This window comes from Clostridium sp. MCC344 (assembly GCF_018785365.1).
In the GTDB taxonomy this organism is placed as follows: Bacteria; Bacillota; Clostridia; order Lachnospirales; family Lachnospiraceae; genus Pilosibacter.
Map to the genome: position 1 here is coordinate 173,015 of NZ_WQPQ01000026.1, position 55,357 is coordinate 228,371.

A 55,357-nucleotide genomic window follows, 5' to 3' on the forward strand; every position below is an offset into this window, starting at 1 on the left:
GTACTTTCCAACTCTTCCTTCGAGAGCACATCCGCAGATCCTTTCAGAATATATCCTTTATTCCGGACCGCTTCGATCTCATAGCCCTCTTCTTTCAGCTGATTGATCACCTTCCAGATTGCTGTCCTCGATACACCGAACTTCTCACAGAGCTCCTGTCCGGAAATATAGCCGTCTGTCTCTTTTAATAATTTCAGGATTTCTCCCTTCATCTCATTACCTCCAACAGTTCCTACCAAATGCTAACCGCGCTTAAGATCGTGAAGATCAGCAGGACCGTTCCGAATCCCATCTGGAACACCGCCGCAGTTCTTCTCCGCCGCTCCCGCTTTGTCCGGGAGAGCCAGTATTTTCCTGTGGCGAGATTTAAAACCGCCGCCAGGAAAAAGATCACCGGAAAGAGGAACATGTACCTCTCCGTATCAAGAAACGAAATGACGGACATGACCACCACGGCGATCCCGATGATGATATGCATGGCATCAAGCGCCATGGATTCGCTCCTGACCTTTCTTCTTTTATTGTTTTCCGCCATATTTCAGCGTTCTCCTCATATCTCTATCCTACCGTCAGCTTATCCGAAAGCAGTTCATGGATCTTCCCAACGATCTCATCCGGCGTGTATACACGGTAGACTTCCAACTGCATCTTTTTTGCAAACAGCTCAAGGACCGCACCGTAAAGATCCCTGTAGTCCCACTCGCTGCAAAGCCTCAGCTTCTTTGCGAGAAACGGAAAGATCTTTTCCGTGTAGACACGGTAACCCGTGAGCTTCGCGAATTCGTCCTCTTTCACATACGGTTTCAGCCAGATCTTAAAGAGGTCAAGCTCCGACATGATCCTGCCAAAATAATACGCCTCGGAATATGGCATGTCAAGATAATATTTCCGCCCACAGAGTCCGTAAAGAAATCTCAGCCCGTCGAAATAGCCGAGCTTCATGTTTTTCTTCGTCCTTGCGCTGTCAAACTCCAGGATCCCGCCAAGATTTCTCCCCGGTGCGATCTCATGGATCGTCACGTCCGCCGGAATCTCCATAAACTTTCTCCGGTCCACGCCGATCCCGTAAAGGCGGATCACGATGATATCTTTATATCCCCGGTCCGTCAGAAGATCGACCGGGACATTGTTGACGCTGCCGCCGTCCAGATACGTCTTTCCGCCGATTTTTTCCTGCTTAAAGCCCGGAAAGTAAGCGCTGGCCATCATCATGTCCTTCATGGTTCCCGGCGGCGCTTCCTTCACATCAAAGTCCTCTTCCTTCCGGTCCGTGACTGAAAATGACGCGGCACAGAAATCACGTGGTGAGCGCCTGATCCGCTCCTCATCCACCGTCTCTTCCAGAAGTTTTTTGAGTGGGGCGATATCAAGCCCCCTGTCTGAAAACAGCCGTTTGAATTCTGCCGCCGCGTCGGTCATTTTCATGGATCGAACGCCGAATTTCTTTAGTTTTGCGATCATGGGATCATCCACCCGGAATACCGTGGAGTAGGTCATAGTCCCCCAGATCTCCTCCGCTTTTTCCAGGTCATCCATACAGATCAGTGCGCCGTTCAACGCCCCTACTGACGTTCCCGCGACTCCCCTGATCTTCACGCCGGCTTCCCGGAGCGCTTTCCAGACGCCGATCTGGTACGCACCCCGGGCTCCGCCGCCCTCTAAGACGATCCCATATTCTTTTTCAAGATCAATTCTCAGTTTCACTCTTCTTTGCAATCTCCGTTACACTTGTCACAAGGCCGGCCAGGGACTGGATCTCAGACGGAATGATGATCTTTGTTGCCTTACCGTCTGCCGCCTTCGCGAATGCCTCAAGACTCTTTAACTGTAAAACTGCCTGGTCCGCTCCTGCTTCCTTGATCATGCGGATGCCGTCGGCATTCGCCTGCTGGATCTTTAAGATCGCCTCCGCCTGACCTTCCGCCTCGCGGATCCGTTTTTCCTTCTCCGCCTCAGCGTGGAGGATCGCTGCCTGCTTATCCGCCTCCGCATCGAGGATCGCGGACTGTTTCTTACCTTCCGCAACGAGGATCGTGGACTTCTTCTCACCTTCCGCACGGAGGATCGCCTCACGGCGCTCACGCTCCGCCTTCATCTGTTTCTCCATCGCATCCTGGATCGCTGCCGGAGGGATAATGTTCTTTAACTCCACACGGTTGACCTTGATGCCCCACGGGTCCGTCGCAACGTCCAGTGCCGAACGCATCTTTGTGTTGATCGTCTCACGGGAAGTCAGGGTCTGATCGAGTTCCAGGTCACCGATGATGTTCCGGAGTGTGGTTGCTGTCAGGTTCTCGATCGCCATAATCGGATTCTCAACGCCGTATGCGTAGAGCTTCGGGTCCGTGATCTGGAAGAACACGACCGTATCGATCTTCATGGTTACGTTATCCTTTGTGATCACCGGCTGCGGGGCGAAGTCAACGACCTGTTCTTTTAAGAGAACGCGCTTTGCAACACGGTCGATAAACGGAACCTTAAAGTGGATTCCCACGTTCCAGGTTTCCAGGTATGCGCCAAGCCTCTCCACGACCATCGCCTGTGCCTGAGGCACGATACGGATGCAGGAAACAAGGATCAGCAGAATGATAAAGATCAGTACTAATACTAAAATTGCTGGCATATTTAAATCCTCCTTTATGAGTTTTGGGAAAAATTTTATTTCTGGCTTTCAGAGGTTTCGGAAACCGGTTCCACAATAAGCTTCACGCCCCGGACTTCCTTTATGAGCACATGGGTCCCCACAGGGATCGTCACTGCGTCATCCGCAGATCTCGCCGTCCACTCCTGCCCATTGACGACTGCAACTCCGGACGGCTCATTGTTGTCGATCTTTGTGATCACTTTCGCCTTTCTTCCGATCAGTCCGTCCACATTCGTCTTCACGGTTTCCCGGTTGATGAACCGTGCTGCGAGCGGTCTCGTAAAGAGCAGCATGAGAAACGATACGACCAGAAATACTACAAGCTGCATTTTGACAGAAAAGCCAAAGATCGCAACGAAAAACGCAAACAACGCGCCGCCTGCAAACCAGATCGTCGTGAGCGCCATAGTCGCCGCCTCGATTCCGATCAGAATTACAAAGGCTACCAGCCATCCGATCATATCCATAAAATCACTCCTTTACGCGCGCCGCTGTCTCGCCGTCTCGAACATCAGGATCGATGCTGCGATGGCGGCATTTAAGGACTCCACCTTTCCCGCCATGGGGATCTTCACCCAGGTATCTGCCAGGTTGGAAAGCTTTTCTGTCAGCCCGTTTCCCTCATTTCCGATCAGGAATGCTGTATTACCAGTATAATCTTCCTGTTCGTAATTATTCTTTCCTGCAAGATGGGCCGCAAAAACACGGATTCCCCGCGCCTTCAGATCCAGGACCGTCTGTTCCAGATCATCCGTATAATAGAACGGGACACGGAACACGGATCCCATGGTGGAGCGGATCACCTTCGGGTTATAGAGGTCCACAGTGTCACGGCTCATGATAAGTCCCGTGATCCCCGCACCTTCTCCGGCTCGCAAGATCGTTCCGAGATTTCCCGGATCCTGAAGATTTTCCAGAACCATCAGGTGGGCGGGACGATCATTCTTTAAAAGATCCTCCATTCCATAGGAAAATTGTCTGACAAGTGCCAGCACACCCTGAGGCGTCTGTGTATCGGACATTGCCGCAAACACCTGATCACTGACAAGTTCATATCCCGGGTATTCTGCAAGAATTGCGGCATTCTCCGGATTTTTCGCGAAGGTTTCAGAAACATAGATACTTTTAACCTGATCCTTCGGGAGCTCAGCGGCCATCCGCACTCCCTCGACAACGAAAAGTCCCTGTTCGTTTCTCGCTCTCGCTTTCTTCTTTAACTCGATGACCGCTTTTACCTGATCATTTTTTGTACTCGTGATCATCGATCTGCCTCCGGGTCAAGTTTCTCCACTTCATCCATCCAGATCCGTCTCGCCGCGTCACTCGGCATTCTCAAATCTCCTCTCGGAGAAACCGCAACAGATCCGACCTTCGGGCCGTCCGGCAGGCAGGAACGCTTGAACTGCTGTGCGAAGAACCGGCGGTAGAAGGTATTTAACCACTTGTAGATCACCTTGTCCTCGTAAACTCCCTCGAAAGCGATCTTCGCCAGGCGGTAGATCTTCGCCGGATGATAACCGTAACGGAGAATATAATAGAGGAAGAAATCGTGAAGCTCGTAAGGTCCGACCAGGTCCTCCGTCTTCTGGGAGATCTTTCCGTCCTCCGGCGGCAGAAGCTCCGGGCTCACCGGGGTATCGAGAACATCGTTGAGTACATCTGCCAGGGCCTTGTCGCCGCAGGTATCCGCGTAGTAGCGAACAAGATGACGGACAAGCGTCTTCGGAACAGACGCGTTCACGCCGTACATGGACATGTGGTCGCCGTTGTAGGTCGCCCAGCCAAGAGCCAGCTCAGACATATCTCCTGTTCCGATGACCATGCCGTTCGTCTTGTTCGCAAGGTCCATGAGGATCAGGGTGCGGTATCTTGCCTGGGAGTTCTCGTAAGTCACATCATGGATCGCCGGATCATGTCCGATATCCTCGAAGTGGGTGGAAACTGCTTTTCTGATATTTACCTCTCTTAACGTCGCACCCAGCTTCTTTGTGAGCGTGACTGCGTTGTTGTAGGTTCTGTCCGTAGTTCCGAAGCACGGCATCGTGACGGAGAGGATATTTTCTCTCGAAATGCCCAGCATATCGAAGGCTCTCGCTGTGACGAGAAGCGCCAGGGTGGAGTCGAGTCCGCCGGAGATTCCTACAACCGCGCTCTTGGCACCGGTGTGGGCGAGACGTTTCTTTAAGCCCATGGCCTGGATCGTTAGGATCTCCTCACAGCGGGCGGTTCTCTCTTTCTCGTTTGACGGAACGAAAGGTGCCGGATCGATATAGCGTTTTAATGTGAGCTCCGTTTTATTTAAGGTGAAGTCCATGTAATCATAGTCCTCAGTCTCCGCACCCGGCTGACATGTGGTCATTCTTCTTCTCTCGTTTTTAAGTCTGTAAAGATCGATGTCCGCCGTGATCATGCCGTTTTTGAAACGCTCGGATTCCGCAAGGATATTTCCGTTCTCGGCAATGATATCATGTCCGCCGAAGACGAGGTCCTGGGTGGACTCGCCCTCTCCGGCATTGGCATAGATGTACGCACATACGAGGCGGGCAGACTGTCCGGCGATCAGCGCCTCACGGTATCCGGCCTTTCCTGTTGTCTCATCGCTGGCGGAGCAGTTTGCGATCACGGTAGCTCCGGCCTTCGCGTGGGATACACTGGGCGGATCCATCGTCCAGACATCCTCACAGAGCTCCGCGGCAACTACAAGTTCCGGGATATTTGTACAGCGGAATAAAACCTTGCTTCCAAACGGGACCAGGCGTTCTCCCCACTCTACCACATCAGGCTTTACCGGACCCGGATTGAAGTGGCGGAGCTCGTAGAACTCAGAATAGTTCGGGAGATGTCTCTTCGGAACGAGTCCCAATAATTCTCCGCTCTTGATAACAGCCGCCACGTTATAAAGTTTTCCGTCCTTCATCCACGGGAGTCCGATGAAGGTCAGCATATCCATCGCTTTTGATGCATTTAAGAGCCATAAGAGTTCTTCCTTTGCCTGATCGACCAGCGTATCCTGTAAAAACAGATCACCGCAGGTATATCCGGTAAGCCCCAGTTCCGGGAACACCAGAATCTTTACGTCCTGATCCGCCGCCTCCTGCATCATCTTCCAGGTCTGCTCCCGGTTAAACGCCGGATCCGCAACCTTTAAATCTGGGGTGGCTGCCGCCACCCGGATAAATCCATCTTTCATGTCTATTCTCCTTAATCTATTCTGACTTTGATGGCCGCGCTGCGCGCAGATGTTCAGTCAATCCTGGAGTGTATTCCGTTACAGCAACTGTTCCGTATCTTCGCAGCTACCCGTTATACAACAATTCAGTCATAAACGGTGCTTTCTATTGTTTTGAAAATTTCCGCATGGCTGAATGATTACTTTTTATTATACACTTTTTTTCTGAAAATAGCTATGGCTTTTCGATTGTTTTATATATATTTCATGAATCGTTCTACCATGTGTCAGTTCAGCAAGTACGTGTGCGCTGCAAACCTGCCTGCATAGAAACTCGCATTCGCTGAACTGCATAAGGGCAACGCTGGAATGGCGAAAGGCTGTGCTCCCCCACTGAGCACAGCCTTTCATTCACGTACAATTTCCTTGCATTATACAGTTCCTCGAAATTGATACCCCTTCAATTTCAATGCTTATGCAGTATAACAAAATATTACCGGAAATGCTATGGTAAATATAGTTAAATTTGCACAATTTTATTGTATATATTTACTATCTTCCGCACAAATGTCCGCTGAGGAAAAGCAGATTCGTTGTTTTTACAAAAAAACAATCTATTCTATGGCCGTCCTGTCCGATATGGTCAGAATTTTGTATACTGCACACATTTGCTGGTGGCATACAGATGCCATGTATCCCCCGCATAATTTCATAGTTTTTAAGAAATCCTATACTGTACTGCAGCCATCACAGTAAATCCGCAGCTTTGCTGAAGCGTTGCCTTTACACTGTAATTATCCTCGAAAGGACCAATGAGCCATGAATATTTCAACCAACTTCGACCAGAACATCTCACACTTTCACGAAATTCTGGACATTTCAAAGAACTTTGACATTGTCTACCGCACGCTGACCATCGCCGGCAAAAATGCCTGCCTGTACTTTGTGGACGGCTTCACAAAGGATGAGATCCTTTTGCGGCTGATGCAGGACTTCGCCTCCATAAAGCCGGATGCTTTCCCGGCATCCGCCCATGACTTTGCAAAGCAGCATGTCCACTACGGCGAAACCACCATCGAGACCGATGATACCATCATCTTCACTCAGCTTCTCTCCGGCCTCTCCTGTCTTTTGATCGACGGGTATGACCGGGCAATCCTCATCGACTGCCGTACTTACCCGGCCCGCGGGGTTTCGGAGCCCGAAAAAGACAAGGTGCTCCGAGGCTCCCGGGATGGCTTCGTGGAGACCATGATCTTCAATACCGCCCTGATCCGCCGCCGGATCCGGGACGTGAATCTCACGGTGGAGATCATGCAGACCGGAGAAAGCTCCCACACAGACATCGCGATCTGCTACATGAAACGTCGTGTGGACGAGGACCTGCTAAATAAGATCAAGGACCGCATCGAAAATCTGCATGTAGATGCTCTGACTATGAATCAGGAAAGTCTGGCAGAATGTATCTTTCCCCACAAATGGTTCAACCCGTTCCCAAAATTTCGTTTTTCTGAACGTCCGGACACGGCTGCAGCGTCTATTCTGGAGGGAAACATCGTCATCCTTGTTGACAATTCCCCCGCCTGCATGATCCTGCCATCCTCAGTCTTTGACATTATCGAGGAGGCAGATGACTATTACTTCCCGCCGGTGACCGGGACCTACCTGCGGCTTTCCAGAATGACAGTCTCATTTCTCACCCTGTTTCTGACCCCGGTGTGGCTTCTCTTTATGCAGAACCAGAACTGGATCCCAGGCTGGCTGGAATTTGTCAAACTGGCAGATGACATGTACGTTCCCCTGATCTTCCAGCTTCTGATCCTGGAATTTGCCATTGACGGCCTGCGTCTCGCCGCAGTCAATACGCCGAGCATGCTGACCACACCGTTAAGTGTTATCGCCGGTATTGTTCTCGGCGAATATTCTGTAAAATCCGGCTGGTTCAATTCCGAAACCATGCTCTACATGGCGTTTGTCACCATAGCCAATTACTCTCAGGCAAGCTTCGAGATGGGTTACGCGCTAAAATTCATGCGTGTGATCCTGCTGATCCTGACCTCCCTCTTAAACGTCTGGGGATTCATCCTCGGCACCGCCATCGCCGTCTGCTCCATCGTATTCAACCGCACCATCGCCGGAAAGAGCTATATCTATCCGCTGATCCCGTTTTCGTGGCCGGAGATCAAAAAGAGATTCCTCCGGGGACGGCTGCCGCATACAGAGAAAAATAAACGCTGACCATTTTCCGGTAAATTCCGTATTGATGCATTTCATTTACCGGAATTTCCCATTGCACAAAAAATCCGTGTCCTGCAGATTTCGTTGTACAGGACACGGATTTCTTCAATTGTAAATATATCAAATCTTCAACGACCACTTACTGAGATCCCAAACCTTCGATACCAGTCCGTCATAGAACTCCGGCTCGTGGCAGATGAGGAGGACTGCTCCTTTGTACTCCAAAAGTGCTCTCTTAAGCTCATCCTTCGCATCCACATCCAGATGGTTCGTCGGCTCGTCGAGAAGCAGAACGTTGGTCTCCCGGTTCATAAGCTTGCAGAGGCGGACCTTCGCCTGCTCACCGCCGGAGAGGACGCGGACCTGGCTCTCGATATTCTTTGTAGTCAGGCCGCACTTTGCAAGGGCAGAGCGGACTTCGTACTGGGTGTAGGACGGAAACTCCTTCCAGATCTCCTCGATACAGGTCGTCGTATTTCCCGGTGCCATCTCCTGCTCAAAGTAGCCAGGGAACTGGTAGTCACCGACCTCAACACTTCCGGAGATTGCCGGAATCAGACCCTGAATGCTCTTTAAAAAAGTGGTCTTTCCGATACCGTTGGCGCCAATGACCGCGATCTTCTCGCCGCGCTCCATGAGGAAATTAAGCGGTTTTGAAAGTGGTTCATCATAACCGATCACAAGATCCTTCGTCTCAAAGATCAGTTTTCCGGTTGCCCTTGCATTCAGGAAATGGAACTCCGGCTTCGGTTTTTCCTTTGCAAGCTCGATGACCTCCATCTTGTCCAGCTTCTTCTGTCTCGACATCGCCATGTTTCTCGTCGCAACACGGGCCTTGTTTCTCGCAACGAAATCCTGAAGCTTCGCAATCTCCGCCTGCTGGCGGTTGTAAGCTGCCTCCAACTGGCTCTTTTTCATCTCGTAGACTTCCATGAACCGGTCATAGTCACCCACATAGCGGTCAAGCTTCTGGTTCTCCATATGGTAGATCAGGTTTACCACGCTGTTTAAAAACGGGATATCGTGGGAGATCAGGATAAAAGCATTCTCGTAATCCTGAAGATACCGCTTCAGCCACTCGATATGCTGTACATCCAGGTAGTTTGTCGGCTCGTCGAGGAGCAGGATATCTGGCTTTTCAAGAAGAAGCTTTCCGAGGAGGACCTTCGTTCTCTGTCCGCCGGAGAGCTCGTCAACGTCCTTGTCAAGACCGATCTCGTCGAGGCCGAAGGCGCGTCCGATCTCCTCCACCTTGGAGTCGATAATATAGAAATCATGTGCCATCAGAAGATCCTGGATCGTTCCCAGCTCCTCCATCATGGCGTTCATCTCTTCCTCAGAGGCGTCTCCCATCTTCGCGCAGATGTCGTTCATCTTCTCCTCCATCTCAAAGAGGAAGGAAAAGGCACTCTTAAGCACGTCGCGGATCGTCATACCCTTCTCAAGCACGGTATGCTGGTCTAAGTAGCCCACACGGACATTCTTCGACCATTCGACCTTTCCCTCATCCGGCATCATCTTCCCGGTAATGATATTCATAAATGTGGACTTTCCCTCACCGTTTGCTCCGATGAGACCGATATGTTCCCCCTTTAACAGGCGGAAAGAAACGTCCGTAAAGATAGCCCGGTCTCCGAAACCATGGCTTAAGTGTTCTACATTTAAAATACTCATAAAACTTCTTTTATTCCGGCTTTTCCTTAAAATTCAGCCGTTTTCCCTTTCTCCTGGGATCCCAGGTAAACCTATATAACTGCAAGCAGGCTTGCGTCGAACTTCAGACCTTTTGAACCTGATATCATATAAATAATGTCATGATCGGAATCGTGATCAGAGAGAACAGTGTATTGGTAAGCAGACATTTCGACGCATACACCGGATCTGATCCATATTTCTCCGCCAGAAGCGCCGTCGTGCTTCCCGCAGGCATCGCTGTAAGAATCACCGCGCACCCTGTCATGATCGGATCTGCATTTAACAGGCGCATGATAAAGAGCGCCAGAAATGGCAGTGCCACAAGGCGCATAAACGCCAGGTACACAGTACTCCAGTCCTTAAAGGACGCCAGTGTCAGTTCCGTCATCATCGTCCCGATCAGGACCATGGAGAGCGGAGTTGTACAGTTTCCAAGTCCTGTGACAGACTTTGCCAGAAATTCCGGCAGAGTAAAGTCTGTGAAGCTTCTGAAAAGTCCGATAAAGATCACGATCACGCACGGATTCAGCATGACCTTCTTAAACGCCGCCTTTTTATCCGCCTCCGCCGTGAAAATCGATACTCCCGCCGTCCACATAAAGATACGGTTCGGGATAATAAAGATCGACGCCAAGAACATTCCCGCCTCGCCGAGCACCGCCTTCACGATCGGCAGCCCCAAAAACGCCGCGTTATTGACGAGTGTGGCATACTGTAAGACGGATTTTTTCTCCTTCGGATACATGTTGTAGACAACTTTTCCACCGAGCCATGCCGCGAAGCAGATAAAAAACGCCACTCCGAGACACAGGGCCGCCTGTTTTAACATGTCCAATGTGATATGCATGCTGAAGGAGTTAAAGATCATACAGGGCAGCGTGATTCTGAGAACAAAATCCGTGAGCTTTCCCTGCATCTTTTTTTCAATAATTCCACGCTTTCTGCAGTAAAATCCCACCGCCATGTACACGAGCAGGATCGCCTGGGTCGAAAGCATCTTCATAAAATTTTCCATCTGGTCCCTTATTTCTAAATACACACAGTCCGAAAAAAGGCTGTGCAGGGAACAGCGTTTCCGCCGCCTGCACAGCCTTTTGCTGCCCTCTCGGGATTAAAATTATTCGTCTACGCTGTAGTTCGGAGCCTCTTTTGTGATGTGGATATCATGCGGATGGCTCTCGCGGAGTGCGGCTGCGGAGATCTTAACAAAATGACTGTTCTCCTGAAGCTCTTTGATATCATGAGCACCGCAATATCCCATACCGGCACGAAGACCGCCCAGCATCTGGAATACGGTATCCTCAACGAATCCCTTGTAAGCAACACGTCCTTCAACACCTTCCGGAACAAGCTTCTTCGCGTTCGACTGGAAGTAACGGTCCTTACTGCCGTTCTCCATAGCAGAAATAGATCCCATTCCACGGTAAACTTTATATTTTCTTCCCTGATAAAGTTCGAAGTCTCCCGGGCTCTCATCGCAGCCCGCGAACATGGATCCCATCATGCAGACATTACCGCCGGCTGCGAGAGCCTTTGTAACATCTCCGGAATACTTGATACCGCCGTCGGCGATGATCGGAATACCGTACTCCTTCGCAACTGCATAGCAGTCCATAACAGCAGTGATCTGCGGAACACCGATACCTGCAACGACACGTGTCGTACAGATCGATCCCGGTCCGATACCAACCTTAACAGCGTCAACGCCGGCCTCGATCAGGGCTCTTGTAGCCTCACCCGTTGCAACGTTACCGGCGATTACCTGAAGATCCGGATATTTCTCCTTGATCATCTTTACGCAGTTGAGAACGTTCGCAGAGTGTCCGTGCGCAGAGTCGAGAACAACAACATCGACCTTTGCATTTACAAGGGCTTCTGTTCTCTCAAGAACATTTGCTGTGATTCCGATTGCAGCACCGCAGAGAAGTCTTCCGTGGTCATCCTTTGCGGAGTTCGGATACTTGATCTGTTTCTCGATATCTTTGATCGTAATGAGTCCTTTTAAGTTAAAGTTTTCATCAACGATCGGAAGCTTCTCGACTCTTGCCTTTGCAAGAATGCGCTTTGCTTCTTCCATGGTTACGCCTTCTTTAGCTGTAACCAGATGCTCGGAAGTCATGCACTCCTTGATCTTCTTGGAATAATCTTCCTCAAATTTCAGATCACGGTTTGTGATGATTCCGACAAGCTTTTTACCCTCAGTAATCGGAACACCGGAAATGCGGAATTTTGCCATCAGCTCATCTGCATCTTTTAATGTATGTTCCGGGGACAAATAAAATGGGTCTGTGATTACTCCGTTTTCAGAACGTTTTACCTTATCTACCTCTTCAGCCTGCGCCTCGATCGACATGTTTTTGTGAATGATACCGATTCCGCCCTGTCGCGCCATAGCGATCGCCATGCGGTGCTCAGTAACGGTATCCATGCCGGCACTCATAAATGGAATATTGAGTTTGACTTTCTTTGTCAGGTGTGTTGAAACATCAACCTGATTTGGGATTACTTCAGAATATGCAGGTACGAGGAGCACATCATCAAATGTAATACCTTCACCAATGATCTTACCCATTTTATGGTTCCCTCTCTTTCTTCTGTTTTATTATTTTTAAAAAAAATATAACTAAAAACTGTCGTTGCGTCAGTTCCAGTTATTATCCTAGAGTATAACAGCTTTGTCGAATTTTAGCAACCGTCAATTCATATAATTTTTTTCACTTTTTTATTATTTTTGCTTATAAATTTCCGAAAATTTTTCAGCCCGGCAGTTCCAGCCTCGCCATACGGAATTACCGGTACTCTTTCAGGATCTCCAGAAACTCAAGATTTTCCTCGTGCGTCCGGACGCAGATCCTGTAAAATCTCGAATCGAGTTCCCTGTAGTTTTTGCAGGACCGGATCAGGATCCCGTGTTCCAGAAAAAACTCGTACAGCCACGATTCCTGCTCCGTCTTAAAATCCTTAAACAGAAGGAAATTCGCCTCCGAATGGAACACTGTAAATCCCGCCTTTGTGAGTCCGTCCGAGAGAACCTTTCTCTCCTTTTCCACCAGCTCCCGCATTTTTTTCAGGAACGGGATCCGCTCATCCGAAAGAGCCGCCAGCCCAGCTTCCTGGGCCGGGATCGATACGCTCCACGGCTGCCAGTTTTCTTCCATCCGCTCGATAAGCCCCGGATCCGTGCAGAATCCATAGCCGATCCGCAGTCCCGCCATCGCGTATGTCTTCGTAAATGCCCTGAGGAGAAATAACGTTCCCCCATTTTCCGGCATTCCTTCCTTCCACGCCAGAAATTCCCGGATACAGCCATCCGCCTTTTCTTCATTTAAGAATTCGATAAAGCATTCATCGATCACGGCAACGATCCCCGCTCTTTTGCAGTAGTCGAGGATCTTTAAGAGATCCGCTTTTCTCATCATCGCACCGGTCGGATTTGCCGGTGTACACAAAAAGATCATATCGGGGCGTTCTTTTTTCAGAAATTCCAGATATTCGGAAATGTTTAGAAAAAAGGATTCCGATTCTTTTAAGTAAAAAAAGGAAACTTCCGTCCCACATGCTTTCAGTGCGGTCTCATATTCCATAAAAGACGGGGCGGGGATCGCGGCTTTCTTCGGGCATAACGTCTGCACCAGCCGGAAGATCAGCTCCGCAGCGCCGTTCCCGAAGATCATCATCTCCCCCGGGATCCCGGTAAGTTCCGACATTCTCGCGCGGAGTGCTCCGCAGGTACTGTCCGGGTATCTGGTGCTGAGTGCGATGCTCTTCATCGCCGCCTCCCACACAAAATTCGGCATCCCCAGTGGATTTACATTGATCGAAAAGTCAAGCTCCACGTTCCGGTTCCGGTAAACATCACCGCCGTGTCCGTATTCCATCACTGCTCACCGCCTTTTAACAGCACCGGGATCCCGCAGACAACGCGAAAGACCGTTCCCGCGCGTGCTGCCAGATACTGGCACGCGTCCCCGGTCATCTCACGCCAGAGGCGGTCATCCGCGTCCACCGGGACGATCCCGCAGCCGATCTCATCACAGGTGATGACTGCTGCCGGATTTTTTTCCAGAATTTCATCCAGAAAGCGGTACATGCACGCTTCCGCCCTGTCCCCGCAATTTTCCTCATTTCCAGCCGGATATTCCGTCCGCAGTCCCGACTCGTCCGGATCCGTGATCATTCTTCTTATATACATATGAAGATTTAAGATCGCCTCCGCGTTGAACGCATCGGCAAATCGCGTTTTTTCTCCGTCCGCCGCACAGATAAAGCGGTCTTCTCTGTTCTCCGCCGCCCTTTTCATGGCAAATTCCGCTTTTCCCTGATGCGCTCCCCCTGTGATCAGCGTGATCCCGTCTGTCATATGCTCCATTTTCTCCTTGTCCTCTCTCTGAGCCGTGTTCTTCTCCGCAGTTTTTATCTTTACCGGAATTCCGCAGAGGACCTCATACACTTCATCGGCCTCCCCGGCCAGCGCAATATTGATCTCTCCCAGAAGGTTCCGGTACTCTTCCGTCTCCTCCGAGTATGCCCCCTGATCTCCGGAGACATCATTTGTCACGATCACGAAAAAGCCGGACTTCTTCCTGACCTTTTCGATTCCGGCAAGGATCCTCTCTTTTGCATGTTCCTCCGGATTCTTCATATCTCCCCGGTACATCTCATTCGCCGCAAGGTTTGAAACACATTCCAGAAGACAGCGGCTCCCAGCCGGGATCTCCGCCGTTTCAAGATCTACCGGACATTCGATCGTCCTGAAATTCTTCTCCGCCCGCATATTCCGGTGTTTCCGGATCCGCTCCCTGCACTCCTCATCCCAGGCGATCATCGTCGCCAGATACCAGGATGGGCAGGTCTTATTTTCTTCCACCCGTTCTCTTTTATCCTGTTCAAGGATCAGCGATTCCGCAAATGCCGATTTTCCGCTCGAACTGCCTCCGTTTACAAGAATCATCATAGTCTCTTCTCTCCTATTATCCGTGTACATCACAAGCGCTGCCGCATAGCATCTTTTTACAGCCTGGGATCATACGCCGCCGCCACCGTCACGCCATCTCCCGCTTCCTTTTTAAATAAGATCCGGCAGTCTCTGACTCCCATCCGGCAGGCTGCCACCGCAGATCTCTCGCAGACATTTCCGGTTCCCGTCGTCTTTTTGACAAATTCCGACTCTGTAAACGTTCCCGGCTGGCTGTTCAGCTCCTCACTGGAAAAGGTGAGAAACGGGACCTGCAGCGTATTTGCAAAATCGATGATCCCCTGTTCCTGCTTTTTGATATCGATACTCGCGACCGCAAAGACACTTCTGAGGTCGATCCCGTTCCGCCTCATAGCGTCCTCCACCGTCTCTCGGATCTTCTCCGCGGGAGTTCCCCGTTTGCATCCGATCCCCAGTGCCACACACCTCGGTACGAGGCGCAGGACACGGTCTGACGGGATCCCGTCCTTCTCCCGGTCCGACACCGTGATCCGGATATTCCGTTTACAGAGCCGGTCGCGAAACAGTCCCTCCGGTATTTTTTTCCATCCTGAAAAGCCGAAATCCGAGAACACGCCAACCGGTTCCTCCGCAAGAATATCCGCCGAGATCCTTTTTGCAAGTACCCGGTCTGTGATCACAAGCCCGTGATCCTTTGCAAAGACATCCACTGCGAATTTCCGTTCCACATCCGTCGCCGTCGTGACGACAGGGACCGCCCCGATCCCACCGGCCACAAACTCCGCCAGGCGGTTTGCTCCTCCTACATGACCGGAAAGGAGCGGGATCACGAACGTTCCCGCCTCATCCACGCAGAGAACGGCCGGATCATGGAATTTATCCTGCACGAACGGGGCGATGGCGCGGACAGCGATCCCGCAGGCGCCGACAAAAATAAGCGCATCCGAGCGCTGAAACTCCGCCCCGGTCCACGCGGAAAGTCCGCCCTCCGCGATCGCCTGATAAGGAAGACCGGCATCTTCCCTGGCAAGCCGGAGCGCGTAACGCCCTGCGACCCACAGCGACGTGTCCCATTTTTCCTCATTTCCGCCGGCACTCCCCGTCCCGGCGATCTTTTTCATCGTTTCAAATCCCATTCTCGTAAAGCAGACGAGCGATACCTTCATCATCTTCCATCCTCTCCGGATCATGTCTCACTTGCATTCAGCCAAACTCTTTCTTCCTCATTATAAAAGAAAACTGCCGGTTGTTCAACGGCAGTTTTCCTGTTACTTTTTGCGGGTAGGAATTTTCGGTCCGAAAATTTTCCTTTTTCTCCTCATCAGATGTGTTCTTCCCCCGCAGACAGCTCTCTTTTCTTTTTTGTCATAAGACCGCCGATCCGTCCGCTCTCCTTTGCAGTGAGTGACCTCCACCCGCCGGCTACAACCTTGTCGGCAAGTCCCAGTTCCTTCGCGATCTCAAATTTCATCCGATCCTCCGGCTTTATATGCTCCGGATCGATCGGTTCCCTTTTCTTTTTAGACAATGGTCCACACTCCTTCCGTAAAGGAAGTATGCCCGGATCCTGTCTTTTTATTCCCTTAGTTTCCGCTCTGGAAGATCACGATCTTCTCTGTCTTTGCGGCATCATCTGCAGATGTCCAGACGAGGATATCGGTTCCCTCTGTGAGATCTTCCTCGGAAACGATATTTTTAGTCAGATACGGAAGAAGTCTTGTCTCAGCCGTGATCGTGTATTCGCTGCCATCCACGGTTGTTAAAACGAACTCTCCGTCTGCACTTCCCTGATCAAGGCTCTCTACCTGGGTATATTTCGGGAACGCCGCGTCCTCCGGAACATCCGTGATGATCATGATCCCGTTCGCAATCGGCGGCAGACTCATTGTCATCGCCGATCCCACATAAACGTTCACTGCTTTTCCTTCCGTCAGAGTATCTGCTTCAACCGGGTAACCGTTGACGCCGTCGAGGATCTTTGTATCATCAGAGATCGTGATGATCACTTCCTCGGTAGAATCCCCGACCTGGCGGTTCATCGTAAGCTCACCGTTTTCCATGGAAACAACGGTGCCGACAAACGGAGCGTATTCACTCTCTGCCTCCGCTCCTGTGCCCTCCGGGTTTTCGCCGCCTGGAAGCATTGTCGCCTCATTTTCTGTCGTTGCGGAAGTTTCCGTTCCTGCCGGAGTCTCAACGACAACAGCTTTTGTCTCTTCCTTTGTCTGTCCGTCCGCCTTTGCACATCCGGTAATTCCCATAGATGCCATCATCATCGCTGCACATGCCAGCGCAGTCATTTTTTTCATATTCTTCATAATATCAGTTCCTCCTCAAATTTTCCAGATTTCAAAAAAGTTGTCGCAGCTGTTTTCTTTTTTGTAGGCATATCTTAGCATATAATTCTTGAAAATACACTAGGATTTCATTTACAAATCCCTTACGCATTTTTGTAGAAAGGATCCGGATTGCGGCATTTCTGCGGCAATCCGGGCACTTTGGAGTGCGCACCCCGGGCAGGCAATGCCCTTTTGCTTAACAGGGAGTTCCGTTGAAATTTCCCGTTAAGCAAAAAAGGGACATCACAACTGTGATGTCCCAAAAAATTCATTTCCGATCAAAGACTTCCGGATTACTCCTCAGTCTGCTCCTGTGCGTTGTCAGCCTCAAGAGCCTTCATGCTTAAGCTGATCTTTCTGTCTGCCTCGTTGAAGTCAACGATCTTTGCAGTGATCTCCTGACCGATGGAAAGTACATCAGCCGGTTTTGCAACGTGCTCTCTGGAGATCTGGGATACATGAAGCAGAGCGTCTACGCCCGGCTCAAGCTCAACAAATGCACCAAAGTCAGTCATACGAGCTACTTTACCCGTAACTACGTTGCCTACTGCGTACTTCTCAGCAGCGTTTGCCCACGGATTTGTCTCCGGGAACTTCATGGAAAGGGCAATCTTCTCACCGTTGATGTCTTTGATGAGAGCTGTTACCTTATCGCCAACCTTGAATACCTTCTTCGGGTTCTCGATTCTGCCCCAGGACATCTCGGAGATGTGGAGTAAACCATCAGCGCCGCCGAGATCGATGAATGCACCGAAATCAGTTACGTTCTTAACAGTTCCTTCTACCTTGTCGCCTACAGCGATCTTCTCGAAGAGAGCTTTCTGCATCTCAGCCTTCTTAGCAACGATAAGCTGCTTGCGGTCACCGATGACTCTTCTTCTTCTCGGATTGAATTCTGTGATCACGAATTCGATCTCTTTATCAGCATATTTGGATAAATCTTTCTCATATACGTCGGATACAAGGCTTGCCGGGATGAAGATTCTTGCTTCGTCCACGATTACGCTTAAACCGCCGTCAAGAACCTGGGAAACCTTTGCAGTAAGAACTTCATGGTTCTCGAATGCTTCCTCAAGTCTCTTATTTCCTCTGTCTGCAGCCAGTCTCTTGTAAGAAAGAGCAACCTGACCTTCACCGTCGTTCACCTTTACGACTTTGGCTTCCATCTCGTCACCAACATGTACAAGATTTCTTAAGTCTACATTGGACTCGTTTGTGTATTCACTGCGGGTAATGATGCCATCAGACTTGTAACCAATATTTAAAACGATTTCGTCTTCTTTTACGTCAATGACCTTACCGGTGACAACCTCTCCTGTACGTATTGTTTTTAATGATTCTTCTAACATTTGTTCAAAACTTAATTCTGACATTTAGTATGAACCTCCTCGATAATATTGTTTGGGGTTGACGCCCCGGCCGTAATACCTACACTGCGCACAGAACTAATACATTCAGGATTAAAGTCGCCCAGAGTCTGGATGTAATAGGTGTTTTTACATTCCTTCCGGCAGATATCGTATAGCTTCTGGGTATTCGAGCTGTGTTTCCCGCCGATAACCAGCATCACGTCCACCTGCGAGGCTATCCTCATCGCTTCCACTTGTCTTTCCTGTGTTGCATTGCAAATCGTATTTAAAACAGTTATATCATACCGCGTTTTAGAAATTTTTTCAACTAGATCTTGAAATTTCTTGTAATTAAATGTCGTCTGGGATACGATACAAAGCTTTTCGTCCTCCGGTAATTCCAGTCTGCGGAAATCATCCATGTTTTCGATGACTTTTGTCCTCTCATCACCCCAGCCCTTGATGCCCTGCACTTCCGGATGGTCCTCACTGCCGACGATCAGGACTCTTCTTCCCTCTGCAGTCTGTTTTTCCACGATCCGGTGGATCTTTTTTACATACGGACATGTGGCATCGACGATCTCCACTCCGTTTTCTTTCAAAATGTCATAGACATCTTTTCCGACGCCGTGGGAACGGATCACAACAACGGCATCGCGGATCGTCTTCAGCTCTTCCAGAGTGTCGATGACCTCCACTCCTTTTTCCTGAAGATCCCCCACGACCTGTTCATTGTGGATGATCGGACCGTAGGTGTAGATCGGTTTTTCCGTCTTTCCGATCTGCTCATATACTTTTTCCACAGCACGCTTCACGCCAAAGCAGAAGCCCGCTGTCTTTGCCACTGTTACTTCCATGTCACGCACCCTGCTTTTTCTCGATCATCGCAACGATCGCGTCCACAACTTCCTTCAGAGTCATGTCGGAGCTGTCAAGAAGCACCGCATCCTCCGCCTGCTTTAACGGAGAATTCTCCCGGTGCATATCCCGGTAGTCCCGGTCGATGATGTCCTTCTCGATCTCGTCGAGATCACAGTCAGTGCCTTTCTCTTTGAGCTCATTGTAGCGGCGTTTTGCACGGACTGCGGAGCTTGCAGTCAGATACACCTTCACGTCGGCATCCGGAAGGACGCAGGTTCCGATATCGCGGCCGTCCATGATGACGTCCGCCTGTCTCGCCAGCTCCTTCTGGAGTTCTACAAGCTTCTCCCGGACCTTTTTATAGACAGAAGTCGCAGATGCCATATTTCCGACCTCCTCGGTGCGGATCAGACCGGACACATTCTCACCGTTTAAGATCACCTGCTGCGCACCGTTCTCATAGCGGATCGTGATCTCCACCTGACCCAACGCGGCGTTGATCGCACTCTCGTCCGTTTTGTCGATGCCTTTTCGAAGAAAATAGAGTGCCATGGCCCGGTACATCGCTCCGGTGTCCACATAGATAAAGTTTTTCAGTGCCGCGACAGATTTTGCCACGGTACTCTTTCCGGCCCCTGCCGGGCCGTCGATCGCTACATTAAAAGACATGTCATTCTCCCCTTAGTTTATTTCAAGTTTTTTTATTTATTCGTGACTGTTCATTTATTCCGCACTTCTTCCGGCCAGCATTCCCGTCGACCAGGCGATCTGCAGGTTGAATCCGCCGGTGACGCCGTCCAGGTCAAGGACCTCTCCGGCGAAGTAGAGACCTTTTAACTTCTTCGACTCCATCGTGGACGGATTTACTTCCTTCACATTCACGCCGCCCTGGGTCACGATCGCCTCATTATATCCGCGAAGTCCTGTGAGCGTTACCGTGAATGCCTTCGTGAGGTCAACCAGGCGCTTCCGCTCCTCAGCCGTCACCTCATTGACCTGTTTTTCCGGATCGATCCCGCTTCTTTTGATCATCACAGGGATCAGTTTTGCCGGGAAGAGATGGTTCAGCGCGTTCTTGAACTGCTTATTCTTCGCCTCGTCGAAATCCCGCAGGATCCTGGCGTCCAGCTGCTCTTTCGAGAGCGCCGGTTTCAGGTCGATATCCATCTTAAGAGGCGTTTTTCTGATGATCTTCGCAGCATAGCTGCTGGCGCTTAAAACGACCGGTCCGCTGACGCCAAAATGGGTAAACAGCATTTCCCCGAATTCTTTCCAGAGAACCTTCTTTCCGTTCCAGACCGTCACCTCTATATTTCTCAGGGAAAGTCCCTGAAGCTCTTTCACATCGTCCTCCGCACACACGAACGGGACAAGCGCCGGTGACAGCGGTGTCACCGTATGGCCTGCCTCCTTTGCAAACCGGTATCCGTCCCCGGTAGACCCTGTAGACGGGTAGGAAAGTCCGCCTGTGGCGATCACCACCGCGTCGGCCTCTACGGTCTTTCCTGATTTTTCCAAGATGATCCCGGCTGCCTTTTCCTCGCGGATCACGATATCCTTTACCGGCTCATTCAGAAAGATCTTTACGCCGAGGGATCTCATCTTCCGCTCCAGAGCCCCTGTCACATCGGATGCATGATCCGATACCGGGAACATCCTTGCGCCGCGCTCTTCCTTTACCGGACAGCCATTTGCCTCCACGAGATCCACGATATCGAAATTCGTGAACCCGTAGATCGCACTGTAGAGGAATTTTCCATTGGAGACCATGTGTCTGAACAGGTCCTCCGTATCGCAGCCGTTTGTCAGGTTGCATCTTCCTTTTCCTGTAATATAGATCTTTTTTCCAAGCTTTTCATTTTTTTCATAGACGGAGACGTCATGTCCGCACTCCGCGGCGCCGATGGCAGCAGCCATTCCCGCTGCCCCGCCGCCGATAATCACAACTTTACTCATTTCTTCTTATCTTTTTCCACTTCTTTTATCTTTTTCTCCATGGCGTCCGCCACAGTCTCGAGGACCTTGATCCTCGCATACCATTTGGAATTTCCTTCCACGACAATCCAGGGTGCGTCCTTCGTGGAAGTCTTTTCCAACATTTCATTCACTGCAAGGACATAGGAATCCCACTTCTCCCGGTTTCTCCAGTCCTCGTCCGTGATCTTCCACTGTTTCTCCGGATTTTTCATCCTGTCATTGAAGCGCCGTTCCTGCTCATCTTTGTCGATCTGGATCCAGAATTTCAGGACAAGTGCTCCGGAATTGACGAAATGCGTTTCCATCTCGTTGATCTCCCGGTAGGCATGATGCCAGTCTGCCTCGGAGCAGAATCCCTCGATCCTCTCCACCATGACTCTTCCGTACCAGGTCCGGTCGAAGATCGCGATATGTCCGGCCTTCGGCACATTGTTCCAGAATCTCCAGAGATAGTGGTGGGATTTTTCCAGGTCATTCGGGGATGCCGTCGGGCAGACCTTGTAACCTCTCGGGTCGAGGTGGCTTGTCAGACGCTTGATCGCGCCGCCTTTTCCAGCCGCATCCCATCCCTCGAATCCCAGTATCACCGGGATCCGCAGACGATAGAGTTCCCCGTGGAGCGTCTCCAGGCGTTTCTGGAGCTTTGCCAGTTTTTTCCGGTACTCTGCCTCCTTGAGGCTCTTCGTAAGATCCGCTTTCGCAAGAATCCCTTTTTCATACCGGTCCGGCGGGAGCGGAGCTTCAAAAAATTCCGGCTCTTTTCCTGCCCGTTTTTTCTCAAGCGCCTTTTCCAGAACATCCGCCACCGTCTTTATCACTGTAAGGGCCGTTTCCGTCTTATCCTTCGCATCGATCACATACCAGGGTGCGTAAGGCATATCGGTCCGGCGGATCATCTCGTCGCTGATCTTTTTGTATTTTCCGTAGTGGGCGTTCCTCTCACGCTCTTTTTCTGTCACGCGCCATGCGGTATCCTTTGATCCCAGGAGTTTTTCAAACCGTTTTGCCTGTTCTTTTTCCGATATTTCGAGGAACAGCTTCACGATGACTGTTCCGCCGTCCACGAGACAGCGTTCAAATGCAAGAATATCCTCAAACGCTGCATCCACCTGTTTCTCCTTCAGGATCCCCTCAAAGCGGTCCGCCTGGACTCCCCGGTACCAGCTCGTGTCATAGATCGCGATCCGCCCCGCTGCCGGGGCATGGACCGCAAACCTCCAGAGGAACGGGCGGAGTGCCTCCTCCTCGGTATCCTTGTCTCCGGTGTAAACGTCAAATCCTCTCGGATCAAGCGCCTGCATGAGACGCCCGATCTGAACGCCCTTTCCGGCGCCATCATACCCGTCAAACAGGAGATAGACCGGGATCTTTTCCTCCTTACATTCCCGCTGCAGGCTTCCAAGTCTTTCCATCTCTTTTTTCAGGACTTCTTTTTTCTGCTTTTTTTCATCTTTCATCGGCTGATTCCTCCACTCTATGGTCCGATCAGACATTCTTAACCATTTTTGTTTCCCATGCCTATTTGCAGTTTTTCCGCCCTGGCACGATCTGTCATCAGTTTCTTCCAATTCCCGTCCGGGTATGCTTTTTACTGATTCATCCGCGCGTGCTCTCCCGCAAGCTCTTCATACAATTTCAGCGCATTCCAGTTCTGGTTCGTCGGTGTGAGCACTGCCTTGTAGTCGATCCGTCCGGCTCCTGCCTTTCTGAGCGCCAGGATCACCCGGTCCACCTGTCCGGACGTAAGACCTGCCATCACCATCATCTCTTTTTCAAAGTCCTCTCCGTCGTAGATCTCGCCGCAGGAAGTGATCTCCTTCACTCCTGCGAGATATCCCACCGGTTCCAGATACTCTTCCTTCTTCACTGCGCGAAGCTTCATTCCAAGTGGAAACAGCGCTTTTTTGATCTTTAACAGTCTCTCGCCCTCCGGCAGATGGTATAAAAGGATCGTAGGTTTCATATATTTTTCTGATTCCTTCCTGTTTTCATGTATTTCATTATATCAATTCCCGTGCAGCTTTGCAACGGCACAGAAAGATCCATGATTTTTTTGTTGATTTTTCCCTGGATTCTGATATAATGAATTTACTTCCGGGGTATGGCGTAGCTTGGTAGCGCGCTCGGCTGGGGGCCGAGAGGTCGCAGGTTCAAATCCTGTTGCCCCGATTTTTATAAGAGCAGAGGCTGAAAAAGCCTCTGCTCTTTTTGTTTTTCTTCTCTATTCTTCTTTCAGCACCCCGTTTATCCCGCGGATCACAAGCATCGTGATCACCATCAGCACGATCGCGATCGGAAGTGCGATCCAGGCGGACTGGACGAAGCCTGCGATGATGTAGGAGATAAAGGATACCACCGCAGCCACGATCGCATACGGAAGCTGGGTCGTCACATGGTTTACATGCTCACACTGGGCACCGGCAGACGCCATGATCGTCGTGTCAGAGATCGGGGAACAGTGATCCCCGCAGACAGCTCCTGCCATGCAGGCGGAGATGGAGATGATCATGAGATCCGGATTGCTGTTCTCAAATACCGCAACAACGATCGGTATCAGGATTCCGAAAGTTCCCCAGGATGTTCCCGTCGCAAATGCCAGGAAACAGCCCACAACGAAGATGATCGCCGGAAGGAAATTTAAGAAGGAACGGGCGCTGGACGCAACCACAGTCGCCACATAGACATCTGCGCCGAGGCTGTCCGTCATCGCCTTCAGTGTCCATGCGAAGGACAGGATCATGATCGCCGGGACCATGGACTTAAAGCCTTCCGGGATACATGCCATGCACTCGGAGAATTTCAGGACCCGGCGCACCTGATAGAGACCGATGGTGATCAAAAGTCCAAAAAAGCTTCCCATCGTAAGTCCCAGGGACGCGTCACTCTGGGAGAAGGCTGTCACAAAATCCTCTCCTGAGAAAAATCCACCCGTATAGAGCATGCCGATCATGCAGCAGATGATCAGGGATATGATCGGGATCAGAAGATCCAGAACAGTTCCCCTGACAGAGACCTCCGGCTGTTTCTCCGTGTCATACGGACGTCCCGGCGTGGTATAAAGGTCCCCCTTGAGCGCATTCTTCTCATGAAATTTCATAGAGCCGAATTCTGTCCGTAAGAGTACCATTCCGATCATCATCACGATCGTCAGGATCGCGTAAAAGTTGTATGGGATCGCCCGCACGAAGATAGAAAATCCGTCCTCGCCCTCAACAAATCCGGTAACCGCGGCCGCCCAGGAAGAGATCGGCGCGATAATGCAGATCGGAGCTGCCGTCGCATCGATCAGGTACGCGAGTTTTGCTCTTGAGACTTTAAATTTGTCTGTCACAGGGCGCATCACGCTTCCCACAGTCAGGCAGTTAAAATAATCATCGATAAAGATCAGACAGCCCAACAGGATCGTCGCAAGCTCCGCGCCCACGCGTCCCTTAATATGATCCGCCGCAAACTGGCCGAATGCTGCCGACCCGCCGGCCCGGTTCATCAGGCACACCATCGTTCCAAGGATCACAAGGAAGATCAGGATTCCCACATTGTAGCTGTCAGAGAGAACACTGATCATTCCATCCTCAAAGATATGGGTGATCGTTCCCTCAAAGCTGAAACCGGAATACAGGATTCCACCCATGAGAACACCGACGAACAAGGAACTGTACACCTCTTTTGTGATAAGTGCCAGCCCGATCGCCACGACCGGCGGAACGAGCGCCCAGAACGTCGCGTAGACCGCCGGCACATACTCTTCCGTCTGCTCTGCGCCAAATACGGTTGTCGCGAACATCAGGATCAGCACCACGGAAAGCACTGCTGTCCTTTTAATATTTTTCTTCATATCCGTCATAACGGACTCCTCCCTCCTGCCTCCGGAAAGCTCCACGCTCTCCACTTTTCCTGCAGTTCTATGTTTTATGTGACTGCCCGGTGCCTTCCGGCTGCCGGCTTATTTTTATGTAACAGGGAATTCCCCGGAATTTCCTGTTACTATGAAGAAATCCCCTCTCATCAGTACAATTCTGGTGAAAGGGGATCACAACATACACAATTACGATTCTTTATTCATCCCAGTTGTGGTATACAGCCTGTACGTCATCATCCTCGTCAAGGAGATCAAGGATTCTCTGCATCTTCTTGATCGCTTCCTCGTCAGTAAGTTCTACCCAGTTCTGCGGGATCATAGTAATATCAGCCTCTACCATCGGGATTCCGGCTTTCTCGAGAGCCTCGCGGACCGCACTGAAGTTGTCCGGATCTGTGATAACCTCGTAGCTGTCCTCTTCCTCGGAGAAATCCTCAGCGCCTGCATCAAGTGCAGCCATCATGAGCTCGTCGGCATCCATATCACACTCTTCTTTGTCGATCACGATCTGGCCCTTGCGGTCGAACATGAAGGAAACGCTTCCCTGAGCACCTACGTTTCCGCCGCCCTTTGTGAAGGCGCTTCTAACATTAGCTGCAGTACGGTTCTTGTTGTCAGTCAGTGTGTCAACGATAATCGCTACACCGCTCGGGCCGTATCCTTCGTATGTTAAGTTCTCGTAGTTTACAGAGTTTAAGTCACCGGCAGCTTTTTTGATACCGCGGTCGATGGTATCGTTCGGCATGTTGTTTGCTTTCGCTTTTGCAATTACATCACGCAGTTTGCTGTTGTTAGCCGGATCAGCGCCGCCCTCTTTAACTGCGACAGCGATCTCTCTTCCGATTACGGTAAAGATCTTACCCTTTGCTGCGTCGTTCTTCTCTTTCTTATGTTTGATGTTGGAAAATTTATTATGTCCTGACATCGTTTTAGCTTCCTTTCTCTTCGCATCTCGCTCTTTTTTATCTCTCGTGCACCAGTCCCAGGGATCTTTTCGTGCGCATTATACATAGTCTAAAATATTTTAACATCATTTTTCTGATATGGCAAGCGCTTTTTCCGGATACCCCTGCTCCACTTTTCCTTGACACATTCCACTCTGAGTATTTATACTCATTTCATAGCGATCCAGTGCCTTCCGGTCTATGATCTTCCGGGGTCAGCCCGGCAGATTCTGTGGATGGATGCATCTGACCTGCATTTTTGCGCAAGTGCGCATCATTGGCGCATTAGTGCCTGTTTGTATAATAGGGAATTCTTCGGATTTCCTATTACAAAATATTAATTATGGAGGACATGACGATGAAGAAGATTGAGATCGACACATTCCTGAAGTTCCGTTTTTTGAGCAACCCACATTTCTCACCCGATGGAACGAAGATCGCCTTCACGGTATCCGTACCGGACCGGGAGACCAATGGCTATCTGTCTGACCTGTACTTGTATGATCTCGGGAAGAAGACTGTCTCCCGTGTCACCTGCGCCGGTGACGCGAAGATCTGGTCCTGGACAGCAGAAAATACGCTGATCTTTACTGCGGCCCGGACTGCGGCCCTTAAAAAGGAAAAAGAAAACGGCACTTCTTTCTTTTATGAAATCTCCCCGTCCGGCGGCGAAGCCTCATGCCGCGCATCGGTTCCGGCTTCCGTCACAGGGATCCGTCTTCTCCCGGACGGGCGTTACCTCCTGACGATCCGCCATGATAATTACAAGGATACAAGGAAGAAATCTTACGAGGTCTTCGACGAGCTTCCGTTCTGGGGCAATGGCCAGGGATACACGAACGCGAAGAGAAACCGTTACGCTGTCTATGATATGGGATCCGATAAGCTCACTTACGTGGCGGACGAATGGACTGACTGCTCCCAGTATTCTGTCCTTGGAAACCTCCTGCTCTACAAGGCATATCCGTGGAAACAGAGTGTCATGGGAATCCGTCCGGGCGTTTATCTTTATAACCTCTCCACCAGAGAGACAAAAACCTTGATCGCGCCGGATTCCATGCGCACCGGAGTTGTCTCCCTCTTAGACGAAAAGACTGCACTCATTGCGGCAACGGATGACTCCTATAAGGATACGACGAAATACTGTGACTTCTACCATATGGATCTCGCTGACGGATCCATGAAGCTGATCCATCCTTATGAATCTTCCATCGGCGGCTCCTCCGTGGGCTCCGATTCCAGATTCGGCGCAGGACAGACATTTAAGGCTGTGGACGGGGAATTTTACTATATTTCCACCGTGGAAGATTTTTCCCATCTCTATAAGATCTCCCGGGGCGGCACTGTCTCCGGGCCGCTGACGGCAGGAAGCTCCTGCGACAGCTTCGATCTTGCGGGCGGACACATCGCCTCCATGGAATTCCACGGCCTCCACATTGCGGAACTTTTTGTAGACGGCAAGCAGGTGACCCACATGAATGACTGGCTCACCGACGAGTACGATGTCCAGACTCCGGAAGCCTTCACATTTACTGCCAGCGATGGGTACGAGATCCACGGATGGGTATTAAAACCGGCAGGTTTCGAGAAAGGAAAGTCCTATCCCGGTATCTTAAATATCCACGGCGGTCCTAGAACCGTTTATTCAGATGTCTACTATCATGAGATGCAGATGTGGGCAAACCGCGGATATTTTGTGTTCTTCTGCAACCCGAGAGGATCTGACGGACGGGGCACGGACTTTGGAAATATCAACGGAATCTACGGAACTGTGGACTATCAGAACCTGATGGATTTCACGGATGAAGTCCTGAAACGGTACCCGATGATCGATCCGGAACATCTCGGTGTCGCAGGCGGCTCCTACGGCGGCTTCATGACAAACTGGATCATCGGACATACAGACCGGTTCCACGCGGCGGCTTCCCAGCGTTCCATCTCTAACTGGGTATCCTTTGAGCACAACTCCGATATCGGACATACCTTCATCTTAAACAACCAGGGAGCCAACACGAGGACCGATGTGGAGCTTCTCTGGAAGCAGTCCCCGCTCCAGTTTGCGCCGAACTGCAAGACACCGACACTATTTATCCACTCCGATGAGGACTACCGATGCTATATGGCGGAAGGACTCGCCATGTTCAGCGCCATCAAGCGGAACGGCTGCCCGTCGAAGCTTTGCCTGTTCCATGGAGAAAATCATGAGCTGTCCAGAGGCGGAAAGCCGGAGAACAGGATCGACCGGATGACGGAGATCATTGACTGGATGGATGAATATTTAAAATAAAGGAAACAATCCTACCGCTCTTTTTATACATGCCATAAGATTTCCTGTTAATGAAAAAGAATGTGCCTTGGCACATTCTCGCGCCTCGCGCGGTCGCTTGCGACAATTTACATCTTCGCGCGAGTGCGCTCTTTGGCACGTCAGTGCCTTTTTATGTAACTGGGAATTCCTCGGAATTTCCTGTTACATAAAAAATGGCTGCAGGGTCGTATCCCCTGCAGCCACAGATCTTATCATTATCGATTCACATAATTCAACACCAATGCAAGAAGCAGCATATGGACCGGATAAAACGCATAACAGCTATACTGGAAGACTTTCGTATGGCAGCCCTGCCGTCCACGATACAGCCAGATCGGAAGCAATGAAAGCAATGCAAGTCCCTGCTGGCAGAGTTCAAAGTCCATCCCCAAAAAACGGATGGGGTACATCAGACCTCCCAGAAGCTCTACGTTGACCCAATAAAGCGCCAGAAGCTGTCCGGAAAAACACCACCATTTTCTTCCCCGGAAAAAGTAAAAAATAAACAGCGTCAATACACCTGCACCGTAGTAATCTGCCATCCCTACCGTCCCAAGCGCACTTCCAACCAGCACGACCAGTACCGCCGTCGGCAGAAAGATCCACAGCTTCCGTTTTTTTCGAACTTTTTCCATCAAATGGATTCCAGAAAGTCCTATTAACAATGTCCAGATCACATTCTGATGAAACGGATAAAACCAGGTTCCGCCATACATCAGATCAAAGGGGATCTCCGACAGCACCGCAAACAGCAGCAGCCGGAGAATATACTTTTTAAAGCTGTGCGTGTGAAAATATCCTTCCACTGCCATAAATGCAAAGATGGGAAACGCGAGCCTTCCTACGCAGGTCAGCCAGTCCTGCGCCGGAAGAAGCGTAGCCCAGAGATGATCCATCAGCATAAATGTCATAGCAATGATATGAAGCATTGCCGCACTGATGTCAAAGATTCCTGACTGAGATGAATGTACTTGATTTTTTATCATATTGTCACTCCTGTTATTTTCTCTCAGTCCAATTATACTTCCATTTACCGTCTCTGGTCAAATCCTTATCAGTGACAACGTTTCTTCTGCCTACCGTCTCACGTTCACGCCTGTCAAAATCGAATCCTGTAAGCCCTGCCCATAGTGCTGCTTCTTTTCGTCTGTGTCTGGCTATGATTTCATATCTACCACCATGTGGACTCTTTCTCACCAGAAACAGAACTAATACACTTTCTTTCTAAAGCAACAAATTATGTTCTCATTTGGTTGTTCCCTTCGCTGCGCTAGAGAAAAACGGGATTATACCCGTGAGCAAATTGCGGATCGTGCCGAAATCAGTTCTCGTTTTCTAGCAGCTATCGAGAATGACAAACGAAAGCCGAGCTTGGACGTCCTGATCCGTCTCGTTAATGCTATTGGTGCTTCATTTGATGAAGTTCTCGCACCGCAGATAGAACAGGAGAGCGAAATCGTAGAGCGCATACAGCGTTTAGTCCTACAATGCAGTCATCGGGAACAGGAGCTTTTACTTGCCCTGATTGACAAAATGCTCGACACAAGGGGAAACCCAGAGAAAGAATAAACGCGGCTGGGTATCTGCTTACCCGACCGCGTTTATTCTTTGTCCGCTGCTATTACGGGCAAACAGTCTTTTATTGTAGAAGGGGCATTCCAGTACACATGTCGTTTGGAATGCCCCTGTTTTAATTCTTAATTTGCTGGTAAAAACTTACTTTCTGGCTCCATCCGCACCGATGGTCTTGCCGTCTACGGTGGTATTCACCGCCATAGAGCCATCTGCGTAGAAGTAATACTGCTTACCGTCAATCTGCTTCCAACCACCAGAGAACATTTTGCCGGTATTTTTGTCCAACCAGTACCACTTCTGATCATTAGAGAGCCAACCTTTGACCAAATCCCCGTTTTTGTAGTAACTCCATTCACCGCTGTCATTCTGCACCCAGCCGTTGGCAGTCTGCGGATCGATGACGATCTCCACGAACCGCCGCAGGACGGTAGCGACTTCGGCTCTGGTTGCGGTTCCAGCAGGGTCGAAACAGTTGTTTGTCTTGCCCGCAAGGATGCCCGCCTGCTGCATGGACTTGACCGCATCCTTTGCCCAGGAAGAAATCTGCGCGTTATCGGCAAAGGTCACAGCCTCCAGCGTTTTCGGGATGGTGTAGCCCAGTTTGGTAGCGTAGTTCTTCATAATGACCGCCATCTGCTCGCGGTTGATGTTGGTATCCGGGGCGAAAGTAGTATCTGTCGTTCCACTGACAACGCCAGTCTTTGCCGCCCAGTTGACATAGGGGGCGTAGTAAGCATCTTCTTTCACATCGGTAAACATGCTGGTCTGGTAATCAGCCGGGTCAACACCTGCTAATCGCCCCAGTGCGGTGACAAACATTCCTCTGGTCATGCCGGTATTGGGACTGAAGGTGGTGGCACTGGTACCACTCAGCAGCCCACGGCTAACAACAAAGAGCATATTGTCCTTTGCCCAGTGGTTGTTCACGTCGGTAAAGGCAGGAATCTGATTCTTGTAGCCTATGCCGTAGATGCTGAAATGCTCTGCTACAAAAATCACTGCTTTCTGATCCATATTATAGCTGGATTTGCTGATCCACTGTACATTACCGTTTTCGTCCACATAAACCGCATACAGGTTGCCAGGCTGCTCGTTTTTCGCCGGAGTATACGGAATTGCAATGCTGACGGTCTTCCCGCTCAAGTTGACAGCAGTTTCCTTGCCGTTCTTTACTTCCCATAAGGTAATATCATAGACCGGGCGATTTCCAATGGCTGTTTCTACTTCCTGAGAGGTAACTGCGGTCTTCTTCATTTTTAGAATAAGATCTCCGGTAGTCTGACGGTTCAGTTCCTTTAGGGTATCCAGCATAAATCCAAAGTCAGCCATACTGTCGGTATCGATGGTGAACCGTTTGACACCAGAGGACACTAGTTTATCCAGTGCATCTGCTTTCAGCGTAATCTGCACACCAGCTAACGCTTTGCTGATTTCCACAGGAACAACCACCGCGATACCGTTTTTCGTATTCCCATGCTTTATTGAGTCAGACTGGGCAACGGAGATAACATCAGCAACTATGCTTCTTGTAATCACTGCATTTCCCTTACTATCCACTTTTACAGAATTTGATTTTGCTGTAGTTGGTGTGGTCGGGTTATCCTTGTTCGGACGATCAGTGATAAAGGCGTTGCCAGAGGGATCGTCCCTGTCTTCGGAAGATGAACTGCCGCTAGTATAGATCCAGTAGGCATATAGGGTGGTATCTGCCGTATAAACCTGATTTAAGGTAACTTTTATGCCGCCGGTCTGTTCGGTGTACCATCCATCAAAACGATAGTTGCCACCACGGGTTGGTGTAGGTAAAGAGGACAGCTTGCCGGAACTATCTGTGGTAGCAGCAACCGGATTGACACTGCCACCATTAGGGTAAAATGTCACGGTATAGGTATTTGCTTCCCACTTCGCCCAGTATTCCTTATTGCCCATTTCGGTGCTGCCAATTGCCGTAACAGGAGAGCCGGTCAGACTCTCGTTGTCATACCAGCCCTTGAACATGTGGCCTGTATAGGTCATATCGTCCGCTGTCGGAAGCGTTGCACCCACGCCGTAGGTGTATCCGGTGACATTGCCGCTGTTGATCGTGCCGCCGTTTGTGTTCAGCGTGACGGTGTAGGTATTTGCTTCCCACTTCGCCCAATACTCCTTATTGCCCGTTTCGGTGTCGCTGATTGCCGTAACAGGAACGCCGGTCAAGCCTTCGTTGTCATACCATCCCTTGAACGTATATCCCGTATAGGTCATATCGTTGGCTGTCGGAAGCGTTGCGCCCACGCCGTAGGTGTATCCGGTGACATTACCGTTGTTGATCGTGCCGCCGTTCGTGTGTAGCGTCACTGTATAGGTCGGGGCTGTCCACTGCACCGTCAGTTCCGTCACATCAGCAGGAACACTCTCACCGGGAGCGTAGCGTTTATTGTTGTTTCCGCTCCACATAAAATAATCGCCTTTATTTCCGTCAGGGCGGGTCAGACCATCGGACGCAGGTGCGGCAAACTCGCTGCAGTTTTTCACGATGATTTGAATAGCATCGGAGCTATTACCCAGCTTGCCGCCGCCAAGGTCAAGGGTAACGACCTTCAGTCCGTCAGAGCCCAGTGTGTCAGGGTTCAGGACTTCAAGGACGGGGCGGAAACCGAGGAACTCGCGCCGACCGGACGAGTCGTCCCAACTCCAGAGGCGGGCCGAATAGCACCCACGGTACGCCCGGCGCGACGCGCTGTCAGAAGAAGTATCCTGCCCCCACGAATACTTTGTATTCCAGTTTTTGACATATCCGCTGTTCTTGTTCAGCATCGTGTCCCATTCATTATTTGACGGCGTGCCGCGTTCGGAATCGCCCGAACCTGTATAACCACTTCCCACAGACGGTGCGCGCAGGGTATAGTCCACGCCGTAGCTGGCATAATTTTTACCGAAAATCAGACTCGCAGTATTTAAGTCATCCCAGCTTACCGTATGCGTTACATTGTAGTCCGCAATAAACAGGCTGTGGTTGTAAGGCGTTACCGCATCTTCAGTGCTTATACCTTCTGAGGAGCGGGAATAGGCGTTAATCGTCCCCACATAGGTAAAGGGAACCCAGTGGAGGGACTTGTCCGGCAGATTGTCGTTTTTCTCGCCCGGAATCTCCGTCCCAGACAGGTCGAACCAGTAGGTGATGCCGGGGGTGAGGGAAAACTGCTCGTCAGGCGAATCATTGGCCAATAGCATTGGCGCAGCCAGCGCCCCCAATGCAGCGGCAGCTTCTGCATACCGGGTCATATCCAGCTCATCGATTTCCTCGTCGGAGAGCTTCTCCTTCGCCTCGTCGATGGCCTCAAGCTGCGCCTTGACTTCCTCGGCGTTCTCTTCAGTGATTTCTTCTGCGTTCGGTAAACCGTCGATCATGGCCTGTACGCTTGCCACCGTGACAGCCTCCGCATTGGACGGGGTATTATCTCCCGCGCCGCATAGCTCGCAGACATATCCGCAGGGCGTCCCCTCGGCTGCGGGGGAGTAGCCGCACTCATCGTCATGCTCATGCTGGCAGTTCAGTTCCTTTGTGATACACCCGCTTTCCTCGCTGCACGCATGGGTACATTCGGTCGGCTCCCGCTTCTGTGCGCCGGACGGGGTCGCCTCATTGCCGGAAACACTTTCCTCCGAGTAACAGTCCTCGTCATGTTCATGAACGCACTCGGTCACAAGGGTATAGCAGTCCTCGGTGTGTTCGTGATTGCAGGGTGTCCCCTCGATGCCCTCGGTATAGCCGCAGTCCGCGTTATGCTCCGGGTGGTGTTCGCACAGGCCGCTTGTGCCTGCTGTAACGCCGCCCGCCTGCCCATTCTCCTCGGCCAACACGGATTGAGAGCAGAGGGAAAAGAGCATTGCGCCGCAGAGCAGCAGGCTCAATATCCGTTTTTTCAATTTCATTTAGTCCTCCCTTTCTTCCGTACTGACTGTACGGTCTTTTGATTTGTTTTTCAGCCGGATGCAGATCATGGTCACTGTCACCCCCACCACAAAGGCGGCGATGCCGACAACAATGTACGCGCTTGCGCCTCCTCGCAGCAGCACAGAGCCATAGCTGTCCGCCACGGTGGGGACGCCACCTGACTGTACCTTCCGCAAAAGAATACCGATACCGGCAAAGAGAAGCAGACTGCACACGCTTAAGGTGGAAAGCACGCGCCTTTCGTGCCGCTTCCTGTATTGCCTCGCCCGTCGCCGGATCTCCCGAACCCGGCGCTCCGTTCTGCTGGTCATTGTCAATGTCTCCTTTCGCTTTTTGTTCCCAAGGTCAATCAACGACCTTCTACTTCCTAAAAGACATGAAATCCAAAATCCTTCCACCCAAAATCGAAAAAAATTCAAAAAAATTGAGCCGCCCCGAATTTGGGACGGCTCTGCGCGCGAAATCTGTACTTATTCAAAGGAAATGTTCTGCCTTGGCAGCAGCTGCTTTGCTGCGTATAGGCAGAGGAGGAGCAGCGACGGAAAGAGATATCCTGCCGTTTTCCATACACCGTCCGCCGTGATGAGCAGATTATAGATGGCATGGAAACCGATGCAGGCTCCAAGAATGCCCACGGTGCCGGTTGCTGCCAGCCAGTGACGGCGAAACACATAGGAAACACCGAAGCCGGAAAAAACGCCACAGAGAATATGCAGTGCTCCGGCAGAGATCCCGCGAATCAGCAGAAAATTGAAATTGGCCGCGCCGTTTTCCGTCAGATAGCAGACGTTTTCAAAGGTAGCAAAACCAACGGCGATGGCGATGGCTGCCGCCGGCATCTCTTTCGGCTCCGGCTCAAAAATCAGATAGAAAAACAGCAGTGGCAGCAGTTTCATGACTTCTTCACATACGGGCGTGATCTCGATAGCGGCAACGGTGCCGTCCACGCCGTATTGCCCCATGAAGAAGCTGCTGACATAGGCGCTGAGCAGGCAACAGGCCATACCGACGGTCAAAAACAGCGCATAGCGCCGAACGCGCCCCTTCATGAAAAACAGGGATAAGATCAGCGGGAGCGCAAGGCAGAGGAAAATGTTTTCAATATAGGTCAAGCCTGCTTCACCTCCCGCAGTGTCAGGGGCAGAAGCGCCGCCATGGATAACGTCAGCGCAAGGTCTACAGCGTAGTAGAGCTGAAAGCGCGTATAGTCATGCGTGTAATTCGAAACCAGATACAGCAGTACTTGCAGCACAACACAGATGATCATCTGAACATCCCTCTTTCGATACAAGCCGCCGTGCCGCATGTGGGACACCGAGAGATACACAGTCGCGCCCGCCGTGAGCGAAAACAGTGCGGAAATAAGATAAGACGGGCCGAAATCGTGGTCGAGAAAGGCGATTGCCGTAATGACTGCTGCTGTGGCTCCGGCAGGAAGAGAAAATCGATATTTCTTCCCCTCCGCTGGCAATATCTGCACAGACAGGTAAAAAAGCCACGCGGCCAGCCACGAAATCTCCGCCACATAAAATACCTGCGGCCAGATACCAATGATGACCAGATACAGCACATAGTATATCGTCCCCATGGCAAAGCAGGCATAGGCGAGAGATAAAATCAGGAGGCTACGGTTCCTGTGCCGAATGGCAAGAATACCGGCAGCGACACAGGCGCAGAGCAACACCGTGATCTGAAAAAGGTTATCAATGAGTTCAAAGTTCTCCATCTCCGGCATCCTCCTGCTTCTGTCGTTCACATCTCCGATGCAGACGGTATAAAAGAACTGTCACGCAAACTCCAAGGAAAAATGCCAACAGCCCCATCATGATATAGCCAAGTGCGGCATGGCTTCCTATCAGGCTTGCCGTTCCTGAAGAATGGACGATGCTTCCGTCCGCTGCGTTCCTCATCAATCCCGGCATCATTGCACCGATGCCGATCACCAAAAACAGGCAGGCCGCCATGCAGACTGCATATAGCCCTTGTTGTTTCTTTTTTCGATGCTCTTGTTTAATTTCCGCTGTCCGCCTGTGGATCAGGCGGGCACGCTCCTCACTTGTCCGCATAAGTAAATCCCTCCTGCTCCAAAATTACTTTCAGGCTTTGTTTTCCACGGTAAACCAGTTTTGTGATCTGGCTCTCACTTTTGTTCATGACCGTTGCCGCATCGCGGTAGCTCATATCTTCAAAATAGACAAGATAGAGTGCTTCCCGGTATTCTGCTTTCAGCTTTTCAAGCGCATCATACAACTGGCGATCCCGTTCGCTGCGAAGTAGATCGGTATCGATCAGGGTGTTGCTTTGCGGCTCAAAGTCCAACTCATCCAGGCGCAGAAACGCAAGACGGTTTTTCTGCTTATGTCGAATCACAAGGTGACGAGCGGTTTTGTAAAGATATGCCTTAAAACTGCCCACACCCTCAATCGGCCGCTCCTTTGCGAAAAGCTGTGAAAAGGCCTCGATCATCAGATCCTCCGCCTCATGAATATCCTTGATGTATCCGTTGATGTAAAGTGTCAGCGCATCGCCGTAGCGTTCCACCAGCAGGTCGGCAGCTTTTTGCTCTCCGTCAAGATACCGTCGGTATGCGGTTTCATCGGAGATCATATCCACCGCCTCCTTCCGTGGCCTTCCTGCGAGGGTCGGACGGTTTCTCTGCATTTTCCGGGATTGCCCATGAGCGCCCGAACCGGGACGCGCCGGGGATCCGCCCCTCGGCGCAATATTGGTTGACCCGCCGCTCTGACACGCCCCAGTGATAGGAGGCCTCCCTTATGGAGATATAGCCCTTAATTCCGTTCATACCGCACCTCCGCATGGATAATACTCAACACGATACATTGTATACGAATATCCGAAGAAATGCAAGGCATCCGCTTCTCTCTCATCATCTTCCGTCAACTCCCGTCTGCCTTTGGTCAGTTCAATCTCCACATAAGTCCGGTAATCATCAGCTAAGAGGTCGAACAATTCCTTGGGAGTATGGCACACCTCGCCAGAGCAATAGTGAAAATCCTGGTCAGCTTCACTTTTTATTCTACTCATATTATCCGGTACGGACAGGCAAAAGACAAGGATACCGGCAAAAAGAAAAAGCGGAAGCTATCATAGGAAAAATCCTACTGCTTCTGCTTTCTTGAATCTTATGCTGTTTTTTCTCTACCCTGTAAACTACACTACCAGCTTATAATACCTCAGTGCCTCCATGATATATTCCCTTTTCTCTGGAGTACAGGATTTTATCTCAGGAGCCTCTTTCTTTGAAACATTATAATTAGGACGCATATCCAATTCACAATCCCGTTTTACTTCTGCTATATAAGCAGTATGCACCTTCACCCCATGCTTCTCCAGGATATATTTCTTGATATTCTCACTTTCCTAAGTCACTTTTTTTAGTTAAAAGAGCTACCGTCTCTACCTGCGTCGTCCCCGGGAACATGTCGACGCAGCATACTCTTGTGACCTCATAACCTTTCGCCTGCAGCACGACGAGATCTCTCGCAAGGCTCGTTGGTTTGCAGGAAATATAGATCATTTTTTCGCATCCATAATGGTCGATGATCTTTGGAAGCGCCTTCGGATGGATTCCGTCTCTCGGCGGGTCCAAAACGATGAGGTCCGGGCGTTCCTCTAAGGTATCCAATACTTTTAAGACATCTCCCGCGATGAAGTCGCAGTTTGTCAGTCCATTCTGCGCCGCGTTCACCTTCGCCGCCTCAACAGCTTCCTCAATGATCTCCACGCCGGTCACATGTTCTGCCGCCGGAGCCAGGATCTGGGCAATGGTACCGGTTCCGCTGTAGAGATCGAATACCTTTCTTCCGTCTGTCTCACCGATGTATTCGCGGGCCGTCTCATAGAGCACCTCCGCACCGAGAGAGTTGGTCTGGAAAAAGGAGAATGGAGTGATCTTAAATTTTAATCCGAGAAGCTCTTCCATAAAGAAGTCCTGTCCATAAAGGATCACCGTGCGGTCATTCTGTACCACATCCGCAAGGCTGTCGTTTTCTGTGTGGAGGATTCCGGCAAAAGAGCCTTCCAGATCCAGTCCCAGAAGTTTTTCTTTCCAGCCCTCAAGCAGCGCTTCCTCATTCTGTTCACTCTTCCAGGTTCCCTCCGTCTGGGTGGAGGTCACAAGATCTACAAGGATCTCCCCGGTCTTCACACCGCGGCGGACAAGAAGATGTCTCAGATAACCGACATGCGCCATTTTTTTATAGAAGACTGCTCCGTGCTCCGTAAAATAATCCAACGTCGCTCTTAAGATCTTACAGCAGTCCGGATGCACCAGCACACACCGGTCCACGGTCACGATATCATAAAAGCTGCCGCGTTTATGCATTCCCAGAGTCATGGGACCGTCCTTAAACTCATCTCCGAAGGAAAATTCCATTTTGTTGCGGTATGCCTTTGTCAACGGACTACCTTTGATCCCCTCAAAATTGTAGCCGGCCGGAAGAACCGGATCTAAAAGAGCCCGGACCTGCTGCTCCTTGATCTTTAACTGTTCCTCATAAGGAACCGTCTGGTACGTACATCCGCCGCAGTCCGCACGATGAGGACATGCGCCCTCTGTGTTTTCGTATGCTGCAGGAGTCACGACCTTAAGGAGTCTTCCCTCGCATCTTCCTTTGCGCTGCTTGGAGATCGCGATCTCGACGGTCTGCCCCGGGAGCGCATTCTTTACAACTACCTTTTCCTCTCCGATATGGAGGATTCCTTTATTTGGAAAATCCATCTTTTCCACTGTACCGGTGTAGATCTCACCTTTTTTCATATAATTTTTGTACTCCTTTTTTCTGCCGGGAATCGGATTTTTCCGTTTCTGATCGCACAGCGCACAAACGATGCCTCGTTCCCTGATATGTTTTTATGCACAGAAAAAGGCTGTGCAAGCGATCCCTGCCACAGCCTCGTTCTCATTGTGTTTGTAAGCATTTCGGCTTAAGCTTCTTTCTCGTCATCCTTCTCGACAGCTTTTTCCGTTTTTTTCGGAGCTTCTTCCTCTTCCTCGAAAAAGTCATCGTCGAAATCATCGTCGAAATCGTCTTCAAAATCTTCCAGATAATCCGGTGTAAAGAAGCGATATACTGCGTATGCGATTCCGGCTACAGCAGCAACAGCGCCGATGATAGCAAGCACCCAGAGGATACAATTCTTTTTCTTATCCTCTTCTTCTTTTTTATGAAGCAGTTCATTCAGCTTGGACGCGTTTATAAGTTCTTCCATTTTGCTGAGTGCGTCTTTACTCATCGTATCGAATTTGTTCATCCTCACACATCCTTTCTGTTTCACAGCCGCCCCGGACAAGAATGATCCGCACGGACAGATACTTTGTAATAGTATATCATGATTTTATGATTTTTACTATCCCTAAATTTTCATAGTTTTAGACACCATTTTTTTATACCGCAGTATATGGAGTTCTACAAATAAACATGATAAAATAAAACTGCTGTCGCACCTCCAGCAGAAAGGAGGCGGTATTTATAGATTACATAAACACTTTCCTTGTCTCTGTCGCGGCAAGCATAGTTGGCTACTATGTTTGCAAATGGCTGGATAGGGACAACCGACAGTAACAGCCTAAACGGTTCGGCTCACCGCAAAGAGCAAGAAAACCCCCGGAGGTGCCACTCCGGGGGTTTTCGCGTACTCATAGACATATAAGCACTTTCCTTAGCTGTTTTTAATTATATGCGATTGCCTGAAAAAAATCAATACTAAATTTCTTTCGGCTAATTTATTTACAGCTTCTTCAGCTTCGCAAAGGAAGCAAACATCTTCCTTGTCCCGATCGCCGCATTATCAAAATCGACTGTGACCTCAAAATCTTTTCCGCCGTCCGCGATGGATTTCACGGTTCCGTCACCAAAACGCATGTGATGGACGCGGTCACCTTCGGAGTAATCCAAAGACTTCGGTTTTTCTACGGTGAACGCCTTTCCGAAGGTCGGCGTGTTCTTCGGCGCCGCAGAAGTCCCGGAGGCATATGGATTCTTATAGGCATCGGATTTCTGTCCAAAAAGACTCACACCCGCCGGACGGTTCTGGAATCTTCCGGTGTGACCGTCTGCCGCTTTTCCATCCGCGCCGGAAGCCTTCGCCCACGGAAGTCCTGCTTCCTCCGGAAGGTTCCTGTACGCGTCTGCCATTTTCTTCCATCCGGTCTTTGAGTCATCCTGGTCCGGACGTTCCAGACACACATCCGGGATCTCATCAATAAAGCGGCTCGTTCTTTCAGGCTGTACCTGCCCTTTTATCATACGGCTCTTCGCCGCAGTCAGAGTCAGGCGCTTCTCCGCCCTCGTGATCCCCACATAGCAGAGACGGCGCTCCTCCTCCAATGCCTCCGGTCCTTCCATCAGAGACATCATACTCGGGAAAAGACCATCTTCCATTCCTGCAAGATACACATACGGGAACTCCAGACCCTTTGCGGAATGAAGCGTCATGAGGATGATCCGGTCCTCGGATTCGTCCATACTGTCAATGTCCGCAACCAGAGCAACCTCCTCTAAAAATGCAGACAGACTCGGTTCTTCGGCGCTCTCCCAGTAGGTGACTGCCTTGTTGATCAATTCCTCAATATTTTCCATTCTGGACTCGGCTTCCACCTCGCCCTCTTCCTTCAGCTCGTCACGATATCCTGTCTTATCAAGGATCGCCTCGATCACATCCTTGATCGGAGTCTCTTCCTTTAACATCTTCCGGAACTCGCTGATCTGGTCTGTAAATACTCCGATCTTTAACGCCGCTTTTCCGATTCCCGGAACCGCCTGCACCCTCTCCAGCGCCTCATAGAAACTCATATCGTTTTCCATCGCGAACATGTTCACCCGGGCGACACTCATAGCTCCGATTCCACGCTTCGGAACATTGATGATCCTCTGCACAGCCAGATCATCCCGCCCATTGGCGATCGTCTTTAAATAACAGAGAACATCCTTGATCTCTTTTCTCTGGTAGAAGTTTACGCCGCCCACGAGACGATACGGGAGATTGTACGCAACACATTTTTCCTCGAATATACGGGACTGGGCATTCGTCCGGTAAAGGATCGCGTAATCCTTCCATGGACCGCCCTTTTTTACGATATCCCGCACGATCCATTCCGCTTCCTCAAAGGAGGAAGGAAACTCCCGGAATACCGGCCGCTCTCCGACCTCGTTCTCTGTCCAGAGCGTCTTATCTTTTCTTCCGGTATTGTTCCTGATCACTTCATTCGCCGAATCCAGGATCATCTTCGTAGAACGGTAGTTCTGCTCCAGTTTGATCACCTTCGCCCCCGGGAACGTCTCCTCGAAGCTTAAAATATTTCTGATATTTGCACCGCGGAACCTGTAGATCGACTGGTCATCATCGCCCACCACGCAGATATTCCGGTACTTCGCGGCCAAGAGACTCACAAGCTTAAACTGCACCGTATTCGTATCCTGATACTCATCCACCATAATATAGCGGAAACGATCCTGATAATACTCCAAAACTTCCTGCTTTGACTGGAACAACTCCACGGTCTTTACAAGAAGGTCATCGAAATCCAGGGCATTGTTCTTTTTTAAACGTTTCTGGTACTCCATATAGAGCTCCGCGATCCGTTTCAGTCTCGAATCACCCTCAGCCTTCGCGCTGAGCATAAATTCTTCCGGACTGATCATCTCGTTCTTTGCGGAGGAGATCACGCCGAGGACGCCCCGTTCTTTTAATACCTTCGTATTCACCTCAAGATCCTTGAAGATCTGTTTCATCAGGGTTTTTGTATCATCGGAATCATAGATGGAAAAATCCGTCGTGTAGCCGATATTCTCAATAAATCTCCTTAAGATCCGCACACAGAGGGAGTGGAAGGTGCTGACCCAGACACTATCTGCGCCGTATTCCACAAGGCTGTTGACGCGATCCCGCATCTCTCCCGCCGCCTTGTTTGTAAAGGTGATCGCCAGAATATTCCAGGGCTTCACACCCTTTTCCTCTATTAAATAAGCAACCCGGTGTGTCAGCGCTCGTGTCTTTCCGGATCCTGCACCCGCCAGCACTAAGAGCGGACCTTCCGTAGTGAAGACAGCTTCCCGCTGCATCGGATTTAATGTATCGTAATTGTTCATTCTGTTCCCCTTTCACGTTTCCGGATACCGACAGTTCTGCTCGTATCTCCCACATACTGAAACCACCGGTATTCCGGCAACAGATACTACCATTCTACCACAGGAACACTCGTTCGTGCAATCTTTATTATATGAAAAGTATGTGGCTGTTACTGTATGCGGATAGGAATTTTCTGAACTGATAATTCCGTAATAGTACAGTGGCAGCAGTAGATTTTGCCGATTTGGAATGCGAAATGGTAATGATATAAAAACGCCCCGGATCAGAGAGAACTGTCATCTCAGGATCCGGGACGTTTCTTTTGCAGGCCGGCAGCCAGCATTTGCCACCAGCCTTATTTTATATTTTTTAGAATTCCAGATAAGCACCTTTCATCGGGCTTGCCGCATGCTCACTGAACATACGGAGCACACCGCTCTTGTAGCGGAGCTCTCTCGGCTTCCAGTTTTTCTTTCTCTCAGCAAGGACCGCGTCGATCTCCTCCGGAGTCTTTCTCTCGCCCTTGATACCGATGATGTTTAACTTTCTCTCCATCACATCGATCTCGATGAGATCGCCTTCCTCAACGAGAGCGATCGGGCCGCCGTCTGCCGCCTCCGGGCTGCAGTGTCCGATAACCGGACCTGTGGATGCACCGGAGAATCTTCCGTCTGTGATCAGGGCGATGGAACGGCCAAGCTCCTTGTCGCTGCTGATGGCCTCGGAGGTGTAGAACATCTCCGGCATACCGCTTCCCTTCGGTCCCTCGTAACGGATGAAGACTGCGTCACCTTTCTGAACTTTATGTTTCAGGACAGCATCCAGACACTCTTCCTCGCTATCAAACGGTCTCGCCTTGAGAACTGCCTTGAACATCTCCTTTGGGCATGCGGTGTGCTTGATAACCGCACCTTCCGGAGCAAGGTTTCCGCGCAGAACTGCGATGCTGCCGTCGGTTCCGATGGCCTTGTCAGCCGGACGGATGATATCCTGTCTTGTGATGGAGATTCCGTAGCGCTCGTTGAACTTCCGGAGCCATTTCTCGCAGCGCTCATAGAATCCGTTCTCTTTTAATTCCTTTAAGTTCTCACCGAGAGTCTTTCCGGTCACGGTCATGACATCAAGGTGAAGGTGGTCTTTGATCTCCTCCATGATCGCCGGAACGCCGCCTGCATAGTAGAAGCACTCTGCTGGCCACTTTCCTGCCGGGCGGATATCAAGAAGATACTTCGCGCCGCGGTGGAGTCTGTCGAAGGTGTCACCTGTGATCTCGATTCCAAGCTCATGAGCGATCGCCGGAAGGTGAAGTAAGCAGTTTGTACTTCCGGAGATGGCCGCATGTACAAGGATCGCGTTTTCAAAGCTGTCCATCGTCACGATATCGCTCGGACGCATGTTGTCCATCTTTGCAAGCTTAACTGCCTGTTTTCCGGCCTCTCTCGCGTAGTTTAAGAGATCCGGGCTTGTCGCAGGCATCAACGCACTTCCCGGAAGGGCAAGGCCAAGAGCCTCAGCCATGATCTGCATGGTGGATGCAGTTCCGATAAAGGAACAAGCGCCGCAGCTCGGACATGCGTTGTGTTTTGCCCAGTTTAAGCGTTTCTCATCGATCTCACCGCGCTCATACTGGGCGCTGTACATGCCAAGCTGTTCCAGAGTTAACATCTCCGGACCTGCATTCATGGTTCCACCCGGAACAACAACCGCCGGAATATTCACGCGGAATAAGCCCATGAGGTTTGCCGGCATTCCCTTATCACAGCTTGCGAGATATACGCCTGCATCGAAGGGAGTCGCGTTCGCGTGGATCTCGATCATGTTCGCGATCATCTCACGGCTTGCAAGGCTGTAATTGATTCCATCAGTTCCCTGGCTCTCGCCGTCACAGATATCGGTGCAGAAATATTTCGCGCCATGGCCGCCTGCCTCAGCGATTCCTTTTTTTACTTCATCTACAAGGATATGGAGATGTCCGCTTCCCGGATGGCTGTCACCTGCCGTGCTTTCGATGATGACCTGCGGCATCGCAAGCTCTTCCGGCTTCCAGCCCGTTCCGATCCTTAACGGATCAAGCTCCGGCGCAAGTTTTCTCATTTCCTGACTCTTCAGACATTTCATGATATTTCCTTCTTTCTTTGTGTGGTGGGTATTATTGTGTATCTCATCCGGGCTGTCAACGTAAAATCTTACGCGAAAAATGAGATGATCAGCGCTACGATAAATCCTGTTCCGCCGACTAATGTCTCCATGATGGTCCAGGTTTTCAGAGTCGTCTTCTCGTCGATTCCCACGAGGGATCTTACCAGCCAGAAACCGGAATCATTGAAGTGGGAGCATACGGTGGAGCCGCCCGCTACTGCCGCTACGGTACATGCCAGATATAACGGGGACAGCTCGCTGATTCCCGGAAGCGCCGCAACAATACCTGCCGCCATGGTCATGGCAACCGTCGCGGAACCGACACTGATACGGACAAGGACTGCGATGATAAATGCAAGGACAACGATCGGAAGATTCATGGATGCAACCGCGTTTCCGATCACATTTCCGAGACCGGAGTATTGAAGCACATAGCGGAGCACGCCGCCGCAGGCGGTAACGAGAAGGATGAGACCGGTCGGCTCTAAGGACTTTGTCATAACCTTCTCAAGCTCTTTCATCGTGTAGCCATGCTTTAAGCCAAGACCAAACATAGCAGCCAGAGTCGCGAGTAACAGTGCTACGAACGGCTCACCTAAGAACTCAAAGACCGGAGCAACACCGGCTAATGCCGGGACAACACCGCAGATGGAATCCAGAATGATGAGCACTAACGGGATCAGGATGATCCCAACGATCAGCCAGAAGCTCGGAAGCTTGGACTCATCGATCTCTTCCTGATTTGCCACACTCTCCGGTACCGGAACATAAAACTTCTTTCCGCACATGGATCCCCATACCGGACCGGCAACGATCATCGCGAAGATTCCGCAGAAGATTCCGACTAAGATGACCCAGCCGAGGTCTACATTCAGCATTGTCGCTACAAGGACCGGACCCGGTGTCGGCGGAATGAACGCATGTCCGACCGCAAGTCCTGCGAGAAGCGGAATAACATAATGAAGGGAGGAACGCTTTGTCTTCTTCGCGAGTGAGAACGCAAGCGGGATCAGAATGATCAGTCCTGCATCGAAGAATACCGGCATCGCGATCACGAGACCTGTGATACCGAGCGCCCAGGCGGCCTTCTCATCACCGAACTTCTTTACCATCGTGACAGCGATGGTCTGCGCGCCGCCCGATACCTCTAAGATCGCACCGAACATGGATCCCAGACCTACAAGCAGGGCAATTCCTTTTAACGTGTTTCCAATTCCATCATTTACTGCCGAAATAATGTCCTGTGTCGGCATTCCCGCGAGAAGTCCGATACAGATCGCACCGATCAGGATCGCGATCATCGCCTGAACATTAAACTTGATGATCAGGACAAGCAGGATCACCAGACCGATCAGGGCTGCCAGGACAAGGCGGGTCGGGTTGAGTACAACTCCTTCAGACATAGTGGATTTACCTCCCAATATATTTGTGTTTTTTGACGCGCGGCATCCGCATGATACCCCAGGACGGGACCGCGCTTGTGATGCATACCGTGAAAACCAGATGAGTACTGAAGCTTTCCGGCATTTTCATCAGACATCTCCGGGGATTCCGGCGCTTATTTTTTGTATTCGTCTGATGTCTTATGTCTATGTGCATAATCTAACATTTTTCTGTACTTTTTGCAATACATGTCTGATGTATTTTGGTTTTTCTCTTTTTCGCACAAAAAAAGCAGGGGAAAATTGTGCATTATTTTCCCCTGCAATCCTGCTGTTTATTCCATTATCGCCATGATCCGGTCATTTCCCTAATTTTTTATTTTCCTAAACAATCTGCTGCATTCTGTCCCGATTTTGCCGCCTCATCGTTACAGTACACGGGCACTCCATGCCCGCGCACTGTAACGGGATTTTGCCGATGCTTCGCATTCCGAATCGGCAAAATCTGCGACCACAACGGTATCATACGGAATTTTCAGTTCTGAAAATTCCTACCCGTGAAAAGTCACGCCTCGTCTCCCATCTGCTCGTAGGCCGTCCGCCGTCTTAAAAGCTCCTGCCGGTTATACGTCAGGTGCATCACCATCGCGCATCGCGCCCCCGTGGAATCGTGGGAAGCGATCGCCTCCGTGATCGCGCGGTGAGTCACGATCGTCTCCGTCCGCAGCGCACGTCTTGTCAGGTTCACGAACGTATTGATCCCCGAATTGATGATCGGGATCAGGGATTCCATGACCTGGTTTTTGCTGCAGCGGGCGATCCAGGTATGGAACTCGATGTCCTTCGGCATATGGTCCTTGTCCGCGAGATAGAGTTCCTCCGTCTCCTTACACAGCCTTTTTAGAGTCTCGATATCCTCATCCGTCGCATAGACAGCCGCCTTCGCCGCAATCTCCGGCTCCAGGATCAGGCGGACATCGAAGAGATCAAGCGCCAGCTTAAATTTATCGTGAAGTTTTGCGGTAAGTCCCAGCGGATCATCCTCAACCGGTGTCAGGCTTTGCACATAAGTTCCGGCGCCTCTTCTCACCTGAAGGACCCCTTTTGTCACCAGGCCCTTCACCGCCTCACGGATCGTACTTCGCCCCACCTCGAACATTTCCGCAAGTTCAAACTCGTTTGGCAGACGGTCCCCCACCGCCAGCGGTTTCTTTTCTATATACTCCAGGATCCGGTCTTCGATCTGGCTTCCCAGGAGTTTCCGGTCTTCTTTTTTCTTTGTTTCCATATATTTTCCCCACATTTATTTCAAGTTGTCTGATGTCTTTATTATACGGGAGTTAAGAAAAACTGGCAAGGTAAAAATCATAAAAAGAATGTGCTTCGGCACATTCGGCGTCTCGCGCGGTCGCTTGCGACAATCTTCATCTTCGCGCGAGTGCGCATCTTAGGCACGCAGTGCCTTTTTATTTAACAGGAAGTTCTGTTAAATAAAAAAGATCCCGTATACAACCGGTACGTTCACCGGGATCTGTATACAGGATCCTGATCTTATCAAAGTTATTCCACTCTTACAGCTCATCTTTCACATATCCGGCCACATTGTAAGCATGGTCAGAGATACGTTCCAGGTTGCTTAAGATATCCAGGAATACAACGCCTGCGGACGGGTTGCACTCGTTCTTGGAGAGACGTTCGATATGCTTGTCGCGCATCTCTTCTTCCAGAGTATCCACGCGGTCCTCGAGCTTGCTGACCTGTCGGATATCTTCCATATTGCCATCATTTCTGGCTGCGACTGCATGATCCACCGCACCGATGGCCGCTACGGAGATTTCTTTAAGGTCCTCGATACCCGTCTCAGAAAAAGCAAGCTGATGTTCCTTCAGATACTGAGCTGCCTCTGCGAGGTTTTCCGCATGGTCGCCAACGCGCTCTAAGTCGCTGATGCTGTAAAACAGATTGCTGACCTGCACCTTCTGCTTCTCGTTTAAAGAGAGATTGTTGACCTTGATGAGATATTCGGTCAGCTTCTTATTTAAAATATCGATCTCTGTCTCATTCTTAAAGACCTCATCCAGATGTTCATACTTTCCCTCGACAAGAACACTCGTTGCAAGTTTTAAATTTGCAAGCGCCATCTTACCCATATGAACAACTTCCATCACGCCGACTTCCAGTGCAAATGTCGGAGACTTGAAGATACGTTCGTCGAGAACCGGAAGCTCGTCTTCCTTTTTCTCCTCTTTCTTCTCGTCCTCCTCTGTCTCACGCACGATCAGACCGGAGAACGCAACGAGCTGTTTTGCAAACGGGAATAGCAGCAGGGTGTTCGTCAGGTTGAAAAACGTGTGGAAGATCGAGATCTGCAACGCATTGATACTTCCCTGAGCAATATCCGGGCGCATCATGGAGATCACATACATTCCGATCCCGAAGACGATCGCACCGAAACTGTTGAACGTCAGGTGGATCACCGAAGCGCGCTTCGCATTCCGGCTTGCGCCTGCACTCGATAAGATCGCAGTCAGACAGGAACCGATATTCTGTCCGAGTGTGATATAGATCGCAGCGTTCGTTGTCACGACTCCGCTTGCCGCCAGCGTCTGAAGAATTCCGACAGAGGCGGTGGAGCTCTGGATGATCGCAGTTACAAGCGCTCCGACCATGATTCCCAGGATCGGATTTCTTCCGAGAACCGCAAATGCCTTCGCAAAGATCGGAGCATCCGTGTACGGAGCAACGGAACTTGACATAAACGTCAGTCCCACAAACAGGAGTCCGACACCGATACAGACCTCACCGACCAGACTTTCTTTCTTCTTCTTTGAAAACATCAGACAGAAAGAACCGATTGCAACAACAAGCGGTGCAAAGAAGGACGGCTGCAGCACTTTCATCGCATCACCGAGAGAGTTTAAGGAAACCATCCATGCGGTGATCGTCGTACCGATGTTCGCGCCCATGATGACGCCGACCGCCTGGGTCAGATTCAGGATCCCGGCGTTTACAAAGCCGACGACCATGACAGTTGTCGCTCCGCTGCTGTGCAGGATCGCGGTGATCAGGGCGCCAAGTCCGACCGCAAGGAGCCGGTTGTCCGTCACCATTCTCAGGAACTTGTTCAGCTTACTTCCGGCCGATTTCTGCATGCCGTCGCCCATAATGCTCATGCCGTACAGGAACATACCGAGACCGCCCAGGAAACTGAAGATACTTTCCAGATATCCGATATTCATAATGTCTTCTCCATTCTCTTTTGTCGCCGCCCGGAGTTTCGCGAGCAGCGGGCAAAATGCCGCCGTTTTCGACTTCTTCCGACGGATTTTCTCCCTGTGCTCCATCATATCATAGAGCACAGTATTTTTTCAATTCTAAATATAATATTTGTAAATTTTAGGTAAAGAATTCAAAATGAATTTCGGATTTTTAGTGATTGTCCCATTATTTTTTCAGGATTCTGATCGCATTTTTTACATCTTTGTGAAATGTTTCCCATTCTTCCGGATGGTCCACAAAATACTTCGGACAGATCTTGCCCGTCACATCATAATGACGGATGATATCGTCCGGCTTCAGATCAAACTCAACACAGAGGTACGCGCACAGATTCACCAGCGTCTGATATGTACTGTCATAAAATTTTCCGGTCTCGTCCGGATGACAGCACTCGATGGAGATTGTGTCGCTGTTCCTGTTGTTGGAGGCGTAGGCGACCTCATCGAGCGGAATACACTGTACCACTTCTCCCTCAAGTCCGATCACAAAATGGCTGCTGGCTGATGTCGTCTTCGAACCCGTCTGATCTTTCAGACCTTCAAAATAGTTCCGGTTCTCCAGCGCGGTGCTGCAGGGATTCGCAACGTAATGGACCACGATCCCGTTTACTTTCTCCAGAGGAGTCTGCGGTCTGGAATACTTATTCGGAGTCAGAAGATCCACTTTTACATACTCCGGCACCTTTACATCTGCCGGGTTCACCTGTTTTCTCCCGGTAAGTTTCTTCGTCACGAGCACCGCTGTCGTGATCACGGCGATCACGACCACGGCCGCCAGACCCCCTAAGATCATACGGCGGATCCGCTCCTGTTTTCTTCGTCTTCTCCGGTTCTGTTCCCGCCGGAGTCTGCGCTCCTCGATCTCATCTCTGTTTGTCATCATGTTTTTTGCGGCTGTCACCGGTCGGTACTCTCATGCCCGCATGATCTGGCATTGTCCGGCCGGACAGTTTTTCCTTTCGTCTATTCTTCTAATGCCGGGCAGACTTTTTCTCCTGCCGATCGGTCTGCATCGGATTTCTGACCTTTTGACCCTGATATCATACTATAACTGAAAACAGTTCTTCTCAAACCGGATCAGCCCGTCCTTTTTCATCCTGGAAAGTTCCGCAGACAAGGCACTTCGGTCCACCGCAAGGTAATCGGCGAGCTGCTGACGGTTGTAGGGGATCGTAAACGTCTGCTTTTTCTGTCTCTCCGATTCGAAGGAGAGATACGCCATCACCTTTTCCCGGATGGACCGCTGTCCCATGTGATCGATCTTTCTCGTCAGCATGAGATTTTTCTTCGCCATAATATATAAAAGATTGTGGATCAGGCGATTGTGGTGGGAACAGGCCGGTGTGCAGACATTCAAGATCTTCCTGACATTCAGGAACAGGATCCGGCTTTTCTCCGCCGCCTCCACGTTCACCATCAGAGCTTCCCCCGGCATGCAGGCATAGGCCTCACCGAAGAGTTCCCCGCTCCCCGCATGTCCAAGGACCTGACGGTTTCCCCAGAAATCATCTCTGGAGATCTCGACACTGCCCGAGAGTACAAAACCCATCGAATGGATCTCGGTCCCTGCGAGAAAGACAGCGTCGCCTTTTTCATATTTTTTTTCTACTGCGGAGAGACACTTTAAGATGCTCTCCTTTTCTTCGGGCTGGATTCCTGCAAAGAGCGGGGAATCCGGGATTGTTTCGTTTGTGAACATGGGAAGCTCCTTTTTTGTGGAGGCAAGCTTTTGGCCAGGTGTGGTTCTCTTGCCAGGTGCGGTCTTCTTGTTTTCATTTCATGAAAACAAGAAGCTTCGGGCGTCCGCCCTATGGAGATTTATGGCGGAAAAATTTCTTATGCAAGTGAACTTGCAACAAAATTTTTCCGTCATAAATCTCCGCACTTCAAACGTTTTCGTTGGAAATACAACATACATTTTTATGTTATTGTAGTATACTTACCCCACGAAAGTCAATCCATGACACAAAGTTACCACAAATCGATACCACGAATAATAACCGGAAATGCGGCTGAATGTTCATCCGCATTCCGGCATGATACGAAAATCTGAAAGGGGAAACCATTATGAAAAGAACCATCGTAAAAATTGATGAAAAGAAATGCAACGGCTGCGGCGCATGTGCGGCTGCCTGTCAGGAAGGTGCGATCGCAATGATCGACGGAAAAGCAAAGCTGATCCGCGACGATTACTGCGATGGACTTGGAAACTGTCTTCCGGCCTGTCCGACGGATGCGATCAGCTTTGAGGAACGTGAGGCTGCCGCTTACGACCATGAGGCTGTCTTAGCACATATGGCCGCGAGAAAGGCTGCTTCCCTGGCGCCTTCTGATGCCCCGGCCCCAAAGCCGGAATTTACCGGATGTCCGGGTTCCATGAGCCGCACGATCTCCCACGCTGCGGCATCCCACAGTGCAGCGATCCCGGGGCACTCCACACCGGTCTCCATGGAGAGTAGACTCTCCCAGTGGCCGGTCCAGATTAAGCTTGCCCCGGTCCGCGCCCCGTATTTTGACGGTGCGAAGCTCCTCGTTGCCGCAGACTGCACTGCCTACGCATACGGAAATTTCCACAACGATTTCATCGACGGTCATGTAACACTCATCGGATGTCCGAAACTTGATTCCGTAGACTACTCAGAAAAGCTCACCGAGATCATCAAAAACAACGAGATCCAGAGTGTGACCGTTGTCCGCATGGAAGTTCCGTGCTGCGGCGGGATCGAAGCTGCTGTAAAGAATGCCCTGATGGCGAGCGGAAAGTTCATTCCGTGGCAGGTCTACACGATCGGGACGGATGGACGGATCCTGAAGTAACTGGATTTTGCCGATGTTTCACATCCTGAATCAGCAAAATCGGCTGCCGCAACTGTAGCGTACAGAATTTTCAGTCCAGAAAATTCCTACTCGTGTACAGTAACATTACAATCATTATAAAGGAAACATCTTATGTCAATATCAACTTCACAGACTCCGTCCGGCCGTACCCCGGAACAGGATGCAGTCATCTGCGCCCTCATCGGTCTTGCCCGCGCCACAGAAGCAAAGGAGATCCCGGCAGGAACTGCCCCGGTCCTCTTCGCCTCCCTGGCCGCTGCAATGCCAGGAAACACACTCTCCGCTTCCGCTGCGAACGATCTCATCTCGCAGATACACGAGCAGAAAGCCATCATCGCCCCCGACTGTGCCGCCTGCCCGTCTCCCTGCGGACGGACTGCGGACTTCCTGCCGGAGGACTTAAACAGGACCGACGACGGTCTCTTTGAGGAGCGGAACAGGCTCCTCAAAAAGCTCAGCGAACAGGCCAGGACGGAATGGACACGGATCCTTGCCGATCAGGAAGATCCGGAAATTACAAGACTCTTTATGGACTGCGTGTTCATGGCAGGATACGCGTACGAAAAGGAACTGTTTGCGCCGTACTTTGAAAAACTGGAAAGTTACAGTACACGGTCACTCCATTCCCGCGCACTGTAGCGGGATTTTGCCGCAGTAACGCTGGAGAATCTTATTTTTTAGTATTTCCTGTCCAATGCATCGATAATCTTGCATTTTTGCTCTATGCGTCCTATAATCTTTTTATGAAGCTGCCAGTTCCGGGAAGGAGTGCGGCATAACAGCTGTATCGGAGGTGTCCGGTCTCACACTGATAATCCCGGGAACACGCTCCGGCTGGCGGACTTCATCTTGATTTTCGACACGCTCTCAACAAGTGAAAACACGCTTCGCGAGTTCCAGTTTTTCTGTCAATCATTCCGCATAGATGGGAAACATTCTCATATGCAGAGGTTTTCTTTTTGTTTAACAGGAAGTTCCATCGAAATTTCCTGTTAAACGAAAAAAGCAGGGAGTGACTTGTCCACTCCCTGCAGATGATACAGAAATTATTTCATTTTATTTATTGCTATTTCCACTGCATCAAGAAATCGTTCTGCTTCTTCCAATTGCTTCTCCGCTTCTTGTTTACTTGCAATATAAAAGTCATCATAGTCCGATTTTTCTCTTAAAAATGCACTGTTCTTTATTACGATAGATAAATTCCTATCGAGAATATTTTCTTTGAGATACTCCTTATTAAAAAAAGCAATAACTCCCGAATGCTTTGATGAATCAAAACCTTTTAAAATATTCATCGCACGCATCGCATGGAAAATCGCATAATAGGATCGGTTCAACGATGTTTTGTACTGTCCAATCTCAAGATTTTCTCTTGCTGCAACCAGCATTTCCTTTGCACGATCCATCCGGTATCCGGCTAATTCCTTCAGGCTGCCTTCCAAAGAACAATTCCCTCCTTCTGGACATTTTGATAGAACGGAAGGATTTTCCCCCATTTTTGCAGATTTTCTTTTTCAATATCAACAATAGAAAAAACGCGGTCATAACGCAGATCCATATCTGCAGCCCAGCAAATAAACCGATCTTTCGTTTCAATATCCATACCTTTTTTCACGATAACCGCTATATCAATATCACTTTCCGGCGTGCTTTCATTCCTTGCAACAGATCCATATAGGATAATTGCTTCAATGTTATTCGCAAAAATATCACGTAATCCCTGAATCAGTTCATCTTTCATCCTATCCGTCAACATCGAATCATCTCCTTTTTTATAGTATATCCGATATTGATATGCAGTGCAAATACTCTTCATAAAAATTTGAATGTATTTTCACCTTTTTTCTCAGATAAACCACTCCGCCTCCGCGCGTCTCGTATAATTCTGTTTCAACATCTCCACATGGGATAAGAATGCTGCATCATCAAAATATTTTGCTCCGGTCGGACATGCCTTGATGCAAGCCTGGCACTTGATGCAGATTCCGGTACAGGTATCCGGCGCGTCCTTCGGGATCGATCCCATCGGACAGACAGTCGCGCAGATTCCGCATTTCGTGCACTTCTCCGGGTCCGTCTTCGGTTTTGCCTTTAAGAATACCGCCGGTTTTCCATCAGTTCCAAGCGGTGTATAATATGCCCCGACCGGATCATCTCCGCGGACCGCGATCTTTTCCGGGATCTCAGTCAATCCAGAAACCTTTTCTGCCACCTTCTCACCAAACTCTGCGATCTTCACAAGATCATCCGCATCCGGACGTCCCGTTGCAAGCTTGCTGCTGAAAACATGTTCCGTCGGAATTCCTGCTCCCGCAACTGTATGGAAGCCGTGTGCCTCAAGCTCATTCCGGAGCTCGATCAGACCATTGTCAAAATTTCTGTTTCCGAACACAGAAACCGCTACCGCAAGCGCCCCGTTTCCCTCAAACGCAGTCTGCACATACGGGAGCATCTTGTTCGGGATACGGCCCGCATAGACCGGAGTGCTGAAGAATGCAAGGTCTTCCTTATCAAAACTTACAACACCTTCCCTGTTTTCCGGAAGTGTAAAGTCAACCGTTCCCATCGGCACACCCAGGCACTCTGCCGCCCGCTTCGCCATCGTTGTGACGACCTTTTTCGCGTTTCCTGTCGGGCTGAAATAAACCGCCCATACTTTTGTGATCTTCATATTCCCTGTTCCTCCAATCCATAAGTTGTATGGTCAAATGTATCTCTGACCGGAATTTATATGTTTGCTATTTTTGTTAAGCTTATTAACTTCTTTTTGTATCTTAATCCATATGGCATGATTTGTCAATCCCAATGAAGCCACGTTCTTCTGGCTGTCCATATGTTTTAACGGGATTTTGCCAATGCTTCGCATTCCGAATCGGCAAAATCCGCGACCACAACGGTATCGTACGGAATTTTCAGTTCTGAAAATTCCTATCCGCGAAAAATAACGAAAGCAACAGCTGTCGTAAAACTTCATATAGAATTTTGCATTCTTTTTTGATATAGTAATGATAGCATAGATTGATGTAATGCGCAAATTGAGATGAAGGACGGACACACAATATGACCGAAAAACCGAACCGGACTGCCGAGATGGCAGATATCCTCCACCAGGCCTCCATGCTCTACATGGCCTCCAATCTCCCGATCGACTATGGGACCGGGACAAAATACACCTCCGTGGAAGTCCATATGTTAAAATATATCATCGATCATCCGGGAAAAACAGTCACCGAGCTCTCCCGCGAATGGGACCGCACCAAGCCGGCGATCTCCCAGATGTTAAAACGCATGGAACAGAAAGGTCTGATCTCCTGGACGACCGAACCCGGTAATAACAAAAAGCAGCTCTACCATGCCACCGAACAGGGGATCCAGCTTCACAGCGCCCACACCGAATACGATATGAACGTCTTTGGACAGACGCTCGCCTATCTCCGCGAAACCTGTTCCGATGAGGAGATCGAGACATGTTTTCATGTACTGAAGGAGTATACGAAGGCGCGGAGACGGAAGCATTATCAGGCGAAGTAAATTTGCACTCCTGTTCTGGTAAAGCGAAAATCTGTGTCACTGTTGTCAAAGAATATTCGCAGTCAGCCTTCAGTATTTGCTTATTCCTTTACGCAGCAGAAGCAAAGGATGTCCCTGACTCAGTTAAAGATCAAAAGTCTTATCTGTTTGGATCATGACATGCTCCGGCATTTGTTATAAAAAAGAGGGGGCTGTCGCACTAACGTGCGGCAGCTCATTTCATATTCCCAACACAAAACGCCGAGCTTCGAAAAGCCCGGCGTTCGT

General features: G+C 50.2%; 49 protein-coding genes and 1 tRNA gene (1 of these 50 only partly in view). 7 read left to right on the forward strand and 43 right to left on the reverse strand.

Features of this window, described 5'->3' with window-relative positions; translation table 11 throughout:
• The 7 genes in view from GPK90_RS09665 to GPK90_RS09695 are tightly spaced (at most 35 nt apart) and all read right to left on the reverse strand, a layout consistent with a single transcriptional unit that may run on beyond the window.
• On the reverse strand, nucleotides 1-212 hold the 5' end (the start) of the coding sequence (locus tag GPK90_RS09665; RefSeq protein ID WP_118531824.1) for a biotin--[acetyl-CoA-carboxylase] ligase. 769 nt of this gene lie to the left of the window's left edge; the window shows 212 of its 981 coding nt (coding positions 1-212); the start codon lies at nucleotides 210-212; its stop codon lies off the left edge, out of view.
• Between the two features lie 20 nt (nucleotides 213-232).
• Nucleotides 233-535, reverse strand: coding sequence for a DUF6637 family protein (locus GPK90_RS09670; protein WP_118297842.1), 303 nt, complete (start codon nucleotides 533-535; stop codon nucleotides 233-235).
• A gap of 23 nt (nucleotides 536-558) precedes the next feature.
• A complete protein-coding gene (locus GPK90_RS09675; RefSeq protein ID WP_329752043.1) occupies nucleotides 559-1,704 on the reverse strand; it encodes a patatin-like phospholipase family protein in 1,146 nt (381 codons plus the stop codon).
• Complete coding sequence (locus GPK90_RS09680; RefSeq protein WP_118531826.1) at nucleotides 1,688-2,623, reverse strand: SPFH domain-containing protein; 936 nt, start codon at nucleotides 2,621-2,623, stop codon at nucleotides 1,688-1,690. The genes GPK90_RS09675 and GPK90_RS09680 overlap by 17 nt, the downstream gene beginning before the upstream one ends.
• A 35-nt stretch (nucleotides 2,624-2,658) precedes the next feature.
• Nucleotides 2,659-3,111, reverse strand: coding sequence for an NfeD family protein (locus GPK90_RS09685; protein WP_118531828.1), 453 nt, complete (start codon nucleotides 3,109-3,111; stop codon nucleotides 2,659-2,661).
• Nucleotides 3,112-3,123: 12 nt separating this feature from the next.
• A complete protein-coding gene (locus tag GPK90_RS09690) occupies nucleotides 3,124-3,906 on the reverse strand; it encodes a TrmH family RNA methyltransferase (protein ID WP_118531830.1) in 783 nt (260 codons plus the stop codon).
• Complete coding sequence (locus GPK90_RS09695; RefSeq protein ID WP_215702848.1) at nucleotides 3,903-5,834, reverse strand: NAD(+) synthase; 1,932 nt, start codon at nucleotides 5,832-5,834, stop codon at nucleotides 3,903-3,905. Before GPK90_RS09695 ends, GPK90_RS09690 begins: the two co-directional genes overlap by 4 nt.
• A gap of 798 nt (nucleotides 5,835-6,632) precedes the next feature.
• On the opposite strand from GPK90_RS09695, the gene GPK90_RS09700 reads away from it, so the two are divergent.
• Entirely contained in the window at nucleotides 6,633-8,051 is a 1,419-nt protein-coding gene (locus tag GPK90_RS09700; RefSeq protein WP_215702849.1) for a spore germination protein, read from the forward strand.
• Between the two features lie 120 nt (nucleotides 8,052-8,171).
• Here GPK90_RS09700 and GPK90_RS09705 read toward each other — a convergent pair whose 3' ends face one another.
• The 14 genes from GPK90_RS09705 to GPK90_RS09770 form a co-directional block, all read right to left on the reverse strand.
• Nucleotides 8,172-9,725 carry an ABC-F family ATP-binding cassette domain-containing protein gene (locus GPK90_RS09705; RefSeq protein WP_215702850.1) on the reverse strand — a complete coding sequence of 518 codons (1,554 nt, stop codon included), beginning with the start codon at nucleotides 9,723-9,725 and terminating at the stop codon, nucleotides 8,172-8,174.
• A 124-nt stretch (nucleotides 9,726-9,849) separates the two neighbouring features.
• On the reverse strand, nucleotides 9,850-10,749 hold the full coding sequence (locus GPK90_RS09710) for an AEC family transporter (protein ID WP_252197408.1): 900 nt from the start codon (nucleotides 10,747-10,749) through the stop codon (nucleotides 9,850-9,852).
• A gap of 114 nt (nucleotides 10,750-10,863) precedes the next feature.
• Nucleotides 10,864-12,318 (reverse strand): IMP dehydrogenase, encoded by a 1,455-nt coding sequence (guaB, locus tag GPK90_RS09715; RefSeq protein WP_021905973.1) that lies wholly within the window; start codon nucleotides 12,316-12,318, stop codon nucleotides 10,864-10,866.
• Nucleotides 12,319-12,535: 217 nt separating this feature from the next.
• Complete coding sequence (locus tag GPK90_RS09720) at nucleotides 12,536-13,624, reverse strand: pyridoxal phosphate-dependent aminotransferase (RefSeq protein ID WP_118531843.1); 1,089 nt, start codon at nucleotides 13,622-13,624, stop codon at nucleotides 12,536-12,538.
• Nucleotides 13,624-14,700, reverse strand: a complete 1,077-nt coding sequence (locus GPK90_RS09725) for a bifunctional adenosylcobinamide kinase/adenosylcobinamide-phosphate guanylyltransferase (RefSeq protein WP_215702852.1) — start codon at nucleotides 14,698-14,700, stop codon at nucleotides 13,624-13,626. Before GPK90_RS09725 ends, GPK90_RS09720 begins: the two co-directional genes overlap by 1 nt.
• Before the next feature lie 56 nt (nucleotides 14,701-14,756).
• Nucleotides 14,757-15,851, reverse strand: a complete 1,095-nt coding sequence (locus GPK90_RS09730; protein WP_252197409.1) for a cobalt-precorrin 5A hydrolase — start codon at nucleotides 15,849-15,851, stop codon at nucleotides 14,757-14,759.
• A 152-nt stretch (nucleotides 15,852-16,003) separates the two neighbouring features.
• The gene (locus tag GPK90_RS09735; protein WP_118297892.1) at nucleotides 16,004-16,153 is read right to left on the reverse strand and encodes an alpha/beta-type small acid-soluble spore protein; all 150 of its coding nucleotides are present in this window, start codon (nucleotides 16,151-16,153) and stop codon (nucleotides 16,004-16,006) included.
• A 112-nt stretch (nucleotides 16,154-16,265) separates the two neighbouring features.
• Nucleotides 16,266-17,000, reverse strand: coding sequence for a hypothetical protein (locus GPK90_RS09740; protein ID WP_215702853.1), 735 nt, complete (start codon nucleotides 16,998-17,000; stop codon nucleotides 16,266-16,268).
• 314 nt (nucleotides 17,001-17,314) lie between these two features.
• A complete protein-coding gene (gene rpsA / locus GPK90_RS09745; RefSeq protein WP_118297830.1) occupies nucleotides 17,315-18,394 on the reverse strand; it encodes a 30S ribosomal protein S1 in 1,080 nt (359 codons plus the stop codon).
• A complete protein-coding gene (ispH, locus tag GPK90_RS09750; RefSeq protein ID WP_118513519.1) occupies nucleotides 18,382-19,227 on the reverse strand; it encodes a 4-hydroxy-3-methylbut-2-enyl diphosphate reductase in 846 nt (281 codons plus the stop codon). The genes rpsA and ispH overlap by 13 nt, the downstream gene beginning before the upstream one ends.
• A gap of 1 nt (nucleotide 19,228) precedes the next feature.
• A complete protein-coding gene (cmk, locus tag GPK90_RS09755; RefSeq protein ID WP_118297828.1) occupies nucleotides 19,229-19,900 on the reverse strand; it encodes a (d)CMP kinase in 672 nt (223 codons plus the stop codon).
• Between the two features lie 54 nt (nucleotides 19,901-19,954).
• Nucleotides 19,955-21,187, reverse strand: a complete 1,233-nt coding sequence (locus tag GPK90_RS09760; RefSeq protein ID WP_142411190.1) for a BaiN/RdsA family NAD(P)/FAD-dependent oxidoreductase — start codon at nucleotides 21,185-21,187, stop codon at nucleotides 19,955-19,957.
• On the reverse strand, nucleotides 21,184-22,665 hold the full coding sequence (gene pap, locus GPK90_RS09765; protein ID WP_215702854.1) for a polyphosphate:AMP phosphotransferase: 1,482 nt from the start codon (nucleotides 22,663-22,665) through the stop codon (nucleotides 21,184-21,186). The genes GPK90_RS09760 and pap overlap by 4 nt, the downstream gene beginning before the upstream one ends.
• A gap of 131 nt (nucleotides 22,666-22,796) precedes the next feature.
• Nucleotides 22,797-23,171, reverse strand: a complete 375-nt coding sequence (locus GPK90_RS09770; protein ID WP_118531855.1) for a DUF3783 domain-containing protein — start codon at nucleotides 23,169-23,171, stop codon at nucleotides 22,797-22,799.
• A gap of 132 nt (nucleotides 23,172-23,303) precedes the next feature.
• Between GPK90_RS09770 and GPK90_RS09775 the strand changes: the two genes are divergently transcribed.
• Nucleotides 23,304-23,377: transfer RNA gene (locus GPK90_RS09775), tRNA-Pro, on the forward strand.
• A gap of 52 nt (nucleotides 23,378-23,429) precedes the next feature.
• Here GPK90_RS09775 and GPK90_RS09780 read toward each other — a convergent pair.
• Both GPK90_RS09780 and GPK90_RS09785 read right to left on the reverse strand, forming a co-directional pair.
• A complete protein-coding gene (locus GPK90_RS09780) occupies nucleotides 23,430-25,052 on the reverse strand; it encodes a Na+/H+ antiporter NhaC family protein (RefSeq protein WP_486463666.1) in 1,623 nt (540 codons plus the stop codon).
• 211 nt (nucleotides 25,053-25,263) lie between these two features.
• Entirely contained in the window at nucleotides 25,264-25,992 is a 729-nt protein-coding gene (locus tag GPK90_RS09785) for a YebC/PmpR family DNA-binding transcriptional regulator (protein WP_015554900.1), read from the reverse strand.
• A 377-nt stretch (nucleotides 25,993-26,369) separates the two neighbouring features.
• Here GPK90_RS09785 and GPK90_RS19050 point away from each other — a divergent pair, with 377 nt between their 5' ends.
• Nucleotides 26,370-28,298: an alpha/beta hydrolase family protein gene (locus GPK90_RS19050; protein WP_252197410.1), complete on the forward strand. Its 1,929-nt coding sequence runs from the start codon at nucleotides 26,370-26,372 to the stop codon at nucleotides 28,296-28,298.
• A 236-nt stretch (nucleotides 28,299-28,534) separates the two neighbouring features.
• On the opposite strand, the gene GPK90_RS09795 is transcribed toward GPK90_RS19050, so the two are convergent.
• Nucleotides 28,535-29,305, reverse strand: a complete 771-nt coding sequence (locus GPK90_RS09795; protein ID WP_215702855.1) for a TraX family protein — start codon at nucleotides 29,303-29,305, stop codon at nucleotides 28,535-28,537.
• Nucleotides 29,306-29,558: 253 nt separating this feature from the next.
• Here GPK90_RS09795 and GPK90_RS09800 point away from each other — a divergent pair, with 253 nt between their 5' ends.
• Nucleotides 29,559-29,888 carry a helix-turn-helix transcriptional regulator gene (locus GPK90_RS09800; RefSeq protein ID WP_182427702.1) on the forward strand — a complete coding sequence of 110 codons (330 nt, stop codon included), beginning with the start codon at nucleotides 29,559-29,561 and terminating at the stop codon, nucleotides 29,886-29,888.
• 147 nt (nucleotides 29,889-30,035) lie between these two features.
• Here the strand turns inward: GPK90_RS09800 and GPK90_RS19055 are convergent, their stop codons facing one another.
• The 16 genes from GPK90_RS19055 to GPK90_RS09890 form a co-directional block, all read right to left on the reverse strand.
• Nucleotides 30,036-33,809: an S-layer homology domain-containing protein gene (locus GPK90_RS19055; protein ID WP_252197411.1), complete on the reverse strand. Its 3,774-nt coding sequence runs from the start codon at nucleotides 33,807-33,809 to the stop codon at nucleotides 30,036-30,038.
• Nucleotides 33,810-34,142 (reverse strand): hypothetical protein, encoded by a 333-nt coding sequence (locus GPK90_RS09820; RefSeq protein ID WP_118531863.1) that lies wholly within the window; start codon nucleotides 34,140-34,142, stop codon nucleotides 33,810-33,812. It lies immediately after the preceding gene.
• Between the two features lie 159 nt (nucleotides 34,143-34,301).
• Entirely contained in the window at nucleotides 34,302-34,943 is a 642-nt protein-coding gene (locus tag GPK90_RS09825) for a PrsW family glutamic-type intramembrane protease (protein ID WP_118531865.1), read from the reverse strand.
• Nucleotides 34,940-35,557 (reverse strand): hypothetical protein, encoded by a 618-nt coding sequence (locus tag GPK90_RS09830; protein ID WP_118531867.1) that lies wholly within the window; start codon nucleotides 35,555-35,557, stop codon nucleotides 34,940-34,942. The genes GPK90_RS09825 and GPK90_RS09830 overlap by 4 nt, the downstream gene beginning before the upstream one ends.
• Nucleotides 35,544-35,897 (reverse strand): MgtC/SapB family protein, encoded by a 354-nt coding sequence (locus GPK90_RS09835; protein ID WP_118531869.1) that lies wholly within the window; start codon nucleotides 35,895-35,897, stop codon nucleotides 35,544-35,546. The genes GPK90_RS09830 and GPK90_RS09835 overlap by 14 nt, the downstream gene beginning before the upstream one ends.
• A complete protein-coding gene (locus GPK90_RS09840) occupies nucleotides 35,884-36,438 on the reverse strand; it encodes an RNA polymerase sigma factor (RefSeq protein WP_118531871.1) in 555 nt (184 codons plus the stop codon). The genes GPK90_RS09835 and GPK90_RS09840 overlap by 14 nt, the downstream gene beginning before the upstream one ends.
• A gap of 192 nt (nucleotides 36,439-36,630) precedes the next feature.
• On the reverse strand, nucleotides 36,631-36,876 hold the full coding sequence (locus GPK90_RS09845; protein WP_486463636.1) for a hypothetical protein: 246 nt from the start codon (nucleotides 36,874-36,876) through the stop codon (nucleotides 36,631-36,633).
• A gap of 328 nt (nucleotides 36,877-37,204) precedes the next feature.
• The gene (rlmD, locus tag GPK90_RS09850) at nucleotides 37,205-38,611 is read right to left on the reverse strand and encodes a 23S rRNA (uracil(1939)-C(5))-methyltransferase RlmD (protein ID WP_182426808.1); all 1,407 of its coding nucleotides are present in this window, start codon (nucleotides 38,609-38,611) and stop codon (nucleotides 37,205-37,207) included.
• Between the two features lie 167 nt (nucleotides 38,612-38,778).
• Entirely contained in the window at nucleotides 38,779-39,105 is a 327-nt protein-coding gene (locus tag GPK90_RS09855; protein WP_021905760.1) for a hypothetical protein, read from the reverse strand.
• Between the two features lie 476 nt (nucleotides 39,106-39,581).
• Nucleotides 39,582-41,942, reverse strand: a complete 2,361-nt coding sequence (locus GPK90_RS09860) for an ATP-dependent helicase (protein WP_215702856.1) — start codon at nucleotides 41,940-41,942, stop codon at nucleotides 39,582-39,584.
• A gap of 349 nt (nucleotides 41,943-42,291) precedes the next feature.
• The gene (gene ilvD / locus GPK90_RS09865; RefSeq protein ID WP_345941748.1) at nucleotides 42,292-44,031 is read right to left on the reverse strand and encodes a dihydroxy-acid dehydratase; all 1,740 of its coding nucleotides are present in this window, start codon (nucleotides 44,029-44,031) and stop codon (nucleotides 42,292-42,294) included.
• Nucleotides 44,032-44,108: 77 nt separating this feature from the next.
• Nucleotides 44,109-45,464, reverse strand: a complete 1,356-nt coding sequence (locus GPK90_RS09870) for a GntP family permease (protein ID WP_215702857.1) — start codon at nucleotides 45,462-45,464, stop codon at nucleotides 44,109-44,111.
• Nucleotides 45,465-46,008: 544 nt separating this feature from the next.
• Nucleotides 46,009-46,731: a FadR/GntR family transcriptional regulator gene (locus tag GPK90_RS09875; protein WP_118320813.1), complete on the reverse strand. Its 723-nt coding sequence runs from the start codon at nucleotides 46,729-46,731 to the stop codon at nucleotides 46,009-46,011.
• A gap of 283 nt (nucleotides 46,732-47,014) precedes the next feature.
• Nucleotides 47,015-48,682, reverse strand: coding sequence for a Na/Pi cotransporter family protein (locus GPK90_RS09880; protein WP_118531936.1), 1,668 nt, complete (start codon nucleotides 48,680-48,682; stop codon nucleotides 47,015-47,017).
• A 205-nt stretch (nucleotides 48,683-48,887) separates the two neighbouring features.
• Nucleotides 48,888-49,604 carry a peptidoglycan recognition protein family protein gene (locus GPK90_RS09885; protein WP_405579813.1) on the reverse strand — a complete coding sequence of 239 codons (717 nt, stop codon included), beginning with the start codon at nucleotides 49,602-49,604 and terminating at the stop codon, nucleotides 48,888-48,890.
• A gap of 162 nt (nucleotides 49,605-49,766) precedes the next feature.
• Nucleotides 49,767-50,420 carry a Crp/Fnr family transcriptional regulator gene (locus GPK90_RS09890; RefSeq protein ID WP_118531881.1) on the reverse strand — a complete coding sequence of 218 codons (654 nt, stop codon included), beginning with the start codon at nucleotides 50,418-50,420 and terminating at the stop codon, nucleotides 49,767-49,769.
• Nucleotides 50,421-50,788: 368 nt separating this feature from the next.
• Between GPK90_RS09890 and GPK90_RS09895 the strand changes: the two genes are divergently transcribed.
• Together GPK90_RS09895 and GPK90_RS09900 are read left to right on the forward strand one after the other, a co-directional pair.
• Nucleotides 50,789-51,538, forward strand: a complete 750-nt coding sequence (locus tag GPK90_RS09895; RefSeq protein WP_215702858.1) for an ATP-binding protein — start codon at nucleotides 50,789-50,791, stop codon at nucleotides 51,536-51,538.
• Nucleotides 51,539-51,670: 132 nt separating this feature from the next.
• Complete coding sequence (locus GPK90_RS09900; protein ID WP_118531885.1) at nucleotides 51,671-52,198, forward strand: hypothetical protein; 528 nt, start codon at nucleotides 51,671-51,673, stop codon at nucleotides 52,196-52,198.
• Nucleotides 52,199-52,605: 407 nt separating this feature from the next.
• On the opposite strand, the gene GPK90_RS09905 is transcribed toward GPK90_RS09900, so the two are convergent.
• From GPK90_RS09905 to GPK90_RS09915, 3 genes are all read right to left on the reverse strand, one after another.
• The gene (locus tag GPK90_RS09905) at nucleotides 52,606-53,001 is read right to left on the reverse strand and encodes a HEPN domain-containing protein (protein ID WP_252197412.1); all 396 of its coding nucleotides are present in this window, start codon (nucleotides 52,999-53,001) and stop codon (nucleotides 52,606-52,608) included.
• Nucleotides 52,986-53,315, reverse strand: a complete 330-nt coding sequence (locus tag GPK90_RS09910) for a nucleotidyltransferase family protein (RefSeq protein WP_118531890.1) — start codon at nucleotides 53,313-53,315, stop codon at nucleotides 52,986-52,988. The genes GPK90_RS09905 and GPK90_RS09910 overlap by 16 nt, the downstream gene beginning before the upstream one ends.
• 90 nt (nucleotides 53,316-53,405) lie before the next feature.
• A complete protein-coding gene (locus tag GPK90_RS09915; RefSeq protein ID WP_118320803.1) occupies nucleotides 53,406-54,230 on the reverse strand; it encodes an EFR1 family ferrodoxin in 825 nt (274 codons plus the stop codon).
• A gap of 389 nt (nucleotides 54,231-54,619) precedes the next feature.
• On the opposite strand from GPK90_RS09915, the gene GPK90_RS09920 reads away from it, so the two are divergent.
• Nucleotides 54,620-55,090 carry a MarR family transcriptional regulator gene (locus GPK90_RS09920; protein ID WP_215702860.1) on the forward strand — a complete coding sequence of 157 codons (471 nt, stop codon included), beginning with the start codon at nucleotides 54,620-54,622 and terminating at the stop codon, nucleotides 55,088-55,090.
• Nucleotides 55,091-55,357 lie beyond the last annotated feature (267 nt).

Excerpts from the sequence above, each read along its gene's own strand:
- GPK90_RS09730 (WP_252197409.1), bottom strand. The coding sequence starts at position 15,851 with ATGATGAAGGTATCGCTCGTCTGCTTTACGAGAATGGGATTTGAAACG.
- GPK90_RS09760 (WP_142411190.1), bottom strand. The coding sequence starts at position 21,187 with ATGAGTAAAGTTGTGATTATCGGCGGCGGGGCAGCGGGAATGGCTGCT.
- GPK90_RS09900 (WP_118531885.1), top strand. The coding sequence starts at position 51,671 with ATGTCAATATCAACTTCACAGACTCCGTCCGGCCGTACCCCGGAACAG.
- guaB (WP_021905973.1), bottom strand. The coding sequence starts at position 12,318 with ATGGGTAAGATCATTGGTGAAGGTATTACATTTGATGATGTGCTCCTC.
- rpsA (WP_118297830.1), bottom strand. The coding sequence starts at position 18,394 with ATGTCAGAATTAAGTTTTGAACAAATGTTAGAAGAATCATTAAAAACA.
- GPK90_RS09855 (WP_021905760.1), bottom strand. The coding sequence starts at position 39,105 with ATGAACAAATTCGATACGATGAGTAAAGACGCACTCAGCAAAATGGAA.
- GPK90_RS09695 (WP_215702848.1), bottom strand. The coding sequence starts at position 5,834 with ATGAAAGATGGATTTATCCGGGTGGCGGCAGCCACCCCAGATTTAAAG.
- GPK90_RS09880 (WP_118531936.1), bottom strand. The coding sequence starts at position 48,682 with ATGAATATCGGATATCTGGAAAGTATCTTCAGTTTCCTGGGCGGTCTC.
- GPK90_RS09820 (WP_118531863.1), bottom strand. The coding sequence starts at position 34,142 with ATGACCAGCAGAACGGAGCGCCGGGTTCGGGAGATCCGGCGACGGGCG.
- GPK90_RS09845 (WP_486463636.1), bottom strand. The coding sequence starts at position 36,876 with ATGAGTAGAATAAAAAGTGAAGCTGACCAGGATTTTCACTATTGCTCT.
- GPK90_RS19055 (WP_252197411.1), bottom strand. The coding sequence starts at position 33,809 with ATGAAATTGAAAAAACGGATATTGAGCCTGCTGCTCTGCGGCGCAATG.
- GPK90_RS09785 (WP_015554900.1), bottom strand. The coding sequence starts at position 25,992 with ATGTCAGGACATAATAAATTTTCCAACATCAAACATAAGAAAGAGAAG.
- GPK90_RS09920 (WP_215702860.1), top strand. The coding sequence starts at position 54,620 with ATGACCGAAAAACCGAACCGGACTGCCGAGATGGCAGATATCCTCCAC.
- GPK90_RS09795 (WP_215702855.1), bottom strand. The coding sequence starts at position 29,305 with ATGATAAAAAATCAAGTACATTCATCTCAGTCAGGAATCTTTGACATC.
- GPK90_RS09680 (WP_118531826.1), bottom strand. The coding sequence starts at position 2,623 with ATGCCAGCAATTTTAGTATTAGTACTGATCTTTATCATTCTGCTGATC.
- GPK90_RS09915 (WP_118320803.1), bottom strand. The coding sequence starts at position 54,230 with ATGAAGATCACAAAAGTATGGGCGGTTTATTTCAGCCCGACAGGAAAC.
- GPK90_RS09690 (WP_118531830.1), bottom strand. The coding sequence starts at position 3,906 with ATGATCACGAGTACAAAAAATGATCAGGTAAAAGCGGTCATCGAGTTA.
- GPK90_RS09890 (WP_118531881.1), bottom strand. The coding sequence starts at position 50,420 with ATGTTCACAAACGAAACAATCCCGGATTCCCCGCTCTTTGCAGGAATC.
- GPK90_RS09710 (WP_252197408.1), bottom strand. The coding sequence starts at position 10,749 with ATGAAGATGCTTTCGACCCAGGCGATCCTGCTCGTGTACATGGCGGTG.
- GPK90_RS09725 (WP_215702852.1), bottom strand. The coding sequence starts at position 14,700 with ATGATGATTCTTGTAAACGGAGGCAGTTCGAGCGGAAAATCGGCATTT.
- GPK90_RS09870 (WP_215702857.1), bottom strand. The coding sequence starts at position 45,464 with ATGTCTGAAGGAGTTGTACTCAACCCGACCCGCCTTGTCCTGGCAGCC.
- GPK90_RS09895 (WP_215702858.1), top strand. The coding sequence starts at position 50,789 with ATGAAAAGAACCATCGTAAAAATTGATGAAAAGAAATGCAACGGCTGC.
- GPK90_RS09735 (WP_118297892.1), bottom strand. The coding sequence starts at position 16,153 with ATGAAATTTGAGATCGCGAAGGAACTGGGACTTGCCGACAAGGTTGTA.
- GPK90_RS09910 (WP_118531890.1), bottom strand. The coding sequence starts at position 53,315 with ATGTTGACGGATAGGATGAAAGATGAACTGATTCAGGGATTACGTGAT.
- GPK90_RS09860 (WP_215702856.1), bottom strand. The coding sequence starts at position 41,942 with ATGAACAATTACGATACATTAAATCCGATGCAGCGGGAAGCTGTCTTC.
- GPK90_RS09780 (WP_486463666.1), bottom strand. The coding sequence starts at position 25,052 with ATGACGGATATGAAGAAAAATATTAAAAGGACAGCAGTGCTTTCCGTG.
- pap (WP_215702854.1), bottom strand. The coding sequence starts at position 22,665 with ATGAAAGATGAAAAAAAGCAGAAAAAAGAAGTCCTGAAAAAAGAGATG.
- GPK90_RS09740 (WP_215702853.1), bottom strand. The coding sequence starts at position 17,000 with ATGAAGAATATGAAAAAAATGACTGCGCTGGCATGTGCAGCGATGATG.
- GPK90_RS09875 (WP_118320813.1), bottom strand. The coding sequence starts at position 46,731 with ATGGAAACAAAGAAAAAAGAAGACCGGAAACTCCTGGGAAGCCAGATC.
- GPK90_RS09670 (WP_118297842.1), bottom strand. The coding sequence starts at position 535 with ATGGCGGAAAACAATAAAAGAAGAAAGGTCAGGAGCGAATCCATGGCG.
- GPK90_RS09830 (WP_118531867.1), bottom strand. The coding sequence starts at position 35,557 with ATGGAGAACTTTGAACTCATTGATAACCTTTTTCAGATCACGGTGTTG.
- GPK90_RS09840 (WP_118531871.1), bottom strand. The coding sequence starts at position 36,438 with ATGATCTCCGATGAAACCGCATACCGACGGTATCTTGACGGAGAGCAA.
- rlmD (WP_182426808.1), bottom strand. The coding sequence starts at position 38,611 with ATGAAAAAAGGTGAGATCTACACCGGTACAGTGGAAAAGATGGATTTT.
- GPK90_RS09700 (WP_215702849.1), top strand. The coding sequence starts at position 6,633 with ATGAATATTTCAACCAACTTCGACCAGAACATCTCACACTTTCACGAA.
- GPK90_RS09770 (WP_118531855.1), bottom strand. The coding sequence starts at position 23,171 with ATGAAACCTACGATCCTTTTATACCATCTGCCGGAGGGCGAGAGACTG.
- GPK90_RS19050 (WP_252197410.1), top strand. The coding sequence starts at position 26,370 with ATGAAGAAGATTGAGATCGACACATTCCTGAAGTTCCGTTTTTTGAGC.
- ispH (WP_118513519.1), bottom strand. The coding sequence starts at position 19,227 with ATGGAAGTAACAGTGGCAAAGACAGCGGGCTTCTGCTTTGGCGTGAAG.
- GPK90_RS09835 (WP_118531869.1), bottom strand. The coding sequence starts at position 35,897 with ATGCGGACAAGTGAGGAGCGTGCCCGCCTGATCCACAGGCGGACAGCG.
- GPK90_RS09720 (WP_118531843.1), bottom strand. The coding sequence starts at position 13,624 with ATGGAATACGGACACGGCGGTGATGTTTACCGGAACCGGAACGTGGAG.
- GPK90_RS09800 (WP_182427702.1), top strand. The coding sequence starts at position 29,559 with ATGTTCTCATTTGGTTGTTCCCTTCGCTGCGCTAGAGAAAAACGGGAT.
- cmk (WP_118297828.1), bottom strand. The coding sequence starts at position 19,900 with ATGTCTTTTAATGTAGCGATCGACGGCCCGGCAGGGGCCGGAAAGAGT.
- GPK90_RS09885 (WP_405579813.1), bottom strand. The coding sequence starts at position 49,604 with ATGATGACAAACAGAGATGAGATCGAGGAGCGCAGACTCCGGCGGGAA.
- GPK90_RS09685 (WP_118531828.1), bottom strand. The coding sequence starts at position 3,111 with ATGGATATGATCGGATGGCTGGTAGCCTTTGTAATTCTGATCGGAATC.
- GPK90_RS09705 (WP_215702850.1), bottom strand. The coding sequence starts at position 9,725 with ATGAGTATTTTAAATGTAGAACACTTAAGCCATGGTTTCGGAGACCGG.